Genomic DNA, 57,671 nt, shown 5'->3' with positions numbered 1-57,671 from the left:
TTATAACGGGTTAATTAGCACTTTTTCATGTTGATACGAAAATAAAAAAGCCTCGCAGAACCCCATAAAAAGGCATTCTACGAGACTTTACAATGGCTGGGCCAGCTGGATTCGAACCAGCGAATGCAGCAGTCAAAGTGCTGTGTCTTACCGCTTGACGATGGCCCAATTCAGAAATTCCCCGCCCGCGATGCGGCCGGGGAATTCTTTTTTAATGGGGTGGAAGATGGGATTCGAACCCACGATCTCCAGTGCCACAAACTGGCGCTTTAACCAACTAAGCTACATCCACCATATGGCGCGCCAAAAGGGACTCGAACCCCTGACCTACTGCTTAGAAGGCAGTTGCTCTATCCAGCTGAGCTATTGGCGCAGACTTTACAGTCGCCTGATTTGCTCTTGCCTGGAATTGGAGCGGGTGATGGGAATCGAACCCACGTGTTCAGCTTGGAAGGCTGACATTCTACCATTGAACTACACCCGCAGGCTTTCAGCGACGCATTTTATTTTACCAAATCGTGACGCACTTGTCAATAGGGTTTTCCTTTATTTCTCAGCATTGTTTCGGGGCTGTTTCCCCGTTGTTGCCAAAACATGAACCACCTGTGAATTCTGGGGGGCTGGGGGCGATTTTCTTGCAATTCTCGGCATTTTACGCTATACTATATGAGCCTTATTATGCGTTTTGCGCTGTTTTCTGGCTTTTTATACAGGAAAAACCTTGTCACGGAGGATTTTATCATGGTAAAAATTTCCCCTTCCATTTTGGCCTGTGACTTCACCCGGCTTGGGCAGGAGGTCGCCGACATGCGTGCGGCCGGCGTGGAAATGGTCCATGTCGATGTGATGGACGGCCATTTTGTCCCCAATATTTCGATCGGTCTGCCGGTGGTTTCTTCCCTGCGCAAAAAGACCGACCTGCCGCTCGACGTCCATCTGATGATCAGCGACCCGCTCACCTATGCGCCGCAGTTCTGCGACGCGGGCGCGGATATTGTCGTCTTTCACCTCGAAAGCGAATCCGATCCGCAGGCGGTCCTGGATGCGATCCGGAAGAAGGGCAAAAAGGCCGGCGTTTCCATTAAGCCCCAAACCCCGGCCGAAGCGGTTTTTCCCTATCTTTCCCAGCTTGATATGGTGCTCGTCATGACGGTGGAGCCGGGCTTCGGCGGGCAGAAGTTCATGTCTGATATGTGCCCGAAGATCGCCGCCGTACGCGCCGAATGCAGCCGGCTTGGCATCTCGATGGACATCGAGGTGGATGGCGGCATTGACAATAACACCATCTCTCAGGCGGCAAATGCCGGTGCGAACGTCTTTGTCGCAGGCAGCGCGCTGTTCGGCAAACCGGATTACCTTTCCGCTGTGAGGGCGCTGCGTGAAAACGCTTCACGCGCCTGATTCAGCCGAAATAAGCTGAAATCAGGTCCACCGCGTCTTCCCGCACCACCAGTTCGCCATGTTCTTCGAGCCACGCCGCAGCGAGCGGCCCTTCCCCGCAGCGTTCGGCATATTCGTCCAGGAAAGACAGGGTGATATTTTCCACCGTATCAAGCGGATAGATCATCAGCTTCCAGCCGCCGTCCAGCCGGTAAAGAGCGCTTTTGCGGATGCGGTGCGAACAGCGGCGAAACAGTTTGACCGAACCGTTTATCAGGGTATCCACATCGGTAAAGGAATAGATCACCGGCACGGAAACCGGCCTGCGCACCTTCCAGCGTTTGGTTTTCAGGCGGCTCAGGTCGGAAAGATATACGGTGCAGCCACCCGCGTCATCCGGATACACCTCGATGAAAACCTTTGCGCGCGGGGAAAAATCGGTCGTCATCCGCGCTGTTTCCAGAAGCGACAGGAACAGCGCGCGGGATTTCGGGTCGGCGCAGTCGATCTCGTCAAAGGCGAGCCCCGCGGCCCGCAAATCCGCTTCGGTAAGCTGGATTTGGAGCCTGCGCGGGCTGATTTGTTTGATTTCCACTCATACCACTCCTCACGCGGCGCCGTCGGCAGCCGCATTATCACTATATGATCGGCATCATTCTTTGATTATCGGAGGCTTCTTATGGCAGGATTTTTATACAAGGGAATATTGCTGCAGCAGCAAAAAGAACCTGCGCTGTCCCGCGACCTGCGGGAGTTTTTCAATGCGGATACAATCGGCGTCCAGATGGACCGCGAACCAGTATCCGACGTTGACGAGCTCACGCCTGGGGAGATCATCAGCATCGCGCGTTCGGCAAAAATCATCGATGAGCGCGACGGCGGGCTGCTAGCGGATAAACTTTCCGAATGCCATGTCCATCCGCCGAAAATTCTCATCGGGGACGCCATTGACGACGAACCCTATATCTCCAGCCAGCTCAACCCCCTGCTCAAAAACCAGAAGCTGGCCGCAGACGGACTGCGGATTGTGCAGCGCGCGGTCGATGCGCAGGAGGCCTATTTCGCAGTCTACAAAAATCTGAGCGACCTGGAGATCAAAATCCCGAAACTGATTGGGGAATACCCTGTTAAACGCATTCGCGGGCGCTATCCGGCCGAATACCAGGCGTCTAAGATTTTTGAAGGCGGCGAGGATGTCCTGACGGTCGGCGTGGGGGCTGTCCTCCATCTCGCACGCGCGGTCTACTACAACAAGCCTCAGACCACCGCGTTTGTCACAGTGGCCGGCAGTTGTGTTGGAAACCCCACCAATCTGGAGGTTTCTCTCGGCATGACCGTCAACCAGGTGCTGGAGCGCTGCGGGCTCATCGATGACCCAAGCCGGGTCATCGTGGGCGGTTCGATGACCGGCATCAGTCTCATCGACACCGAAAACACCCTTGTCACCCCAACCACCCGGGCAATCCTGGCATTCCGCGGGGAAGAAAAGAAAATGAATTTCAACTGCATCGGCTGCTCACGGTGCGTACATGTCTGTCCGGAAGGGCTCAACCCTTTCTTCCTCTATCGCAGCATCAAGCTGCACCGGTTTGTGGATTTCCGCACGCTTGACGCACAGATGTGCATTGGCTGCAACACCTGCAGCTATATGTGCCCCGCCAAGCTCGACCTGTCTGAAACGATCCGGCAGGGCCAGGAGGAATTCCGGCGGATGGCCGGCTCAATGCGCGCGGCGGCCGTGGCGCAGGCCAGGGATGAAAAGGCGGATTTCGAGACCTATATGGCGCAGTGGCAAGCGGGTGAAGATCGCCGCTGTCAGCTTCGCGCCGAACGCAAGGCCGCGCGTGAAGCACGCAGGGCCGAACGCGAAGCTCAGCGGGAGGCGCGGCGCGCTGAACGGGAAGCCGAATTGGAAGAGAAAAAACGCGAGGCGCGGGAACAGGAGCGCAAACTCCAGGAGGCCGCATTGAAAGCGCAGGAGTTTGGCGGTAAGCTCGAGGATCTGGTCGAGGACGTGGGCGTGGGAATCACCGCCGCTGCCGTGGATGCCGGAGAAAAATTTGGCGAGCTGATGGACAGCACCGTCGAAAAACTTGATCAGGCGATCGGTGAATCGATTGCGCAGGATGCGGCTGAGGAGCTCGCGCAGGCCCTTGCGGAAACAAAAATGGCCGCGCCGCCCTTGCCAACCGAGGATTCCTACAGTAAACAGGAGCCGCTGGAGGTTGACCTGTTGGCTGAAACCGAGGTGGAACTGGCCGCGAAGGAGCCTTCCGAGGCAGAACCGGCTGTTTCCAAAGAAAATCTGGGGGAACAAGTCAAAGCGCCTGCCGCAAAAATCGCAAGCGCGCCGGATATGCCAAACGGCGGCCTGGAGGAGCTTGTTGAAAACGCGCAGGAACAGCGGGAAACCGCCGAATCCACCGCAGGGGCGGCGAAAGCGGCCGATGCGGCCGCAGAAGAACCGGAAGCTGCCGTTGAAAAGCCCGCAGAGCCGGAGGGAACCGCTAAAAAGCCGGTCACCGTGCTCGGGGACCCGGCCGCGAATTCCGGCTGGCACAAAAACAATGAGAATTCCGGGAGGGCGGACCATTGAAGCTGACCAAACATCCTGCTCCCCATATCCGATATCAGGAGAGCAACAGAACCCTCATGGCCGACATGATCCTCTTGCAGCTCGTGCTGTTTGTTCCGGCCGTGGTATATTACGGGCTGCGCGTGCTGGTGATCGCCGCCATCACGGTGGCGACCGCTGTGCTCTGCGACGGGGCCTGCACCCTGCTGCGGGGCAAAAAACTCAATCCGCGCGATTTCTCCCCGGTTGTAACCGGGCTCATCATCACCCTCTGTATGCCCGCCACGGTGCCCTACCGCGTGGTGATCGCCGCGGCATTCTTTGCAATCGTTGTGGTCAAGCATCCGTTCGGCGGCACCGGCAACAATCTCTTCAATCCGGCGGCCGCGGGGCTCTCGTTCGCGGCCATCTGCTGGCCGAATCAGGTATTTATGTACCCGCAGCCGTTTGAATCGATCCCCGCGTTTGGAGAGGTCGCGGTCAAGCTTTCACAGAATCCCGCCTTTGTCCTGAAGCTCGGCGGCATTCCGACCAACGACATCACCGAGATGATCCTTGGCAATTATCCCGGCCCAATGGGCGCGACCAGCATCCTGGTCATCGTCGCCTGCCTGGGATATCTCCTGTTCCGCGGGACGGTGCGCTGGCAGCTTCCGATCCCGTTTCTGGCGGCCTGCGCGTTTGTGGCGTTTTTATTCCCACGTGTCGGCACCAACGGCGTGCAGAGCATGCTTTACGAACTGATGTCCGGCACGCTGCTTTTCGGCGCGGTCTTTATGATTTCAGACCCGGCCACCAACCCAAAGCGAGACTCCTCAATGGCCGTTTACGGCATCTTCGCCGGGCTCATAACCATGCTGTTCCGTTATTTTGGCGGTTTTGAAGAAAGTATGGCGTTCGCCGTCCTCTTCGCCAACGCCTTTGTGCCGCTCATCGACCGGTACAACGAATCCCTGCACCGGGTGATAAGGAGGAAAAATCTTGAAGCTCGAAAAGCTAAGAAAGCACAGGAAGCATAAACGCTGGCTGGAAGGGATCTTTTCAAAGAATCCCGTCTTTGTCGGCGGGCTGGCGCTCCCATTTGCCGTCATGATCACCAGCAGTCTGAAAAACAGCGTGGCTGTTTCGATTGTCCTGGCTTGTTCGCTGATCCCGACAGTGCTGCTTGCGGCGCTCATCGGGACAAAAGTCCCGCGCTGGGCGGGCGCAATGATCTATCCGATGTTTTCGATGGTTCTTGTTGTGGCCTGCACGCCGCTCATTCTGCCGATCGCGCCGGAAGTCACCGACTCACTCGGCGTCTATCTCCCGATCCTTGCAGTCAATACCCTCCAGTCGACCCTGTGCGCCCGCTATGCACAGGATACCGACCGTCCCGGGATGGCGCTGGTCGACGCAATTACCTACAGCATCGGGTTCGCGCTGGCGCTCGGGGTCATCGGTGTGCTGCGCGAACTGCTCGGCAACAACACTGTGTGGGGTGTCCCGGTCGCGGTCCCCTTTAAGCTGGGCGGGGTGCAGATTGCTTTCGCGGGCTTTTTGCTGCTGGCAATCTTTTCGGCTTTCTTCCGGTTCTGTTCGCGCGGGATCACCTGGTGGCTTTACCGGCGCGACAATCCAAAGCACGGGACTTCACTTCCACTCTGACTGCAATCCTTCTGAATTCGGAGGTACTCTATGGACGCCATCTATCAATTCCTGATCGTCGTGCTCACTGCGATCGTGCTGCAAAATGCGGTTTTTACCCGCGGACTCGGTTCCAGCAAAGGAACCCTGATGATGTCCTCCCCGAAAAAGATCCTCTTTTTCGGCGGGACACTGACCTTTATCGCGGTTTTTTCGTCACTGCTTGCCTGGCCGTTCGTCTATCTGCTGCGGCAGAACGACGCGTTCATCGGACAGCCACACTGGCGTTACCTGATCGCGCTCGGCAGCATCTGCGTGGTTTATGCGCTGCTTTATTTTGTCTCCCGGCGGTTTCTGCCGGTCCTGCACTACCATATCCGGAATTTTATCGAGGCTGCCGCGTTTAACAGCGCGGTGCTCGGCGCAATGCTCATTGCGTTCGGCGCGGTCTACAGCTTTTCCAAAACGGCTGCTTTCGCACTGGGGGCAGGCATCGGTTATACGCTGGCCCTTCTGCTCATTTATGAAGGCAAACGCCGCATCATGCTCTCTGAGGTTCCGCGTTCGTTCCGGGGATTTCCGGTCATGCTGCTCTATATGGGCATTCTTTCCCTTGCGATCTACGGCCTCATCGGCCATCAGCTGCCGACCTGACTCCTCCTGCCCGGACCGGTTTTGCACGAATCCGTGCGACGATATCCTGAAATGGCGGTGAACACATGCCAAAGCAAATAAAAATCAAACGGTACCGCCGCATGTACCGGCGTTATCATTCCCCGTCCTCCCTGCTCATCAAGGGTGCTGGAATCCTCCTCGCGGTCTGTGTACTGGCTTTCATCGGCTGGAGCGCTTATGGTCCCATCATGGACTTTCTGTCCGGCGAACCGCTTTCCAAGCCGAATGAACCCGCCGCATCCAGCGCCGCCGCCGCGGCACCGCCCGTGGAGGAACCGGAACCCGAACCGGAGCCCGTCCCGGCAATGCCCGCTCAGATACAGGCGGTTTACGCGCCCGTATCGGCGCTTTCCAGTCTGGAAGCTCTTGACGCTTTCCTTGACAAAATCACCTTCACCGGGGTAAATGCCCTGCTGTTTGATCTTAAAGACTCGAATGGGAATATCCTTTACCGTTCCGGCCTGGAGCGCGTCTCTCAGACCGGCGCGCAGGTTTCCGGCGCGTATGATCTTGCTGCGGTGTGCAGCCACCTTGTTTCGAAAAATATCGCTCCGATCGGCCGGATGCAGGCTTTCCGCGACCCAGTCGCGGCTTCTGCGCTGACGGGCGCGGGCGTGACTTATATGAACTCCGAAATGCTCTGGCTTGACAACGCCAGGGAGTCTGGGGGCAAGCCCTGGCTCAATCCCTATTCCGATACCGCACGCGCCTATCTTTATGAGATCGCTGAGGAAGCGGTTTCGATGGGGGTAAAGCAGGTCCTCCTTGACAATGTGAATTTTCCGGTCGCGTTCGGCGGGCTGGAACTTGCCACCTACGGAGAAAAAGCCGCGACTGAAAGCCGCCCGGCGGCGCTGGCCTCCTTTGTACAGGAGATGTCCGCCCGCCTCACCCCGCGCGGCGCGGACGTTTCGGTCTATCTTTCCGGTATCTCCGCACTCGGTCTCAACGACGTTTACTATGGCGGCAGCCCGTTCGATGTGTCCGGCGACAACCTTACCATCGGCGCAATGCCCGCGCAGTTTGGAGACAGCTTTATACTGGATAATTTTTCGGTCAGCGCCCCGATCCTTGCGCCGGGTGAAACAGTCCGTTCGCTGATGCAGGCGCTTTCTCAGAATCTTTCCGGCAAACAGGTCACCGCGCTCATCCAGGGTTACACTTCCACCGCCTCGCTTACGAATAATAAATCCTATCTGGCGGAAGATATAACCGCACAGATTTCCGCGCTCACCGCGAGCGGTATTCCGAATTATGTCGTTTACAGCCCCGATGGGAACTACCCGGGTTAAAGGAGGAATTTTACCGATGGCGTTCAAAGTCCGGCTTTTCCACGGTTCCCCCGATTATGAATCCCTGCATGTCGCAAAGCTCACCTGTTTCCCGCTCGAACGGCGGGATTACAAGCCCTATTCGCAGGCGCGCGTCTGCTTTGCTCCGGATGGGCTTCATCTGCAGCTGCTCGCTTTTGAGGCGGAACCGCTCCCCGAAAGCAGCATGATGGCGTTCTTCTCCTTTGCGGAAAAGGTTCCGCCTCTCGCGCTTTCGCTTTCGGCCAACGGCAGGTTCTCCGCGTCTCTTGCCTGCACCGTCACGCCGGTTGAAGCCGCGGTACACACCTTTACCGGCGAAGACCTGCAGGGCGTCTACTGGGGCGGCAACATCCAGATACCGCAGAAGGTGCTTACCGGGGTTTATGGCTTTGAGGCGGTGCCCGGAGCAATTTTCGCGGGCAATCTTTACAAGCTCTGTGAGAATCCCGCACGCACCCATTACGGCTGCTTCTATCCAGCCGATTTCAAGCGTGCGCTGCACGACCCCAGGAACCTCGGAGAATTCGATGTCATCGATTACTGAAATAAGAATCCGCCGGCATAGCCGGCGGTTTTTCTTATGCGGGTATAACCCGCTGTTACTGGCAGCCATTGCAATGGCATATGCGGTCTGACATTTGCAAAAGCTTGTTACTTATTCCCCTTAAAAGGGTCCTCGTATTCTCTAAACGTTAATTGATCCTGTAGTTTATCTTCTTCCAATTGGTTTTTTATGTATTCTGCGATCTTTTTGGCGTTTTTCCCCGCTGTGTCTACATAGTACCCGCGGCACCAAAAAGATCTATTCCCATGCTTGTATTTCAAATTTGCGTGTCGTTCATGAATGATCAAGCTGCTTTTTCCTTTCAGAAATCCCATAAAACTTGATACGCTCATCTTTGGCGGTATTTCTACAAGCATATGGATATGATCCTCACATACTTCTGCTTCTACGATATTTACGCCTTTCCACTCACATAACTCTCTTAATATCTTCCCAATTTCTGCCCTCTTTTCCCCATAGAATTCTTTCCTCCTGTACTTTGGCGCAAACACGATATGATATTTGCAATTCCATCTTGTATGTGCTAAACTTTTACTGTCATTCATTTCGAATGTCCTCCTTTTGGTGTTCCTTGCAGTTGCCAGACCGCAAGCCCATTTTACACCAAAAGGAGTTTTTATCTCCTCCTCCTCGCTAAAGCTTTTTTCATACCACCGACATAGTCGGTGGTTTCTTGACAAGCAAAAAGGAACCGGTTATAACCGGTTCCTTTTTCCGTCTATTCTATTTTTTTACGGCTGCCGCAATGACCAGCACCACTTTCTGAACGATCAGCGGAAGCACAACGCCCAGCGGATTGATCCCGGGCACGAGCAGGGCGATCGCCAGGACTGCAAAGACCAGAAGATAGCGCGCGGCAAATCCCCGCGTTACAATTTTGGAGGCGTTTTCCGGCCGCTCGGTACCCTTTTTAATGATCCAGCGCACCAGAAGCGCATCTTCCACCGCAAGGATCACCCCCAAAAGCAGGCCGATGACCATCCCCGAATCCAAATCCCGTCACTCCCCGAAATGTACGTTATAAAGTTTTTCGCGCACCATCTGCGCAACTTCGCTATAGGTTTTGTTGAAACGGCATTCCCCGTCCTGCACGCGTGTACACTGGAAATCCTCCGAACCAACACAGCGGCTGATGGTGATGGGGCCTTCCACAATCTCCACCACTTCCCCCAGCGAGATTTCGCTGGCTGGCCGCGCAAGCTCATATCCTCCCTGGGTACCTTTGTAGGAACGTACCACTCCTTCCGCAACGAGTTTGCGCAGGATCTTGAGCGAAAAACGCAGGGTGACACCGGTGTTGGCCGCAATGGTTTTGGCATCCATGCGCATCCTGTTCTGTGAAAGGCAATTGACGATGCGAACCGCATAATCGGCTTCCAAAGTTATATGCATAAAACCGCTTCTCCTTGTTGACGGGATTTTAATGTATACCATTTGAATATACATTAAAGTATACGCTATATACTCCGTTTTGTCAAGGGGAGGCGCTCCGACGGTTTTTTCCACGCGCCGCGGCGCGCAGGAATCAGTCGAGGAAGTCCTTGAGCTTTTTGCTGCGGGAGGGATGGCGAAGCTTTCGCAGCGCCTTTGCTTCGATCTGACGGATGCGCTCGCGGGTGACATTGAACTCCTTGCCAACCTCTTCCAGCGTGCGGCTGCGGCCGTCCTCCAGGCCGAAACGCAGACGCAGGACCTTTTCCTCGCGCGGGGTGAGGGTCTGGAGCACATCGGAGAGCTGTTCCTTGAGAAGCGTATGGGAGGCCGCGTCGTCCGGCGCGGGTACGTCGTCATCCGGGATGAAGTCGCCCAGGTGGCTGTCCTCCTCCTCACCGATCGGGGTCTCGAGCGAAACCGGCTCCTGCGCAACCCGCATGATCTCGCGCACCTTGTCGGACGGCATGTCGAGCTCAGCGGCGATCTCCTCCGCGGTCGGCTCGTGGCCGTTCTTATGCAGCAGCTGGGAGGAAACCTTTTTCACCTTGTTGATTGTTTCAACCATGTGCACCGGGATGCGGATAGTACGCGCCTGGTCCGCGATTGCGCGGGTGATCGCCTGGCGAATCCACCAGGTCGCATAAGTCGAAAATTTGAATCCTTTGGTGTGGTCAAACTTTTCGACCGCCTTGATGAGGCCGAGATTTCCTTCCTGAATCAGATCGAGGAACTGCATCCCGCGGCCGACATAACGCTTCGCAATGCTGACAACCAGGCGCAGGTTCGCCTCCGAAAGGCGCTTGCGGGCTTCAATGTCCCCTTCGCCCATGCGCACGGCCAGATCGATCTCCTCATCCGCCGAAAGCAGCGGAACACGGCCGATCTCCTTGAGGTAAACTTTGACCGGGTCGTCGATATTGATCCCTTCCGCGGCCAGCGCGACATCCAGGTCGGCCGTTTTGCCCAGATCCTTTAGATCCTCCTCGACCGGTGTGACCATATCCTCCACGATTTCGACGTTGTTGCTTTCGAGCAGGTCATACATTTTGTCAACCTGCTCCACATCGTAATCCAGCTCTTCAAGCGCGTCACTGATCTCCTTGGTGGTCAGCTTTCCTTTGGCCTTTCCGGCTTCGAGCAGGTCCCGTAAAACGTTCTTCTTATCCGCCATGCTTTTTGTGTCCCCCTATTTCTTTTTCGACGCAAGCGAGGCTATGTACGCCTTCAGGTCGTCGTCTGACATTGCTGCGACCTCATCCTGCGACTTGATATTCTTGTGGCTGAGAATGGTGCTGATATAGGCATTGGCATCCTCGATGCCAAACATCATACCCGATACGGAATTGAGCAGTTCTGCAGCGACGCCCATCTGTTCGACGGAAAGTGACGCGGAAAGCATCGCAAGTTCGATTGACTGCCCATTTTGCAGGCGCTCGAAGAGCACCCGCGCGATCTCCCGGTTGCGGTCTGTGACAAAATCGTCCAGGGTGATCTGTTTCGCGATCTCTTCGTAATAATCTGGATTTTTCATGAGGATTGCAAGCAGCTTGTCCTCAGCCAGCGCGTATTTGATGTTTCGGGCGCGCTGGAAATCCTGCTTCTGAGAAGGGGTGCGCACCTCGCTGTAGACTTTGAGGTCGCCCGCGTCGCGCTTCTGCTTTTTCGCGGCGCGTTTGCGTTCATAGGTGAGCTGTGCGGCGATCGCGGCTTTGTCCACCTCCAGGTCGGCGGCGGTCTTTGCGATATAGACGTCCCGTTCGATGGCATTCGGCACGCCCGCCATCAGCTTGACAAACTCCCTGAGGAAGCCCACCTTACCATCGGCCGTATCGGTGTCGTAACTCTGTTTCAGCTTGGCGATTTCAAACTCTGTCGCGTTCGAAGCGCCCTCGATCAGAAGGCCGAACCGCTCGGCGCCGAATTTCTTGATATACTCGTCCGGATCCTTCGCCCCGGACATCGAAAGTACCCGGATCTTGACGCCCACTTCACCCAGAAGGCCCACGGCGCGCCGGGTGGCCGTCTGGCCCGGCCCGTCCGAATCGTAGGCGATGGTGACATTGTCGGTATATTGTGCCATCAGGCGGGCCTGCTCGCCCGTCAGCGCGGTTCCAAGCGTCGCGACGGCATTGTCAAAGCCCGCCTGTTGGACAGCGATAACGTCCATGTAGCCCTCGCAGAGAAGAAGTCCGCTGCGTTTTGAAGCTTTGGCAAAATTCAGGGCAAACAGGTTGCGGCTCTTTTTAAAGACCGGAGTATCACCGGAGTTGAGATATTTAGGTCCCTTCGCGTCCCCCATAATCCGTCCGCCGAACCCGATGACATTCCCGCGCAGGTCGATGATCGGAAAGATCACCCGCCCGCGGAACTGGTCATAAAGCCCGCCGTTTCGTCCGCGCGAAACAACCGCCGCCGCGAGCAGCTCGTCGTCGGTGAACCCTTTGCTTTTGAGATGCCTGAGGGCCGCGTCCCAGCTTTCGGGCGCGTAACCGAGCCCGAACCGGGTGATCGTCTTGTTGGTGAGCGCACGCTCGTGCAGATAGTCAAGCCCACGCTTCCCGATGGGGTCGACGAGGCACGCATGATAAAAACGAGCCAGCGTCCGGTTTAACTCCAAAACGCGGGTTTTCATCCGCGCCATCCCATCGTCCCGCGCATCCTCCGGCATTGCCATGCCGGCGCGCTGGGCCAGGAACTTGACCGCTTCGACATATTCGAGGTTCTCGATCCGGCGGATGAAGGTGATGACGTCGCCGCCCGCGCCGCAGCCGAAGCAGTAAAAGCTCTGGTTGTCCGGGTAGACGGTGAAGGATGGGCTCTTCTCCGAATGGAACGGGCACAGGCCGCTTAAGACCCTGCCGCGCCGCTTGAGCTGCACATAGGACGAGACGATCTGCTCGATATCGCTGTTATTTTTGAGTTCCTGCAAAAACAGGTCGCTGATCAATGCGCGCGCTCCTTTCGGTTTCTATTTGATCTCCCAGGATTTTGGGATGAAGAGGTCTTCATAGGTGTTGACCGCGTACCGGTCGGACATGCCGGAGATGTAGTCGCAGACCGCGCGGTGCTCGTCGGAGCGCTCGCGGATCGCCCGGTATTCGTCCGGCAGCTCATCGGGATGGGCAACAAAATATTCGTACAGACTGCCCACCACCGCCTGCGCTTTGCCTTCTTCGCCTTTGGCGGCGGGGTTCAGATAGACCGCTTCGTGCATGAAGCGGTTAAATTCCGCGAAGGCTTCCGCGGTTTCCCCGCCCATACGGATGTCATCTCCGCTATTTTGGATGATCGAATCGATGAGCGCGGTGATCCGCTGGGATTTGGTCCGGCCAAGGGTGTACTTGATCGTCCAGGGGATGTCGTCGTTTGAAAGCACCTTGGCGCGGATCGCATCCTCGATGTCGTGGTTGAGATAGGCGATCTTATCCGCGAAATAGACGACCCGCCCCTCGAGCGTTGCAGCCCGCCCTTCGGGAGATGGGTTTGAATAGGAGTGGCAGCCGATGCCGTTGCGCACCTCCCAGGTGAGATTGAGTCCGGCGCCGTCATTTTCAATCTGCTCGACCACCCGGACACTCTGCGCGGCATGCGAAAAACCGTAGGGACAGACCTCCCTGAGCGCCCGCTCCCCGGCGTGCCCGAACGGCGTATGGCCGAGGTCATGCCCCAGCGCGATCGCTTCGGTCAACTCCTCGTTGAGGCGCAGCGCCACGGCCAGCGTCTTGGCGATCTGGTTCACCTCCAGCGTATGGGTGAGGCGGGTGCGGTAGTGGTCGCCTTCGGGCGAGAGGAACACCTGGGTCTTATGCATCAGCCGCCGGAAGGATTTGCAGTGGATGATCCGGTCCCGGTCCCGCGCGTAAGCGGTACGGATTGGGCAGTCGGCAACCGGGCGTTCCCGCCCGCGGGAATGCTGGGGAAGGCTCGCGTATTTTGACAAAGTTTTCTCCTGGAGCGCTTCGGTCTGCTCACGGATGGTCATCTTTCCCCGTCCCTTCCCAACTGTCATAGAACGCCTTGATACCGGCATTTAGCCAAGCTTCTATTATAATATACGCCACAAATAAAAAAATTCCTGCCGGATGCAAAAATTTCTTGCAACCGACAGGAACCGACAAAACATTACCCATTCATACAGGCCCAGCGCCGGTCGATCACCCGCGGGGCCACCTGCGCGGCGGTCAGCTCGGTGAGCGCCTTCTCAAAGCCCGCCAGGTCACAGTCCCGCAGCAGCACCTGCAGCCGTACCGCCACACCGAAATCGGATGTGGTCATGACCGCGCCGTGCTGCGGCAGAAGATAGGAGATCTTCCCATAAAGATCGTAGCTAAATTCCAATTCCAGCTCGGTGCATTCGCACATGCGCATCCGCTCGGCCGCGTCAACGGCGAGCTTCGCTCCATGGGTATACGCGCGCACCAGACCGCCCGCGCCGAGCAGAATCCCGCCGAAATACCGGGTCACCACCACCACGAGGTCGGTGAGCCCCTCCTTTTGCAGAACGTCGAGCACCGGGATGCCCGCGGTCCCCTGCGGTTCTCCGTCGTCCGAATACCGTTTCAGCTGCCCGTCCCGCAGGATATAGGCGTAGACATTGTGGCTGGCGTCCCAATGTTTGCCGCGCTTCTCATTGATGAATGCGAGCGCTTCCTCTTCGGTTGTAACCGGCTTCACCGCCCCGATGAACCGGGAGCGGCGCTCCACAAATTCGTCTTCAGCGTAGCTTCGTATAGTGGTGTATTCGTCCATGCCTTCCTCCTGCATTTTTTTGCGCCAAAGGCCGCCGGCAGTTTGCCGGCGGCCGGGAAATCATATTTCGGGGACGCACACTGTATCAGTAGGCGATTCCCTGCCATTTCATCGCGTCGGCAATCTTCATGAAGCCCGCGATATTCGCGCCCATCACCAGGTTCCCCTCGTCCCCGAATTCCTTCGAAGCGTTGTAGGAGTTGTGGAAGATATTCTTCATGACCTCTTGCAGGCGGTTATCGACCTTCTCAAAGGTCCAGGCGTAACGCATGGCGTTCTGGCTCATCTCAAAGCCGCTGGTCGCGACGCCGCCCGCATTGGCCGCCTTCGCGGGCCCAAACAGGACGCCGTTCTTCTGAAAGACCTCGATGGCTTCCGGCGTGCAGGGCATGTTCGCGCCTTCCGCAACAGCCATCACGCCGTTATCGACCAGGATCTGCGCCGAACGCACGTCGAGTTCGTTCTGCGTCGCGCAGGGCAGCGCCACATCGCATTTAATCTTCCAGATACGGCGGCATCCTTCATGATATTCGGCGGTGGGAACGCGCTTGGCGTATTCAGAGATGCGTCCGCGCTCGACCTCCTTGATCTGCTTGACAACATCGATCTGGATGCCGTTCGGATCGTAGACATAACCCTGCGAATCGGACAGCGCAACCACCTTAGCGCCCATCTGCTGGGCTTTTTCGGTGGCGTAGATCGCAACGTTGCCCGAGCCGGAGATGACGGTCACCTTGCCCATCATCGTCTCAAATTTCATCGATTTGAGCATCTCCTGGGTGAAATAGAGCAGACCGTAACCGGTTGACTCGGTGCGGGCAAGCGAGCCGCCGTAACTGGGGCCCTTGCCTGTCAGCACACCGGAAAATTCGTTCTTGAGCCGTTTATACTGGCCGTACATATAGCCGATTTCCCGTGCGCCGACACCGATGTCGCCTGCGGGCACATCGGTGTCGGTTCCGATGTGGCGTGAAAGCTCGGTCATGAAACTCTGACAGAAACGCATGACTTCCCCGTCGCTTTTACCCTTCGGGTCAAAGTCGCTGCCACCCTTGCCTCCGCCCATCGGCAGGCCGGTGAGCGAATTTTTAAAGCACTGCTCAAAACCAAGGAATTTGACGACCGAAGAACAGACCGACGGGTGGAACCGCAAGCCGCCCTTATATGGGCCGATAGCAGAATTGAACTGGACGCGCCAGCCGCGGTTGACCTGGACTTTACCCTGGTCATCCACCCACGAAACGCGGAACTGGATGATACGCTCCGGTTCACACATACGCTCAATGATGCCTTCCTTGACGATGTCCGGACGTCTTTCCACGACCGGCTCAAGCGATTCCAGCACTTCGCGCACCGCCTGCAGAAACTCCGGCTGTGCCGGGTTGCGGTCGTAGACCTTGTCGTAGACCTCCTGCAGGTAGCTGTTCTTAAAATTTGACATAGATTCCTACCTCCCGATTTAGAGAATCACCAGAGAAACCAAATTGCCCGCCCCTTTTCAGGCAATCCGGTTCTTATGTTGTTTATTATAATAAACTGTTTGCAATTTAGCAAGTCAAAAGTTGCATTTTAAGGTGTATATCTCTGTTTTTTGTTTGATTTACGAATTTTCCTTTTCATGGGGCACCATCAGTTGACGAAAAACACATTTTGCAGTACAATAAATGCTCAGAGAGCGGATTGAACAGCGGCGGCGCGCCCATGGGCGCGGTGAGGAAAGTCCGGGCTTCACAGGGCAGGATACCTGCTAACGGCAGGCCGAGGCGACTCGAGGGAAAGTGCAACAGAGAGATACCGCCGCCGTATCACCGGGGATTTCCCCGGCGGACGACGGCAAGGGTGGAAAGGCGGGGTAAGAGCCCACCGGAATGCAGGAGACTGCATTGCCATGTAAACCCTATCCGAAGCAACATCAGCTGGAACAATGCGGCGGCCCGCCGGGTTCCGAAAGATGGCTCGAGCCGCGCGGCAACGCGCGGCCTAGATAGATCGTTGTTCACGACAGAACCCGGCTTACAGATCCGCTTTCTGCAAAAGGTGAAAAAGCCCCTGCTGCGCAGGGGCTTTTTTATTTGCTCCATTGCGGCAACCCCTTACAAAATAGGGGCCTCGAACGGCCAGACTTCCAAATCCACCGCTGCGGCCCTCTCCAAACAAACTCCCCAAAAACGGCCGATATTCTAATTCGTGCCGCAGGCACTCCATATTCCAAATCCGCCGCTTTACGCGGCGGGTCGTCGCAGACGACACCAGTCAGGATGCAAAGGGCTGGCAAGCCCTTTGAACACGCGTCGACGCGCAGCGGCGCTCCGGCGCAGCCGGGCAGCGTGTTCTTTTTGGTTGTCCCACCGCATATCTTTTACCGATGGAGGTGAATGCAATGGGATCTTTTCTCTGGGGGATCGGGGCGTTTGTGGGGATCTATATCTTTATCATCCTGCTGCGGTCGGGACACTTTCTGCGCACACTCTGTTTTTCCGCAATCACTGGGAACGCCGCGCTCTTTGGTATCGGCTGGCTCGGTGCCTTCACAGGCGTGCTGCTTTCGGTCAATCTATTCACCGTCGCGGTGGCAACCATCCTGGGAATTCCCGGGGTGCTGGCAATGCTTATCCTGAAGTTGCTTTTCGCGGTTTGAACCGTTATAATGAAAGTTAAGAGCGAAACAGCGCGAGGAGTGAAAATATGGACGTTAAAATCATCGAAGGCACCGGGGATCTCTCGGACGCGCTTTTTGTGCGGGATGAGGTCTTTACAAAGGAACAGGGCTTTACCATTCCGGACGCGGATGAATTCGACGCGATTTCCATCCATGCGGTTCTTTACGATGGGGACAGGCCGGTAGCGACCGGTCGCACCTTTGCTGAAGAGGACTGCTGCTGGCACCTCGGCCGGATTGCGGTGCTGAAAAGCCATCGCGGTTTACAGCTTGGCCGCAGGGTGATGGAGGAACTTGAAAAGGTGGCGCGCAGCCACGGCGCAAAGCGTCTCAAATTGGGCGCGCAGCTTTACGCGATCCCGTTCTATCAGAAATGCGGGTTTGTCCCAACTGGGCACAGATTTTTTGAAGAATTCTGTGAACACGAGGACCTCGTCAAAGAGCTTTGAGCTGGGTGAAAAAAACAAAAAGCCGCTTCCGGGAAAACGGAAGCGGCCTTTTTATTTCTCTTTTACAGGTGCTTATTTCATGGCGGCGCTGATGAAATAAACCGCAAGCGTAACCACCACGAAAATGATGCCCGCATAACGGGTGGTGCGGACCATTGTCGCCTGCATGCTTCTGTTTTTGTTCTTGCCCAGGTAGGAAGACTCGTTCGAGCCGGACAGCGCGTTAAGCCCGCCGCCTTTGCCCTCCTGGAACATGACGGTGATCACAATAATGACAGCGGTAACCAGAATGATGATGCCGCCGATAATCTCAAAAACGTTCACTTTCCAAACCTCCGATTTTATAAATGCTATCAACTCGTAATATTTTACCATAACCAAACAAGCTTTGCAAGGGATTCCAAAATATTTTTTGCCATCCGGTATCTTTTATTCCGATATGCACATACTAGCATTGGTTTTTACTCCGAAACTGCGTTTGCACGGGGATGAAAACCCGAGCCGGACGGGTCTCCCGTCCGGCTTTTGGCGTGCTTCCCAACACGCGGACAGGGCCGGCTTGGTCCGGCACGCGCTCAAAGGGTCAGCTGTTCGCCCAAATCCTCCGCTTTTGGAAGCGCACCCGCCGCGGGCAGCGATTTCACCCTGAACCGGTGGGAATTGGAAACCAGATTTTCGTCAAACGGCCGCACCGATGCTACATAATGGTTCTTTTTGAGGGTCATAACCGCGACACCCTGGGTGCCGCGGGTAGCTTTCGCGCCAATGGCGCCGGTGTTCGCGATCAGCATCCGGCCATTTGACGCGGTGAGCAGGAACTCCCCATCCTGCGGAAGCTGGAACACCGCTGCCAGCGGCGAAGCGCTGCTATAGGCCCCAAGGAGTTTCTTCCGGTTGGTCTTTGTCTGATAGCTTGTCATCTCGACCTTTGCCGCTTTGCCGTTTTGGAAGAAGAAGATCATGTATCCGGCAAAATCGGTGGTGACCGCCATATAGATTGCGGCTTCACCTTCGTCCATGCCGAGTTTCGCGGGGATATAATCGCCCATGACGCTCGCCTTGGTGTCGTCGAAGTCGCTGGCTTTGGCTTTGTAAACCTGGGCCTTGTCGGTGAAAAACAGAAGTTCCGCGACATTCTGCGACTCCATTGTCAGGACGATCTCGTCGCCTTCCTTGAGCTTCTGCTCGCCGCTCATGCGCAGCGACTGCGGCGTGATCTTTTTAAAGTATCCCTCCCGCGTGAAGAAGAGATTCACCGGATAGTCGGCGGCCTCAGCCGTAATTTCGACCGCGTCCTCCTCTGTCGGGTAGTAAAGCAGCGAACGGCGCGGCTGGCCGAATTTCTTGCTGACCGCCCGCAGTTCCTCAATGATGATGGCACGAACCTTTTTGCGGTCAGCAAGAATGCCCTCCATCTCCGCGATGTCTTTCGTAAGCTGGTCAATCTCATCGGTGCGCTTTAGGATATATTCACGGTTTAACTGCCGCAGGCGGATCTCCGCGACGAATTCGGCCTGGGTTTCGTCGATGCCGAACCCAATCATCAGGTTCGGGACAACCTCTTTCTCCTCCTCCGTCTCGCGCACGATTTTGATCGCCTTGTCGATGTCGAGCAGGATTTTGCGCAGGCCCTTGAGCAGGTGCAGCTTTTCCTTTTTCTTTCCAAGTTCAAAATAAACCCGGCGGCGGATGCAACCCTCACGGAAGGCCGCCCATTCGTTGATGAGTTCCTTCACGCCGCAGACGCGCGGCATGCCGCCGATCAGGACGTTGAAGTTGCAGGAAAAGCTGTCCTCAAGCGGGGTCATCTTGTAGAGCTTGCGCATCAGCGCGTCCGGATCGACGCCGCGCTTGAGATCAAGGGTCAATTTGAGTCCAGAGAGATCGGTCTCGTCGCGCATGTCGGAGATTTCCCGGATCTTTCCGCCTTTCACCAGGTCGACGATCTTGTCCATGATCGCTTCAACCGTTGCGGTTGGCGGGATTTCAGTGATGTCGATGCAGTTCGAGCCCTTGTCATAGGTATAGCGCGAACGCACCTTCACGCCGCCGCGGCCGGTCGCATAGATCTGCCGCAGCTCCCGTTCATTGTGGACGATGTAGCCGCCACCCGGGAAATCCGGCGCGCGCAGCGTCTCAACGAGATCATGGTCAGGATTTTTAAGCACCGCAATGGTGGTCTCGCAGACCTCTGCCAGATTAAACGGACAGATCGACGAAGCCATACCGACCGCAATGCCCACGTTTGAATTGACGAGGATCGACGGAAAAGTCACCGGCAGCAAGGTCGGTTCCTTCATGGTGTTGTCATAGTTCGGGACAAAATCGACCGTATCGTAATCGATGTCCCGAAAAAGTTCAGTGCAGAGCGCGTCGAGCTTGACCTCGGTGTAACGGCTCGCGGCAAAAGCCATGTCGCGCGAATATGCCTTGCCGAAGTTGCCCTTGCTGTCCACATACGGATGCAGCAATGCCTCATAGCCGCGGGCGAGACGCACCATCGTCTCATAAATCGCCTGATCGCCGTGTGGGTTGAGGCGCATCGTCTGTCCAACCACATTCGCGGACTTGGTGCGCGCGCCGGTGAGCAGCCCCATCTTGTACATCGTGTAGAGCAGCTTTCGATGGGACGGCTTGAAACCGTCGATCTCCGGGATCGCGCGCGAAACGATGACGCTCATCGCATAGGGCATATAGTTTTTTTCCAGCGTTTCAACAATCGGCTGTTCGACCATAACGCCCGCGTTCTCAATGACCGCGGACGGGTCTTTCACCTTCTTGACTTCCTGTTTCTTCGGTCTTTTTGCTGCCAAACGATCAGCTCCAACTGTAAATGTTTTGCACGGTTTTTCCCCCGTTTAGGAAATATCTGCCAACTCAAGATACTGGTAGCCGTTCTCCGCGATGAACTCCTTGCGTCCCGCCAGGTTGTCCCCCAAAAGCAGATCAAACATCACAGAGGTCTGCTCCGCCTGCGACGGCGTCACCTTGATGAGCCGCCTGGTTTCCGGGTTCATGGTGGTCAGCCACATCATGTCCGCCTCGTTTTCGCCAAGGCCCTTCGACCGCTGGATGGTAAACTTCGCACTGCCGATTTTTGCGAGCGCATCGGCTTTTTCCTGTTCAGTATAGGCAAAATAGGTCTTATCTTTGGTCGTGATCTCATAAAGCGGCGACTCCGCGATGTAGACGCAGCCTTCCTCAATGAGGGTTGGCGCGAGCCGGTAGAGCATCGTGAGAATCAGGGTGCGGATCTGGAAGCCGTCGACATCGGCATCGGTGCAGATGACAATCTTATTCCAGCGCAGCCCCTTGAGGTCGAAGGAGGAGAGTTCCTTATTCGCTTTGGCGGTCACCTCCACGCCGCAGCCGAGCACTTTGAAGATGTCGGTGATGATCTCGTTTTTGAAGATCTTGTCGTACTCGGCCTTGAGGCAGTTGAGGATCTTGCCGCGCACCGGGATGATCGCCTGAAATTCGCTGTCGCGCCCCATTTTGCAGGAACCGAGCGCCGAATCGCCCTCCACGATGTAAATTTCCCGGCGGCTCACGTCCTTGGTGCGGCAGTCAACGAACTTCTGCACACGGTTGGACATGTCAATTGTGCCGGCGAGCTTCTTTTTGAGGTTTAACCGGGTGCGTTCCGCGTTCTCGCGGCTGCGCTTGTTGATGAGCACCTGCTCCGCGATACGCGAAGCCTCGTCCGGGTTTTCGATGAAGTAGACCTCCATCTGATGACGCAGGAATTCATTCATCGCCTCGTAGACGAATTTATTGGTGATCGCCTTCTTGGTCTGGTTCTCATAGGAGGTTTGGGTCGAAAAGTTTGACGACACCAGCACCAGGCAGTCCTCCACGTCCACAAAGGTGATCTTGCTCTCGCCCTTCGTATATTTCCCGGCGTTCTTGATGTAATTGTCGATCATGTAGGTAAATGCCAGCTTGACCGCTTTTTCCGGGCTGCCGCCGTGTTCGAGCCAACTTGAATTGTGGTAATATTCGGTGGTCTTCACCTTGTTCGAGAAGCAGAACGCCACCGAGAGCTTCACCTTGTATTCGGGCTTGTCCTCGCGGTCGCGGCCTTTGCGTTCGGCCTTCCAGAACTGCACCGGCGTGAGGGTTTCCTCCCCGGCCAGCTCGTGCACATAGTCGACAATGCCATTTTCATAGAGAAACTCCCGCTCCTCGAAACCGCTTTCGGTCTGGTTGCGCAGAATGAAGCGCACCCCGTCGTTGACGACCGCCTGCCGGCGGATGACGTCCGTATAGTAATCGAGCGGGATCGCAATGTCGGTAAACACCTGCAGATCCGGCTTCCAGCGGATCTTACTGCCTGTCTGACGGCGGCGGGTCTCCTCCTTATGGAGCCCCCCGACGTTCTCGCCATGTTCAAAATGCAGGGTGTATTTGCAGCCGTCGCGGTAGATCTCCACATCCATGTATTCGGACGCATATTGGGTCGCGCAAAGGCCCAGGCCGTTAAGCCCAAGTGAATATTCGTAGCTTTCGCCCTCGTTGGTTTGATATTTTCCGCCCGCGTAGAGTTCGCAGAAGACAAGCTCCCAGTTATATTTTTCCTCGCGCGGGTTATAGTCAACCGGGATGCCCCGGCCGAAATCTTCAATTTCGATCGACTGGTCCCGGTAGCGGGTGACGACGATCCTGTCGCCGTGGCCTTCGCGCGCTTCGTCGATCGAGTTCGAGAGGATCTCAAACATCGCGTGCTGGCATCCCTCCAGCCCGTCCGACCCAAAGATCACCCCCGGGCGGCGGCGGACGCGATCCGCGCCCTTTAAGGACGAAATACTTTCATTGCCATAATCTTTTGCCGTTTTTTTTGGCATCGCTTTGCCTCCATTTTTGCCGCTATGCGCGAAATCATACCCAATTATTATACCATGCCGGCCCAAAAAGTGCAAATAATGAGAACGGTGCCGCCGCAAATTTGCGGCGGCACCCGGTATTATTTGAAAAAGGCTCTGAACTTATCCAGGAATTTTTGCAGTCCGCCGCGCGGCGGCTCCTTCTGCGGGCGGCCCGCGCCGTGCACCGGATGCTCCTCCTGCTGCGCGGCCTTCTCCGCACGCACATACGCCAGCTTATAGAGGTCAATCTGGCTGTCGGTCGGCGGCCGGTCGTTCTTCACAAGGCTGTATGCTCCATTGGGAAGCAGGCGTTTCGCCTTCACATTGTCATTAAACTCCATCTCGAGCATCGACAGGATCCGTTTTTTGATCTGCTGGTCGTAGATCGGCGCGGCAACCTCAACCCGCCGTTCGGTATTGCGGGTCATGAAATCGGCCGACGAAAGATACATCCGGCTGCGCTCCGGCGTGCCGAACACATAAACCCGGCTATGCTCAAGAAAACGCCCGACGATGCTGATGACCTCGATGTTGTCGGTATAGCCCGGCACCCCGACCCGCAGGCAGCAGATGCCGCGAATGACCATGCGGATTTTGACCCCGGCTTTTGAGGCCTCGATCAACCGGTCGATGATATCCTTGTCGGTGAGTGAATTGATCTTTATCAGAATTTCAGCGGGCTTGCTCTCCAACGCGCAGCGGATCTCCTCGTCGATGTAGGTCAGCACCGCCGGCTTCATCGTGACCGGCGCGGCAATCAGATGCCGGGTGTCGCCCGCGGGATTATTCGTGAGGATGCCGCTGAAAATCTTGAGCCCGTCCTCGCCGAATTCCCGATTCGCGGTCATCAGGCACAGGTCGGTATAGAGTTTCGCGGTCGATTCGTTGTAGTTTCCGGTGCCCACCTGGGTGATGAAGCTCACCTTGCCGCCCACCTTGCGGGTGATGACCAGGAGCTTGGAATGCACCTTGTATTCGCCCAGGCCGTACACCACATTGACGCCCGCTTCCTCCAGCCGCTTCGACCAGATGATGTTGTTCTCCTCGTCGAAGCGCGCGCGCAATTCGACGACCACATGCACCTCCTTGCCGTTTTCCGCCGCCTTGATGAGCGCCGCGACGATCTGGCTTTCCTGCGCGACCCGGTAGAGGGTCATCTTGATGCTCAGCACCGCCGGATCTTCCGACGCCTCGACCAGAAGCGCGATGAACGGCTTCATGCTTTCATAGGGATAGGAGAGCAGGATATCGTGATCCTCAATCTGCGGGATGATCGGCCGGTCGGGCCGGATCATGGAGGACTGCTGCGGGGTAAGCGGCGGATAAAACAGCTCCTTCATTCCCTGCCGCTCAAAATGCGAACAAAGCTTAAAGCCAAACGACATATCGAGCGGCGTGTTCCCTCGGAAAACCCGCTCCTGCGTGAGTTCCAGCTTGCGGCAGAGCTGCTCGGCGATCGCCCCGGTCACCTGACCGAAAAATTCGATCCGCACCGGCATCAGCTTGCGGCGGTTCTTCACCAATTCCTCCATAACGCTGCGGTAATCCGCGTCGTGGTCATACATCGCCTCCTCGACGTTGATATCGGCATTGCGGGTGATGCGGAAAATGGTCTTGGCCACCACGACATAGTTCTGGAAGATATGCTCGCAGTATTTGAGCACCAATTCCTCAATCAGGACAAAGCGGTTCTTTTCAAACGGCAGATAAACGATCCTGTCAAATCCCGTCGAAACCGGGATGATCGCAATTTTTACAAACTCCCCTTTGGTTTGCAGCTGGGTGCAGATATAGGTTTCCTTATTCTTAAGGAAGGGGAACGGGTGGTGCTTATCGATGATCTGCGGCGAAAGGATCGGCAGGATCTCGGTGCGGAAATACCCTTCCAGGAAGGCTTCCTCCTCCTCGGTGAGCATATCCATATCCAGATGCACAATCCCGACCTGTTTAAGATCCTGCATCAGGCGGGCATAGGCCCCATCCTTTTTATCAATCAGCTCGCGCACCTGCGGAAAAATTGCTTCGAGCTGCTCGGCCGGGGTCATTTTGGACTTGTTGTCGACCGCCTGTGGTTCAAGCATCGACGCGTCGGTCAGGGTACCCACGCGGATCATAAAGAATTCGTCGAGATTGTTCGAAAAAATCGAGATGAATTTCAGCCTTTCAAGCAGCGGGATGGTCATGTCACAGGACTGCTCCAGCACCCGCTGGTTGAATTTGAGCCAGCTCAGTTCCCGATTCTGGTAGAGAATCGGCATCTCGTTGTTGTCCATCCGAAATTTCTCCTTTATTTTACAGGTTTTTTACAAAAAGAAAGGGAGCACTGCCATTCTGGCAATACTCCCTCACAGTTATTTCTTGTTGTTGAAGATTGACAGAATGTCAAAGAAATTATCATCTTCCTCGTCGTTCCCGGTGCCTGTCCCGTTTTCTCCGCCGGTCTTCACCGTGCTGTCAGCCGAAGCGCCCGGCTTGAAGCTGTAATTGGGGAGGCTGAAGTTCTTGTCATTGTCAAACCCGGTGGCAATGACCGTGACCTTCATCTCATCCTGGAGCGTGTCGTCGAAGGTCGCGCCCCAGATGAGGTTGACGTCCGGATGCGCCGCATCGTGAATCATCGAGGAAGCGACGTCGATGTCGTCGAGATCGATGTCCGGCGAAGCGGTGATGTTGACGATGACGCCTTTCGCACCGTTGATCGAAGTTTCGAGCAGCGGCGAGGAGATCGCCTTTTCAGCGGCCGCCTTCGCCTTATCCTTGCCGGATGCGGCGCCCACGCCCATATGCGCGTAGCCGGCGTCCTTCATGATCGCGGTGACGTCCGCGAAGTCCAGGTTGACCACGCCGGGGATATTTACCAGGTCGGAGATACTCTGCACGCCCTGTTTGAGCACATCGTCCGCGGCGGAGAAAGCATTCTGCAGGGTGATTTTTTCCTCGGAGATCAGCTTGAGGCGCTCATTGGGAATCACGAGCAGCGCATCCACATGTTCGCGCAGCGCGGTGACGCCCATCTCGGCCTGATCCATGCGGCGCTTGCCTTCAAAGTTGAACGGCTTTGTGACGATGCCGACGGTGAGAATTCCCATCTCATGCGCCACTTCCGCCACGACCGGGGCCCCGCCAGTTCCGGTTCCGCCGCCCATACCGGCGGTGATGAACACCATATCGGTGCCCTTGAGCGCCGAAGCAATCTCATCCCGGCTTTCCTCGGCGGCGCGTTGGCCCTTTTCCGGATTGCCGCCCGCGCCTTTTCCGCGGGTGAGCTTGTCCCCAATGTGAAGCTTATAGGTGGCCTGCGAAGTGAGCAGCGCCTGATTATCGGTATTGATCGAGATGAATTCCACGCTCTTCATACCCGACTGGACCATGCGATTGATTGCGTTCCCGCCGCCGCCGCCGACGCCGATTACCTTAATTGAGACGACATTCTCGCTCTCATCGTTTGCCATGTCGAAGTTCATTAACATCGCTGTTCCCCCTGTATCATCCATAAACTTTAAAAGTATGCATCAAAGCCCATCCGGACATCATCATAATTATACTATTAAGTATTATTCTATCAGATCGCTATGGGTAAATCAATAGAAATTCCTGATTCCAACGCAAAATGTGAATATTTCCCTCTCCTCTTCTCATGCCTGTTCATCCGCTTTCTGCGGCTCGGCCGAGGTCGCCTGAGAGGAGGATTCCGGCTGCTCCTTATCGTCGTTCGGAATCACTTCCAAAGGGTCGAAGGACGAGGACGGCTCGCTCGCAGAGGACGCTTGCGCCTCCGATGAAGCAGGTTTGCTGCTGGATGCTGAACCCGGTATGACTTCCAGCTCCGGGCTGTCCTTTGCGGGCGGCCTGTATTCCCCGCTGTCCTCCTGCGCGGCCTTCATCGCGTTCAGCCTGCGCTTTTGCAGTTCCTGTTCGATGCTACACGGGTCAACCCAGACCTCTTTGTCGATCGAAACGTCCAGGATTCCCTGGAAAGTGGGCTCCAGCTCGTCCTCGATCACTTTTTGTGCAAATTTCAGCTTATAGGGAAGGTTGGCCTGGCTGCCAAGCTCAATCATCACACGGTTGTCATAAACAAGCAGCATGTTGAGCCGATCGGTGAAATCCACCAGCGTGATCCGTTCAAACCCGGTTTCTTCAACCGCATCGACCAGACTTTTCAGCATGGCGTATCCGTCCTTTTCCACCGTGGCCGCCCGTTCGCGGCGCTGCTTATCGAGCTTCTTCGGGTCCACCTTTGCATCTTCCGAGGAACTCGCCGCCTTCTGGGAAGACGTTTCCTCCGATGAAGCGAACTGTTCCTCCGGCGCGACGATCTCCCCTTTCTGGGATATCTCGCCCAGGATACGTCCCACCGTATGATCGGAAAGGTACATGCCGGTGATCGCGGTCGTGCCCTCCGGCAGGGTCTGCGCACCCGTTTCCAGGATTTTTCCGTTCTGCCCGATCACCACATATCCGTCGTCCGACGCCACCGCGCCGAGCACCTTTGCCTGGGTGATTTCAATCGTCAGCTTCGGTGGAAATGTCCGTTTGAGATTCACCGCTTCCACATACGGATACTTTTCAGCCAGGCGCCTGGTCACGCCCTTCTCACTCACACAAAACAGGTTGTCCCCGATTTTGACGCCGGAGGTGTCGATGATTTCCTGCACGGCATATTTCGTGGTCCCGGTGACCTCCAGCTTTTCGATTTTAAAGAAAACCGTCAGCGAAAGGACCACCATGACCACGGCCGCCGCGAGCAGGATCAATATGTAATTGAGCGTCTGCCGCCCGGTCCGGCGGCGTTTGCGCCGCTGGCTGCCTTCGCCCGGTCGGGCGCGGCGCGGCGCGGCGAGCCAAATGAGAGGATCTTTTGCTTCATGGGGACTTCCTCCGGATTTTTAGACTTCCGTTTTCATTTTCCGTCAGCTTTCCCGGCGGATCGAAGCGCCGATATTGGAAAGGTTCTGTTCAAACTGTTCGTAGCCGCGGTCAATATGTTCAATCTGGTAGAGCGTGCTTTCACCCTGCGCCGCCAGAGCGGCCACCGCGAGCGCCGCGCCGCCGCGCAGGTCGGTGCAGTAGACGGTAGCGCTGTGCAGTTCCCGCACGCCCCGCACCACCGCGATACGCCCCTCCACCTTGATCTCAGCGCCCATGCGCTGCAGTTCCGGGACATATTTGTAGCGGTTTTCGAAGATATTTTCAATAAAGACGCTGGTGCCTTCCGCCACGCCTGCCAGCGCGACCAGCGGAGGCTGCGCGTCGGTTGGGAAGCCGGGATACGGCATTGTGCGCACCGAACCAAGCGCACGCAGCGGATGTTTTGCACAGATGCGGATCGTATCCGGCCGCACCGTGAGGTCGCAGCCCATCTCCTCAAAACAGGGCAGAATCGCTGAAAGGTGCTCGGAACAGACATCGGTCAGAGTCACATCACCACCGGTGACCGCCGCGCAGGAAAGGTAAGTCGCCGCCGCGATCCGGTCAGAGATCACCCGGTGATGGGCGGGATGCAGCTTCTGCACTCCCATAATATGCACATCGCCGCCGCGGGCGATGTGGATCCGAGCGCCGCAGGCATTGAGGAAGGACGCGAGGTCGGAAATTTCCGGTTCGCGCGCCGCGTTTTTGACGATCGTTTCGCCTTCGGCCAGACTGGCGGCAATCATGATGTTTTCGGTTGCGCCGACGCTGGGGAACGGCAGCGAAATCTTCGCGCCGCGCAGTTTGTTTTCGACGCGGCAGTCGAGGTATCCGTGGTCCTCCCGGATGGTGACTCCGAGCCGTTCAAGCGCCGCCAGATGCAGATCGATGGGACGCGGCCCAAGTTCGCATCCGCCCGGCAGGGAAATCCGCGCCTTGCCGCACTTCGCGATAATCGCGCCGAGAAAAACAATGGACGAGCGCATCATGCGCATCAGTTCGTCGGGGATGCAGCAGGAACAGTCCCGGCAGGGCCCTACAACGACACTGTCGCCTTCACGATGGGTGTCGCAGCCGAGATCGCCGAGGATATTGCATGCGGCGGTGACGTCGGTAAGCCGGGGGCAGTTATGTATGACACAGTCGCCCGGCAGCAGCGTCGCCGCCAGAATCGGTAATGCGGAGTTTTTCGCCCCGTGCACCCGCAGGGTTCCTTCCAGGCGTTTTTCGCCTTCGATCAACAGTTTTTCCATTTCACGCACCCTTTCGCATAGAACGAGGGTACGAGACCCCCTTGCAAAATCATATTATGCAATTGGGTGCCAAGGGGTGCTTTGCGCCTGTATGTCCCGCCGCAGCGCGGCGGGACGGTCTCATTTTTTGAAAAAACGGCTTTCAGGGCTTGGAAAGCAGCCCCGTAATCTCCTGATAAATGCGTTCGTTCGCGTCGATAATTGCCATGGACTGCGCGTTTTTCCCCAGCCGCCGGAGAGTGGCCGGGTCAGCGCAGAGGGATTCCACTGTATCGCGCAGAAGTTTTGGGGTGAGATCTTTCTCCTCGATCACCACAGCCGCGTCGTGCTCTGAAAGCACCATCGCGTTGTGATACTGATGGTTTTCCGCCACATTGGGAGACGGGATGAGCACCGACGCGGTGCCGCTCGCTTCAAGCTCGGTCAGGGTCATCGCTCCTGACCGGGAGATGACCAGGTCCGCCGCCGCCAGGCAGTCAGGCATGTCGTTAATATATTCGCGCACATCCAGCCCGGGGGCTTTCGCATCGACGCCCGCGGCCTCGAGCAGCTGCGGGAAGCGGTCTTTTTCATAAGAACCGGTCGCATGGATATGGTAGATGCCGCCGCGGTGCTGTTCCCAGGCCATCAGCCCGGCGACCGCTTCGTTCACACGCCGCGCGCCAAGGCTTCCTCCAAAGGACACGAGGCAGATCTGCCCTTCCCGCAAGCCAAGCTTTTGCCGCGCCTTTTCGCGGTTTGCAAAGATGATCTGTTCGCGCACCGGATTTCCAGTGACGATATATTCACGGCCCGCTGGTAGGAAACGTTTGGCCTCCTCCACCGAGATGAGCACCTTGTCCGCGGTGCGGGCAAGGATTTTTGTCGTCACGCCGGGGAACGCGTTTGATTCATGCGTGACCGTTTTAATCCCGAGCCTCGCGCCCTCGCGCAGAATCGGGCCGCTGACATAACCGCCGGTCCCCACAATGATATCCGGGCCAAACTGCTGGATCAGCCGTTTGGAGCGGCCCCAGGAAAGCGCAAGGCAACCCACCGCTTTCACATTATATTTGATGTTGAACCAGTTGAGCTGACGCTGAAAACCCATGATCTCAATCGGGAAGAAATCAAAGCCGGCGTTCGGCACCAGGCGCGCTTCCATCCCCTTTGGGTTTCCCGCAAAGAGAATCTCCGCGTTTGGCTGGCGGGCTTTTATAAAGTTCGCAACAGCGATCGCGGGATTGATATGTCCCGCCGTGCCGCCGCAGGCAAAAAGGATTTTCATGCTGTCAAAGCCCTCCATTGCTGATGTTTTGCCGTCCAGTATCGGGATGCGCCAAAGCCTGTGGAGGAATCCGCAGGCTTTTTGCGTGTTCTACTCTTTCTCGATGCTCGACTGCCGCGAGACCGAAAGGATAACCCCCATCTGACATAGTAACATAACCAGCGCCGTACCTCCATAGGAAAAGAACGGCAAACTGATGCCGGTGTTGGGGACGGTATTGCTGACAACCGCAATATTGAGGATTGTCTGCACGCCGACCTGGGTGGTGAGTCCAACCGAGAGCATCGAGCCGAACCGGTCGCGGCAGCGCATCGCAATGACATAGCCGCGCCAGACAAGTAGCACAAAGATCAGGATGATGATCGCCGCGCCGATGAAACCAAGTTCCTCACAGACAACCGAGAAAACGAAATCGTTCTGCGGTTCCGGCAGATAGAGGTGCTTTTGGCGGGAATTGCCGATGCCGACCCCCATAAGCCCGCCCGAACCGATCGCGTAAAGGGACTGGATGGTCTGGTAACCCGCGCCCTGCGGCGCGTCCCATGGGTTGATCCAGTAGATAAATCGTGATTCCGCGTATTCGACCACGCCTGGTATGAGGACCATGACGATGATGCCGCCGATGAGCAGGCCTCCGCCCAGCATGAACCATTTGATATCGGTGCCGCCGACAAACATCATAACGATGCCGATCGAAACGATCAGGATGGTGCCGGACAGATGCGGCTCAAGCAGCATGAGCAGCGCGATCACGCCCATGATTCCCAAAAAAGGCCAGACGCCGTATTTCGGGTCCTTCATTTTTTCGTAGTTGATTGAAATCAGGTGGGCAAACAGTACCACAAGCGCAAATTTTGCAAGCTCGGACGGCTGGAAAGTGGTAAATCCAAGGTTGATCCAGCGTTTTGCGTCTGACCGGTATGGAAAAACAAGCGCGAAGATGAGCAGGAAGATGGTGCCCGCGAAGATCGGGAGCGCCAGCCGGTGCAGAATATGGTAATCGATCCTTGAGATGATCAGCATCATGATCACGCCCACAATTGCGAAAAAGAGCTGGCGGGAAATGTAATAGAAGCTGTTCCCGTCGTGGTAATATGCATAGGCGTAGCTCGCTGAAAACAGCATGATCAGCCCGATCGAAAGCAGCAGCAGGACCAGAATCAAAAAGGTAAGGTCCATCCCGGCCTTTTCGGTTTTTACCCGCGCCTTCTTGCCTGCCCGGCCAAACGGCTGTGCACGTTCCATCGTACGCCCCCTTTCATAGTTTAAAGCCCGGTTTTTAAAGCAGCATTACCGAAAAAATTGCCAGAATGCCGCCCGCCAGCGCCACCAGGGAAAAAGCGCTGACAATCTTGATCTCACTCCAGCCCGACATCTCGAAGTGATGATGGATCGGGCTCATTTTGAAGATGCGTTTGCCGTGGGTCAGCTTGAAGTAGGTCACCTGCAGCATGACCGAAAAGGCTTCGCACCAGTAGACCACGCCGGTGAGGATGAGCAGCAGTGGCAGTCCCACGTCGAACGCAAGCGCCACCACCAGTCCGCCCAGAAAAAGCGAGCCGGTGTCCCCCATGAACACCTTTGCCGGATAGAAGTTCCACACCAGAAAGCCGAGCGTTCCGCCCGCGAGCGCCGCGGACATGAGCCCCGCCTGCGCGTAGCTGAGCACGCCGGAAATCACCAGCATGACAAGCGCATAGACAAAGGTGACCGAGGAAGCCAGCCCGTCGATGCCGTCAGTCAGATTGACCGCGTTTACAAAACCAGTGATCACAATCATTGCAAGCGGGTAATAAAGAAGCCCCAGGTCAAGCTGCCCGATAAACGGGATCACCACCACCGTTGACCGTTCGCCCGCAAGGTAGAGCATCGACAGGTAAAACACCCCGATGATCAGCTGCATCAGGTATTTCTGGCGGGCGGTCAGTCCGAGGTTTCGCTTCTTCACGACCTTGATATAGTCGTCCAGAAAGCCCACCGCCCCAAACGCGAGCGCCATCACCATTCCGGCGAACAGCTTGATCGTCCCCATCGAATCGATCCGCATTGCCTGGTCGGAGAGCAGCAGGGTGGCGTAGCCAACCACAACAGCTATTGTAACACCGATTACGAACATTATGCCGCCCATAGTCGGGGTTCCCTGTTTCTTTTTATGCCACGCGGGACCGATGTCCAGGATCGTCTGGCCATATTTAAGCCTGCGCAGAAACGGAATCAACACAATCCCCAGCGCGGCCGAAACAAAAAACGCGACCAGGGTGGTAAGTATCAACACGGTTGTGTTTTGCATATTTTGTCGTTCTCCTCACTGTACAGTCCTTGCAGAAGCTCCTCAAAATGCATTCCATGGCTTGCTTTGAACCAGATGACCGCCCCGGCCCCGAGCTTTTGCATGAGCGCGTCAAGCAACGCGCCTTTTGTTTCAAAATGGCGGGCGTCGATCTTCCCGCCGGCCGCTTTGGCGCCTTCCACATAATACCGCGCCAGCGGTCCGTACGCAAGCAGGAGATCGATTCCATTTTCTTCCGCACAGCGGCCGATCCCGATATGAGCCGCCTCGGAGATCTCTCCAAGTTCCAGCATGTCTCCCAGCACGGCGATCCGCCTGCCTTCACAGGGATAGGCTCCAAGCGTTTGCAAAGCGGCGCGCATCGAGTCGGGCGAGGCGTTGTAGCAGTCCTCCACCACTGTGCAGCCCTTCCACGCCACGATCTTTTGGCGCATACCGGATGGCGCATAATTTTGCAGAGCCGCCGCGCAGTCTTCCAGAGGGATATCGAGCGCGTGCCCGGCGGCGAACGCCGCCAGCGCGTTTAAGACGTTGTGCCGCCCGACGCACGGGATGCGTACAGGCAGTTCCTTACCGTTATAACACAGAATGAACGCGGTTTCGGTCGAATCCGCGCGGATATCGCGGGCGGTGTAATCGCAGGCGGGATTCTCAATGCCGTAAAACCGCAGATCAAGCCGGGGGATTTTTACCTGGGAGAGCAGATCGTCGTCCCCGCAGAGGATGAGCGGCGCGCCGTCCGGCAGCGCCCCCGCAAGTTCGAGCTTTGCTTTGCAGATATTCTCCCGGCTGCCGAGCTGTTCGATGTGGCTCACGCCGATGTTGGTGATGATCCCGACGGTCGGCTGGGCCACCGCCGCGAGCGCCTCAATTTCTCCCATTCCCTGCATGCCCATCTCGATGACTGCCGCCTCATAGCTGCGGTCGAGCCCAAGCAGGGTTTTCGGCAGGCCAATCTCATTGTTGAAGTTGCCTGCCGTCTTAAGGGTCTTGTAGCCCGCCGCGATCACCGCCGCGACCATGTCCTTGGTCGTCGTTTTTCCCACACTGCCGGTGATCCCGACACACCGCACGGAAAACATCGCACGGTAGGCGCGGCCAATGGCCATGAGGGCCTTCTCGGTATCCTCCACATAGAGCACGCGGTCACTGCCATAATCCCGGCGCTCGTGCGCGACAGCATAGGCCGCGCCGCCCGCGAGCGCCTGCGTGATATAATCGTGGCCGTTAAAACGTTCACCCGTGAGCGCTACAAAAAGGCAGCCCTCCGGCAGGTCGCGCGAATCGGTCGAGAGATCGGTAATCACCCCGTCCCATTCGCCTAGGGCACCGATTGCTGCGGCAATCTGCCGCATGGTCATAGCTTCCAATGGGGATTACCCCTTTCGTTTTCGTTCCAGGATCTCCGCGACGATCTTCTTTTCATCGAAGCAGATCGTCTCGCCGTGCAGCACCTGGTAGTCCTCATGGCCCTTTCCCGCCAGGATCAGGATGTCGTCCGGGCGGCAGTTGTCGAGCGCCCATTCGATCGCTTTGTAACGGTCGGGTATGATCTCATGGGGCGTATCCGGATGGGCGTCGAGCCCAGGCATCGCGTCCCCGATGATCTGCATCTCATCCTCATCGCGCGGGTTATCCGACGTGAGGATCACGAAATCCGAGAGCGACGCAACAATATCCGCCATGATCTTCCGCTTGGTGCGGTCGCGGTTGCCCGCGCAGCCAAACAGGGTCACCACCCGGCCCTTTGCAAACTTCTTCATAGTGGTAATAATCTTCTCAAGACCATCCGGGCTGTGCGCATAGTCACGGATGATCGTGAACGGCAGCCCGACAGGAAGCACTTCAATCCGCCCAACCACACCGCGGCAGGTGCAAAGGCCGTTTGCCACCTCATCGAGGCTGAGCCCCAGCGGCAGACACGCGACCCCGGCGGCCAGCGCGTTGGAAACCGAAAAATCCCCGGGGATCGGCAGTTTGACCCGCGCGAGTTTTTCCCCGCCCACCAGCATGAATTTGCTGCAGTCCGGGAAGGATTCGATGTTCTTTGCGGTGTAATCCGCGGCGTCGTTGCCGGCTGAGAAAGAAATCTTGTCACAGCCGATCTCTTCAAATAGCCGCGCGCCATAGGCGTCGTCCAGATTTACGACAGCCGTATCACACAGCGAGAAGAGCTTCTTCTTCGCGTGGTAGTAGTTCTCCATGTCATGATGGTAGTCGAGGTGGTCCTGCGTGAGGTTGGTGAAAATCGCTACTTTATAGTGCAGTCCCGCCAGCCGTTTCTGGTCGAGCGCATGGGAAGAGCACTCCATTACAACACAGTCGCAGCCTGCCCGGACCATCCGGTCGAGCATGCTGTGCAGTGCGAGCGGATCGGGAGTGGTGTGTTTGGCGGGCAGAGTGATGTCCGCGATCTCATTTTGAATGGTGCCGATGAGCCCCACCTTTTTGCCCGCGGATTCAAGGATGTGCTTTAACATGTTGGTAACTGTCGTCTTGCCGTTGGTCCCGGTCACACCGATCAGCGTGAGTTTTTGCGCGGGATTCCCATACCAGTTCCCGCAGATTGCCCCATAGGCATAGCGGCTGTCCGGGACAATCACCTGGTTTTCGAGGCCCAGGTCCCGCTGTACGACAACCGCTGCCGCACCGGCGGCAAGCGCTTCGACCGCATGGTCGTGGCCGTCGAATTTGCCGCCTTTGATGCAGATAAAAAGATTCCCTTTTTCAATCTGTCTGGAATCGGCTGTCACGCCGCTGATTTCACAGTCCTGGAGCTGGCCCACATAGTCAAGCCCCTGCAGCAGCACGGATAAACGCATTCATATCGCCTCCCGTATTTATTTACGCGCCGGGCTTCTCTTCATCCACCCAGGGATTTGTCAATAAACTCGACGGTGACGACCGTACCCTTGGCGACCAGTTCTCCCGCCGCCGGGGTCTGGGACGCCGCCACACTCACCGAGCCTTCGATTCCGGTCCCGCTGGCCGCGAAGTTGAGCCCCGCGTCGACGATCGCCTTGTTGGCCGCCGCCCCGCTCAGGCCCACGACATCCGGCACCGTCACATCGCCCTCTTCGGATTCCTCCTCGGTATAGAGCATGACTTTGCCATCCTTCGGGATCGCTTCCATAATGCCGGGCACCTGCCGCACAACGGTCGTTCCGCTGCCGATGGTCTGGAATTTGAGGCCCGCGATACGCAGGACCGATTCCGCGTCGTGGATGTCAAGATTGGTTACATTCGGGGTCTGGGTAGCAACGTTCTCCAGTTCCTCCTGGGTGTACTGCGGCTCGATACCGACATATGGCAGCACATCCGCCAGAATGGAACCGACAACCGGCGCCGCAACGGTCGAACCGTACGCATTGATAAGATCGGGTTCGTCAAGCAGCACAAGGCAGGCAATCTGCGGGTCGTCCACCGGCGCGAAGCCCAAAAATGAAAGGATATTTTTCTTTTTTCCAGTCTGGTTTTCCAAGTCGATCTTTTCGGAGGTGCCGGTTTTTCCGCCCACCCGGTAACCGGGGATACGGGCCTGTTTACCGGAGCCTTCGGTAACAACCTGTTCCAGCATCAGGCAGAGTTCCTTCGAAATGTCCTCCGAGATGACCTGCCGCTTGACGGTCGGCTCGGTGGTGGAGACGACGTTGCCCTGGCTGTCGATCACCTGTTTGACCACATACGGCTGCATGAGTTTGCCGCCGTTGATGGCAGCCGAAGCCGCCGTAATCAGCTGAATTGGGGTGACCTTGAAGGTCTGCCCAAACGACGCGGATGAAAGCTCCGCGATGCCCATCTTGTTAGCCGGATAGTAAATGCTGTTCGCCTCGCCGGGCAGGTCAATGCCAGTGCCTTCGGTGAGTCCGAAATTCGCAAAATAGTCCGAGAACCGGGTCACGCCCATCTTTTGTCCAATCTCAATGAAAGCGGGGTTACAGGAATTTTTGACCGCTTCCACAAAATTTTGCTGGCCGTGTCCTTCGCCGCGGCTGGAAATCCAGCAGTCGATCCGGCGGCCCGCAACTTCTTTATATCCCGGGCAGTAGAAGGTGCTGTTCGCATTTGAAGTCCCGGATTCGAGCGCACCCGCCGCGGTGATGATCTTAAAGACCGACCCCGGCTCATACGGGTCTGAGATGGCCTTGTTGCGCCACTGGGCGAACTGCGCGTCCCCAACCGCCTTCTTGTATTGCTCCTTGGTTTCAACCGTATTGAGCTCTTCAAGCTCCTCCAGCGCCGCCTGGTCGAAGATGGCATAGGCGTCGTTCGGATCAAAATCCGGTTTGGTCGCCATCCCCAGGATGGCGCCGGTTTTGACATCCATCACGATTCCGACCGCGCGCTCCTCCACCTTATGCTCCTGCACCGCGATCTCCAGGTTCTTTTCGAGGTAATGCTGGATCGTCTCGTCGATGGTCAGCACGAGCGAATTTCCGTCCTGCGGGTCATAGACCTGCTCATACTGCAGCGACATCGAAACGCCGCCCGCGTTCCGGAGTGAAACGGTGCGGCCAGGCGTACCGGCCAGGGTTTTCTCGTAATAAGATTCCAGCCCGGCACCGCCTTTATTCTCCTTATTGGTGAATCCGAGCACGGTAGCGGCAAAATTCCCATAGGGGTAATAACGTCGGGTATCCACCTCAAGCGAAACGCCGCCGATGCCGTTCTCCTGCACATACTTGGTGATCGCGTCCGCCTCGGGCTTTTCCACCTTGGTCTTGATGCGTTCGTAATAGCTTTTTTTATTAGAAATCTTTTTGCGGACATATTCCTCATCGAGGCCCAGAATCTTGGTCATGCCATCGACAATCGCATCCGCCTGCGTTTCGCTTGTAATCGACGCCGGCGAAACGCACACCGTCCAGACATTCGCGCTCTCCGCAAGGGTCTTGCCGTTTGCGTCGTAGATCGCGCCGCGCTTCGCGCCGATCTCCTGTGACCGCAGCTGCTGCTGGAGCGCCGCGTTCTGGAGCGCGTCGCCTTCGATGATCTGCAATTTAAAAAGCTGGTGCAAAACCACGCAAAAGCCAAATACAATCATGCCCACCAGGACGATGATCATGCGGCTTTTCATGCGGTAGCCGGGCGTTTTTGCCATAATATGATACCAGTTCTTTCTGTAGAATGTTGTCGCCTGAAATCCCGAAAGTGAGGAAAGCAAGAAGTATAGCGGGCTTTACACATCCCTTTTATGCTTCTTGCTTTCACGCCATACGTATATTCAAATGTATATTTTACTCTTGCGGGATGTATTCCTTCACTTTCGCAATTGCCAGACGGATCTGGTCGAGGAGGGTCTTTTTCGGCGACTGCTGGGTCAATTCGATCTTGTCCCCTTCGCTCAGGTCCACATAGGTGATCTGCTGCTTGTCCATCGTGGACATCCCCAGCTTCTGAGAAGCATATTCCTCAACATTGCGCAGCGAAACCTTCGATTCCAGTTCCGCCGCCAGCCTGGTCTGTTCGCTCTTCATTTCGGTGAGATTCGCATTCGCCTGGCTGATCTGCAGATCCAGCTCGGTGAGGACCGCGCGGCTGTAAAGCATTGTGACCACGACCAGAGCGACCAAAGAAAGTGCCGCGACCACCTTCACCGCGTACATGACCTTTGCTTTGGCGCGGGCCTGTTCGCTGGGGCGTTTCACCACGAGGGCAGGCTTTCTGACGCGTACGCGGGGTTTGGTTTCAAAGCGTTTGAGATCGTAGGCAGCGGAACTTGTGCCAATGATATAACGCGTTTGCAAAGCCATCTTCCTCCTTTAAAGTTTTTCGATGATGCGCAGTTTTGCGCTTTTGCTGCGGCTGTTGGCCGCTATTTCCGCTTCGCCCGCTTCAATGGGTTTGCGGTTTACCAACGCGCCCTGCGGCTTTTTTCCGCAGACGCAGACAGGAAAATCGGGCGGGCAGGTGCAGCCCTTGCAGTACGCTGCAAAACGCTGCTTGACCATCCTGTCTTCCAGTGAATGGAAGGTGATGATCACCATGCGCCCGCCTGGGCGTAAGGTGGCGAACGCATTGTCGAGGAAAACCGACAGGCTGGAGAGTTCCCCGTTCACCTCTATGCGGATCGCCTGGAATACGCGCTTGGCGGGATGCCCCCCGCTTTCGCGCTGCGCTTTTGCCGGGATCGCCCTGCGGATAATTTCCACAAGCTCCCCGGTTGAGGAAATAGGATGAAATTCCCGTATTTTAAGGATGTTTTTTGAAATTAAGGGAGCGAACTTTTCCTCGCCGTATTCGCGGAATACCCGGCAGAGCTCCCGGAAATCGTAGCCGTTGACCACATCATAAGCCGAAAGGCCGGCCTTGCTCATACGCATGTCGAGCGGCGCGTCGTGCATATAGGAAAAGCCGCGGTCCGGTGTGTCGAGCTGGAAGGAGGAAACCCCCAGATCGAGCAGGATGCCATCCACCGCCTCAATTCCAAGGCGGGAAAGCACCTCGCACATCTCAGAAAAATCGCTTTGCACCATCTGCGCGCATGGATATGGCCGCAGACGTTCCGCCGCCACAGCGACCGCGTCCGGGTCCTTGTCAATGGCGATCAGGCGGCCGGTCGTGAGACGCTTTGCAATCTCACGGGAATGGCCCGCGCCGCCCGCCGTTCCGTCGACATAAACGCCGTCCGGTTTGATATCGAGCCCTTCAATGCACTCATTAAGCAGCACCGAAACATGCTGAAAATCTTTTTCTTCCATGGCTTAGAACCCCAATTCGTCCATTGCACAGGCAATGGAATCGGAGGTGAGCAGCAGGTTCTGCTGCTCCCAGCGGGCGGTGTCCCAGATTTCAGCGCGGTTGCTGACGCCGGCAATGGTCACATCACGGTCAAGCCCGGCATATTCGCGCAGATGCGCCGGCAGGAGCACCCTGCCCTGTTTGTCCGGTTCGACTTCGGCGGCGCCCGCAAAGAAAAAGCGGTTGAGCGGAGCGGATTTGCTGATCGGCAGCTCATGGAGCTTGTCCGCGAGCAACTTCCACTCCTGCATGGAGTAGACGAAAAGGCAGTTGTCAAGCCCGCGGGTGATCACGAAATGCTCGCCAAGTTCTTCGCGCAGTTTGGCCGGGAAGTTCACGCGGCCCTTTGCGTCGAGGCTGTGCGCGTATTGTCCTGTGAGCATTTTCTCACCCCTTTTTGAGGGAAGCTCCCCACCCGAGGAAAATCTTCCCCACTCTTAACCACTTTTCACCACTTTTACTTTATTATACTTGCATCCGGTGGAAAAAGCAAGAGCTTTTATTTTCCAATACAAAAAAGGTGCTGAAATTTCAGCACCTTTTTTGTCGAATTATACAATTAACAGATTGAGCGGGTTTCTCGCACCCGCAATGTTATACCTGGGGAAAAGAGGCTTTACAATGGAACTCCGGCAGATCTTGGCCCGGCTTAGCTGCAACCTGCAACTTTTGAAACAAACGCTCGATAAACCGCGACGAAAACTTTTGATGCGTGTCTGCGACGACTATGATCTCCTGCAAGCGCTCGCCGTAGAGGAGAGCTACAAAAACGGCGCACGGTCCGTTCTCCGCCTGTTGTGGGAAGAATCTATTGACAAAACCGCTCCATAATCTATACTGGAAACAGGAAAGATTTTGGCAGGCCCCGAAAAAATGACAGGGAGGATTACATCATGGAAGTCGTATTGCTGGAATCGCTCAAAATCCCCGAGGAGGAGCTTGCGCAGCTCGTAAAGCCGCTCACCGACCGCGGCTGCACCTTCACCGCCTACCAACGCAGCAGCGTTGAGGAACAGAAAAAACAGGCCCAAAACGCGGACATCGTGATGATCGCAAATATGCCGCTTACGGCCGAAGTGATCGAGTCGTGCAAAAACCTCAAGATGATCGACATCGCCTTCACCGGGATCGACCATGTTGACGTGCAGAAAGCCAAATCCCTGGGCGTCACCGTCTGCAACGCGGCCGGATATTCCACCTCCACTGTCGCGGAGCTCACCATCGGCATGATGATCTCCCTGCTGCGCAAGGTGCGCGAGAATGAAGCCCGCTGCCGTGGTGGGCTCGCCGCCTGCCCGGAGCTTGGAACCGAGCTCGGCAGTAAAACGGTCGGTATCGTCGGCACCGGTGCGATTGGCCTTTCGGTCGCAAAGCTCTGCCATGCCTTCGGCTGCCGTGTCATCGCCTATGCTCCGCGCAAAAAGGATGTCCCGGACTATGTAAAATACGTTCCCCTGCCCGACCTGATGGCACAGGCGGACGTGATCTCGCTGCACTGCCCAATGAATGCCGAAACCAAAGGGCTGATCGGCCAAAAGGAGCTGGCGGGCCTGAAAAAGGGCGCGATCCTCGTCAACGCGGCACGCGGCGGCGTGGTGGACACGCAGGCCGTCGCAGACGCGCTCACAAACGGAAAGCTTGCCGGCGCGGCAATCGACGTGTTTGAAACCGAGCCGCCGCTTGCAACCGACCATCCGCTGCTCTCCGCTCCGAACGTGCTGGCGACCCCGCACATCGCTTACGCGTCGCAGGAATCGATGAGCCGCCGCGCGAAGATCGTCTTTGACAACGTCCTCGCTTTCCTGGACGGCCATCCGGCCAACGTGAAATAGCCCCCGAAACGCACACAGGGCCTGCTGCAAATTGCATGGTGATGCAATTTGCAGCAGGCCCTGTTCTTTTTGTCTTGAAAAAAGAACCAAAAACCGTTTCTCAGGAAAAAGATTCCGCCCGCCGCGGCGGGCGGCTCAGGGCTCCGCCCTGAAAACCCGCAAACCTTTGAAAAGGTTTGATCGAAACGTTTGATTCGGACGGCGCGTATTTAGTCCTCGTCATCTTCTTCGGGGGCATCCCAGTTGTGATAGACGTTCTGGACATCGTCGTTGTCGTCGAACATGTCGAGAAGTTTCTCCATCTTCTGGACGAGCTCCTCGTCGGTGATCTGCACCTTGGTCATCGGCAGATATTCGACCTCGGCCGACTCATAGGTGTAGCCCAGGCCTTCCAGCGCGCCCGCTACCTTTGCAACATCGTTCGGTTCGGTCGTGATGGTGATCATCTCATCCTCATAATTGAAGTCGGCGGCGCCCGCTTCAAACGCGTCGTCCATCGCCTTTTCTTCTTCGATTTTGTTGTCCTCGTTCTGGATGTAGATCATACCCTTGCGATCGAACAGAAACGCGACGCTGCCATTCTGGCCGAGGTTGCCGCCGCATTTATCAAAATAATGCCGCAGGTCGCCCGCCGTGCGGTTGCGGTTGTCAGTCAGGGTTTCCACGATAACGGCCACACCCGAGGGACCGTATCCCTCGTATGTAATCTCCTCGTAGTTTTCCTTGCTGTCCCCGGCCTTCTTGAGTAGGCGCTCAATGTTGTCATTCGGGACATTGTTCGCCTTCGCCTTGGCGATCAGGGTGGCCAGCTTCGAGTTGTTCGCCGGATCGGCGCCACCCTCGCGCGCGGCAACGGTAATTTCGCGGCCGATCTTGGTGAAGATCTTGGCGCGCTGGCCGTCGGTCTTTTCTTTTTTCCGTTTGATGTTTGCCCATTTGGAATGTCCAGACATATCGCATAACCTCGCATTTTTATAATTTCGTGACTTCCCGCCGGATCATCGTCCCGATAGGAAGGGGACTGTCATAAGGGATCATATACCGCCGCATCGGATGGCGGGCGTTTTCCACCAAGCCCGCCTCCGGGTCGTAGATTGCGCCGATCCGAAACGCTGCCGGTTCGCCGCGCGGGATCATCGCTTCCACCGCGTCGCCGACGGAAAAACGATTGCGCTCTGTGACATAGAGCTTTCCGTCTTCCCAGCCGTCCACCACAGCGACCACATCCCATTCACGGATATAGCCCGCGTTCTCATAAAATTGGTCAGGCCGGCCGAAATAAAAACCGGTGGAATATTCCCGGTGGCTCACCTTGCGCACTTCCTCCAGAACCCATGCCGGAGGGTCGCCTTTTGGGTCGCGCTCATATGCGTCTATCGCGCCGCGATAAGCATTTGTTACGACCGCTACATAATAGGCGGATTTTGCGCGTCCTTCGATTTTCAACGAAGAAATTCCCGCCTGCGCAAGCTCCCGGATATGATCGACCATACAGAGATCCTTTGCATTCAGGATATAGCTTCCCCGCTCATCCTCGAACACGGGAAAATACAGCCCGGGCCGTTTTTCTTCCATGAGATGGTATCCCCACCGACAAGGCTGAGCGCATTCCCCGCGGTTTGCATCCCGCCCAACAAGGTAATTGCTGAGCAGGCACCGGCCCGAAACCGACATGCACATCGCCCCATGCACAAACGCTTCGATTTCGAGCTCCGGCGGGGTTTTATCACGGATTTCACGGATTTCGGGAAGGGAAAGTTCCCGTGCCAAAACTACCCGCGACGCGCCGAGCTCATAAAAAGCCCGCGCGGACAGGTAGCTCATGACCCCAGCCTGGGTGGAAATGTGCACCGGAATCTCCGGGACGACCCGCCTGCATTCGGCCAGCACGCCCAAATCCGCCACGATCAGCGCGTCCACATCCGCCTCCCGTGCCATGCACAGAAATCCGGGCAGCTGGATCGCTTCTTCATTTGTGGGCAAGGTGTTGCAGGTCAGGTAGACCCGCACGCCATTTTCATGCGCGAATTTCACCCCGTCCGCAAGTGCCTGCGGGCTGAAATTTGCAGGCGTCGCGCGCATCCCAAAGATGGTGCCGCCCAGGTAGACCGAGTCCGCGCCGTAGCGCACCGCGGCCTCCAGGCGTTCCCAGTCGCCCGCGGGCGCTAACAGCTCCAGTTTATTCACATTGGAAATTCCCTGCTCCAATCAGGTCGGAACCTCCTCTGTGGTGACGTCGGTGCCGTGCACCTCGCCATTCTGCGCGGCCGCCGCAACGTTCTGGTTGTGCTCGTCCAGGGTGGCCGCATAATAATATTCGCCCGCCTCGTCGGTGACAAAGTAGTAGTAGTTCGCGTAGTCCTCGTAATTCTTGAAGGTGCCGTCCAGCGTCTCCACCGGCAACTGCAGTGCCGCCTCAATCGCGGCCATGCCCGGGTTGCAAACCGGGCCGACCGGAAGCCCCTGGCGGACGTAGGTATTGTACGCGTCATACATCGCCTGATTCGGGTCGGTAAGATCCGGGTTGGCCTCCTTGTTGACCGCATCCGGCAGGAACGGCTTAATATAGTTGTTGACATAATCTCGGGTGACGTCCGACTGTAGCATCGGCAGCGGGCTGCCCTCTGCCAAGCGGTTGTGGAACACCATCGAAACACCGACCATGTCCTCGCCGAGCCCCGCTTCACGCTGGATGACCGAGGCCAGGGTGATCGTATCCGAAAGGGACATGCCGAGCTCGTCCATCCGCTCATAGAGCTTGTCGGTCATTTTGTTGTTAAAGTTTGCGAAGAACCGCTGGGTGACGGCCGACGGACTCATCTCCTCATAGAAGATGTAGGTGTCCGGGAAGAAATAACCCTCCCAGCGCCTAAAGAGGTTCTCGTCCTCCGGAACCTGCTCCAGGAATTTGTATTCCCAGGGGAAGTCGCTCTCTTCCAGGTATTCATAGAGATCCTCCGCCTTACAGACGTTGTTCTCCTCCAGGCGGTTCGCCATATCGCTGAGGGTCATGCCCTCCGGAAACATGACCGTGACTTCGACGCGTTTGATATTGCCGCTCCTGAAATCACGCATGATTTCATCGTAGCTCATATTGGTATTGAGCATATAGGTGCCGGGGATAAAGCTCTCCGCCTTGTTTTTCAAGCCCGCGTAGACCTGAAAGGTCAGCGGCTGGGTGATGACCCCTTTCTCTTTGAGCAGCGAAGCCACTTCAGACATCGAAAGGTTATCCGGCAGCTCCAATTCAACCGGGCTGTCAGGCTTGTTCAGACCGAACAGATCGCTCGCGCTCTGCAGCGCGAACATCGCGAGGAACACCGAAACAGCCAGCACCACAATCAGAACCAGCAACGCCTTGAACCAACGGCCCGCGCCGCCTGACCGGTCCCCATCGTCATCGCCGTTACGCCGTCCTCCCCGGCGGCCGCCGCCACCGCCATAGGACGGCTGAACAGACGGCTCCGAGGGCTCATAAAACTCACTGTCGTCAATCTTCACCTGAAAGTTGCGTTTTTTTTCGTCGCGGCCGGAAGGCGGCGGAGCCTGCTGCCCTTCCGAAGCGCGGGGACGCGGCTCTGCCGGCGCGCCGGCTGCGCACCCGCCTGATCCGCGCCATGCGCCTGGCGCGCTGCGGTATAGCGCCTGCTATCTTCATCATAGTTAAAGGCCTGCCGCCTCTGTTGCCGCGCGGGCTCTGCCGGCTGTGCCGGCGATTCCACGTCGTCCAGCTTGAAGCTTTTGATCAGGCTCTCGAACTCGTCATGATCGCTCATGTGTCCTCCTTGTTCTCCGCCGGACCTCCAGCGGTAAAAGAAACTGCGCGTGCTTTTTCCCAAAAGCATAATAAACCAATATATCATATATAATACCGCAAACGGGCCCAATAATCAAATCTTTTCCACGATTTTTTTCCCGTCCGCCGCTCTTTTTATAAAACGAAATTCCCCCGAAAATTTCTTCCCGGATTGGAACCCATTTATAACGCTTATCATAGTATGAAACAAATAATCAACAGCGAGGTGTCAACACTATGTGTAATAACAACGGCTGCGGATGCGGCATGGTCAACAATTGTGGATGCAACTGCGGATGCGGCGGCTTTGGCGGCTACGGCGCGAATTGGATCTGGATCATCCTCATTATCATCATCCTCTTCGGCTTCGGCGGCTGGTGCTGATTCATCCCTTACATCCACAGGCACATGCAAACGACGGTTTCGGGGTTATCCCCCGGAACCGTCGTTTTTTCTTCGTCTGTTTTTGCGCGGCTGGCAGGCGATCAGCCCCCGATCGGTCGCAATAAGCCCGACCGGCAGGTCGTAACGGCCATGCCAGAGCGCCTTTTTCACATTTTCCGCATAAACCACGCCGATTTTGGGGTGTGGATACTGCGATAAAAACCGGTCGTAATACCCTGCCCCATATCCGAGCCGATAACCGGACAGGTCATACGCAAGCGCCGGGACGATACAGACGCTCCCCGAAAAATCGGTGAGTCGTTCGCATTTCTCCCGTACCGGCTCCAGCACCCCGAAGGCCTGCGGAGAGAGCTGGCTGAGCGAATCGATCAGATAGAATTCCATCTCTCGGGTGCCTTCCACACAGCGCGGCACGGCCACCCGTTTGCCTTCAGCGAGCGCCCGCAGGATAAGCGCGATGGTGTCCACCTCGATGGGCAGCGACACATAGGTCAGCAGCGTATGGCATTCGGCGTACTCCCGCAGCCCGGTGACCCGCCCAAGGATCCGCCCATCAGCCAGCTTTTTCTGTTCGGACGGCATTTCGCGCCGCCACTGCTTGATCTCCCGGCGCAGCTTCTGCTTGAGCGGCCGGATATCTACCCTCTGCATTGCAGCGATCCTTTCAAAAACTCCGCGCGCTTCGGCGAAACGAGCAGCTCCACCAGCTTGAGCGAGAATTCCACGGCTGCGCCCGGACCTTTTCCAGTGACGAATTTTCCGTCCACACAGACCGGATCCTCCTGTATCCGCGCTCCGGCGAGCTGATCCTCAAAACCGGGATAGCAGGTCGCAAAACGTCCCGCGAGCAGCCCCTTGTGGCCGAGGATTGAAGGCGCGGCGCAGATTGCCGCGATCCATTTGCCGTTTTCGGCGCAGAAATCGATGAATGCCTGTACCGTTTCGCTGTGTTCAAGCGACAGCGTCCCCGGCATACCGCCCGGCAGCACGATCATGTCGAGCCCTTCGGGACTGGCTTCCTCCTCAGTGAGATCGCACATCACCGTGATCCCGTGTGCGCCGGTGATCTCTTTGCCGCCTACACCGACCGTTTTCACCGGCAGTTCCGCGCGGCGCAGCAGGTCAACCGGCGTGACCGCTTCGATTTCTTCAAAGCCCTGTCCAAAAAATACATAGATCATCTTGTAGTCCTCCTTCAGTCAAGCACCAGGCTGATATAAGGTTCCTTGCCCCGGCTTGCCAGCACCCGGTCGCGCGCGTCCAGATCGTACCAGCAAGCCGCGCCGGACGCGGCGCGTTCGAGCGGATACGGGCAGGCGATGTCCATCGGCAGGCGCAGCCGGTATTCATCCGCATTGTATTTTCGCTGCAGCACCGCCAGCGCCTGCTCCACCCGCATACCGTCAAGGGCAAGCTCTTTGACCGTCACAATCCCGCCGTCATTTTTGCAGACAGCGACCGCCTGCGCGTCCCCGATCGTGATGGTGAGCGTTTCGCCGCCGTTAAAGGCGGTTTCAATCATCCGGTAGGCGAGCGCGTCCCCGTCCCAGCGTACAAACATCGTGCGTCCCGCGAACGCTCGTTCCCGGATCTGCATAAACTCCTGCTGGGTGGTTTCCGTGATCACAAAGCTGCTGGAAAACGGTTCCACCTGATCCCGCGGGACGATCGCCCTGCCGGAATAGAACGCGGTGTCATATCCGCGCTTCCCATAAAAATTGTAAAGCTCCGCCGTCGCCGGCACAAGCACCGATAGCTTGACGCCAGCCGCCTTCATCTGCTTGTGCGCCGCTTCAAGCATGGCGGTGCTGATCCCGCGCCCGCGATAGCTTTCCCGGGTCGCCACGGCGTAGATATACCGCGCGGGCATAATCCCCGCCGCGGTCACGACCGTCATCGGCAGAAGAGAAAGCATTGCCACCGGGGCCACTCCGTCGATAAATACCATCGTTTGGCGGCAGATATCATGGTTCTCCAAAAACAGGTCCACATAGGCATTGCTGTCCCCAAAGCATTCTTTCCAGAGCTCCCGGATCGCCCCGCGCATCGATTCCTCTGCAAACTGAATCATAAAACCTTCACCCCCAACAGGCTGTTTCCCGTAATCACTTCAAGGTCACTTGATATTTCTCCAGCAGGATCGCGGGCTTATACGAGAGCTTCGCCTTACGCAAGCCTTCGTCCCCCACGTCGTCCTCCCGGTTGATATACTTGTAATTGGCGCAGTTGTGGGCCGCAAACTGCTGATTGATCATCGGATAAGCGCCCGCAACGTCTGAAAACGCCTTCTCCACATGCACATCAAAGACCTCGTGGTTGATTGGAGCGCCCATCGAATAGGCAACGACCTTTCCGCCGACCCGCAGAAGCCCTCCCAGAAGCCCAAGTTCATAAAAATGGTCAAAGCAGCTGCGCACCGCACAGGATTCCTCCTTGAGGCTCGGGTCCTTGTTGCAGCCCATCTGCCTGCACCACTGGTTGTTCATCTGCCAGCATTCGGCAAGGTTTTCACTGGTGATCGGCTCGTAGCTCCAATCCCCTTCATGCTCCGCCTTGAACCGGTTGATAAAATTGCGCTTTGCGTGCAGCTTTTTGCCTGACAGGGTGATGAGCTTTTCACTTTCGTAAAGGTAGTCGAAGGAGTCGCGCGTTTCGGTGATCTGAAACCGGCCCGGGAAAAGCGTTTCCAGCACCGCGACCGATTCCTTTTCCACGCCGCGCATGACAAACGGCACCCCCAGCGCCTCCGCGTCGGCCATCAGCGCCTCTACTACGGGTTTTACGTCCCCGGACCCGGCCGGATAGAAATAGCCGGTCTGAGCCTTCTCCTTGCCCGCACGCAGAAGGTAGTAGTCCTGCATCCGCGCGACCTCGATATGGTAGATCGCACGGTAGTTGAAATTGTTGCTGAATGTGTATTCGCTTCCACGAAAGCCGCTCATCCGCACGAGCGGGTCAATCCAGGCTTTGTCAGTCAATGTAATTGGTTGGAATTGCAGCATGTACAGCCTCACTTAAAGTATATTTTTGACCAGGCCGTAAATTTCCTCCGAAATGTCTTCGATTGGAAACGCCTGTTTTTTATCAGAGCAGTGGATCAGGAACCACCCAAAATGTTCCACCGCGTAAAGCGCGCATTCTCTGCACCGGGCCATATAGGCGAAGTCCGACTCATGGATGTCCCGGCGGCTTTCGTCCCCCCCATAGCGCGCCGTGATCAGCGCGCGGGAGACATCCGGGTGCATGTCCAGATAAAGGACGGCGTCCGGCCGTGGAAGGCCCAGCTTTTGATATTCAAAATTTTCCATCCAGCCTGCAAAACTGTCCCACGCGCCTTTCGGGAGCTTGCTCATCTGATGGATGAGATTCGAGGTCGCGTAGCGGTCTGCAAGGATAGTATAACCCGATTGATAGTCCTTTTTCCAAAATTTATTGTAACTCGCATACCGGTCAACCGCATAGAAACTGCTGGCTGCATAGGGGCTCACATCGCCGGCCTGTCCGAATTCCCCCGCGAGGTACTGCTTGACAAGCGCCGAGGAAGGCTCCGCATAATCCGGGAAGCTGACCATCCGGACCCGTTCGCCTTCATCCCGCAGGCGCTTTGCAAGCCGTTCGGTCTGCGTGTGCTTGCCGGAACCGTCCAGCCCGTCGATCACAATCAGTTTGCCGTTCATTTCCGGGCCTCCTGTTTGAGCGACGCGATGTGTTCGCGCACCTCCTGCGGTTTGCCGCAGCTCATCTTGCCCTCCTGGCAGACGCCGCGGCAGCAGGATGGGCCCGCCGCCGAGAACAAAGTCGGCGCAACAGCCGATACGAGCGCGAGCATCTGGTCCGCGACCGCGCGGATTTCCCATTGCGCGCGGCGGCAGCAGCGCAGCGCAAAGAAATTTTGCAGGCTGCGCGCGTTCATGGTGACGATCATCTTGGTATCGCAGGCATTCGGCAAGACGAACCGCGCATCTTCAATCGCAAGCTTCTCCGCCTTGCGGGAAGCACTTTTCTCATCAAGCCCTTCGCCCATCAGCCGGGCGGTGTGTTTTTCCTTCAGGATCGCGGCGATCCGGTCGTAGCTTTCCTGCGCGTCCCGCATCGCCTCTTTAAAGGCTTCGAGCGCCTGCGGGTCGTTTTCCACCTCGGGCGGCGTGACATAATCGAAATGCGCCTCGCGCACATACCGCTGGCTCTGCACGCTGTAGGAGGCAAGCCGGTGCCGGGTGATCTGCGCCAGAAACGCGCGGGAAACTCCTTCGATCCCAAAGGTGAAGCTGGCGTGCTCAATGGGGCTCTCGTGGCCGATGGTTCCGAGCATCTCAACAAAATCCGCGGCCTTTTCATCTGTGAGGTTGTCCATCAAATCGTCGAGCGCCGCCGGCGAATAGCAAAGCTTCGCGGCAGCTGCAATGGTTTTTTCCGGGTTTGGGGTATGGCTGAGCAGCGTTACCTTTGGCATCTTTTGATCCTCCTGTGGTTTTATACACACGGGGGCAGGCCTCTGCCTGCTCCCTCATGTGTATTCCTTGACCTTCTGATTATGTTTATATGCAGTCGTTCTCACTGAGTTTCGGCGGGAAAAACTGATTGACCGGGAATTTGATCTTTTTGAAGACCTCACAGGGGTCATCTGTGGTCGTGGTGCTTTCCTTGTCCGGAACAGCGTAATCGTACGCGGGAATCATCATCTGTACGCAGCGTTCGAGCTGTACGATGGTGAAGAGCCCAATGGTGATCAGAACGACCTTCTGTGGCCGGCAGGTGGCGAAGTCGCCGTCGAATTTGCTGCAGACCGAAGCTGGAAGCGTCACGCCGCAGTCAAACATGTGATTCGGACCGCATTCCACCAGCTTGCTGTCGAGGCACATGGGGTCAACGACATGTGTCAGTGACCACAAACGGGCGGGTTTGCCCCGTAGAAAGCGGCGCTTTTTACGGGGCGCGGCCCACGGCCGCGCGCGGCTTCGCCGCGGGCAAACCCGCGGGTGCGAGTGTTCGGAACCGGATGACGACCCGTCCGTCCGGCCGCGCCTCAATCGTTTCAACCAGCTCGCGCAGTTCGGCGTTCGTCCAATGTAAAAGCCGAAGCTCCTCCAGAACATGGCCGGATGTGATCGGTTGGCTTTGCTGCTGGTCTGACAGCTCCGCTTCCCGCGCACCGAGCGCGGCGAGCTTCTCCTTGAGTTCCTCCAATGTGAGCAGTTCGTTCGCGTATAGCGTCCGGTACCGCTGCTTTTGACGCGCAATGCGCTCCAGCCGTTTTTGACGCGCTTTCTCTGCGTCCGGCGGCGCGTTCCCGCGGCACGCCGCGGCGACCCGCGCCGCAAATGCGCCCCGATCCGCAATCCGGCTGGCCAGGTACTGGTCCAAAGCTCCAGTCAGATCGGCTTCGTCGATTGTAAGGTTATTTTTACAGAATTTCGCACCGTACTGGTTCTTTCCGGAGCAGCGCCATTTGACATAGGTATTCTGATAGGTGTACTGGACCCGTGTAAAGGCATATCCACACACGCCGCACCGGATCAGCGTACTGAACAGCCGCCGCGCGCTGTGCCGCGCCGCAAGCTTCCCTTCGCAGTCTTCCGGTTTGCGCCGGGCTGCGATCTCCCGCTGTGCTCTGTCATAAAGCTCCCGCGGGACAATTGCCAACTCCGGCCGGTCATGAAAGAAATGTTCTTCCGGGGGGAGTTTTACCTGCATTCCAGTCAGGAAATCGACCGTTTCGGATTTATTATTCTCCAGAATGCCGATATAAAGCGGATTTTCCAGCATCCGGCGGATGGTCTTTGGCGTCCAGCCGTATCCACGCTTACTGGGGACGCCGGATTCGTTCAGATGCTGTGCAATCTTGCGTACGCCCCAGCCGTCCTGCGCATACAGCGTGAAGATTTCCCGCACAATCTGTGCTTCCGGTTCATTGACGCGCAATGTAAAAGTGTCCTTCTGGTCGTATCCATAGATCACATTTGGCACCCGGCCTTTTTTAGCGTTGACCCGTTTTCCGAACTTCACGCGCTTTGACAGATTTGCGCTTTCCTCCTGCGCGAGCGCGCTGAAAATAGTCAGGATGAATTCAGAATTGCCAAGCACCGTCTGATTGTTCGAGAGAAACTGCACCTCGATGCGCAGCGCTTTAAGCTGGCGTACAGCATTCAGGAAGTCCACCGTATTACGGGAAAAGCGGCTGATGTCCTTCACCACCACCATATCAAACAAATGCTGTCCGGCATCGGACAGCATCCGCAAAAAAGCCTCCCGGTTATGTATCTGTTTTCCCGAGATGCCCTCATCCGCATAGATTTCCACCAAATCGTAATGATGTCTGCGGGCGAATTCCTCAAAAAAGGATTTCTGGTTTTCCAGCGATTCCAGCTGTTCTCCCAATTCGGTGCTCACCCGGCAATAGGCCGCCAATCTCAACAGCAAAACCTCCGGATACACACATCATGTATGTGTTTCTATTTTATCATGTGGGTTCGGTATAGTCAATCGATCTATCCGGCTCTGATTGCTTTGCCCGGATGCGCCGCTCCAGGATTTCCTCCAGTTTTTTTTCAAGTATTTCCGGCGTGTTCGGGTCGTAAAAAGCATATGCCGGCCGCTTGCGTTCCGGTTTGTCCATCGGCTTTCCGCCACCTTTCCCTTTCAGGATATGAAAAAGGAAGGCTGTCCTATGCACAGCCCGTCTGCGGCAAAAAAGCAAAGGAAAAGCGCCCGACAAAAGGTCGGGCGCTTTGGAAAATTCAGGGATTAACCCTCAGAATCCTCTTCGTTTCTGTTCTTCCGTTTGAGGAACGCGCCGCCGGCCAAGGCGATCAAGCCCAGGAGTCCGGCCGCAGCCGCAGAGTTACCACCGGTTTTCGGCAGATCTCCGAGCGGGACATCCTCATCAAGGATTGTGAAGAGTTCTTCCGGTTTCGGCGCCAGCGGCACCGGGTTATCCGGGATGGTGGTGGTGTCATCATCGTCGTCGCCGCCATCACCGCCGCCGGAAGGCGGGGTGTAGTTACGATTATAGTTGATGGTAAACGTGTAACGATAAGTCGGATTATAAGCGGTCTTCGTATCCTGATCCGTCACGTTGCTGTATCCTTCCGGAACAGCCCATCCCGCTTCAGGATCCGCCGCCTTTGGCGCCAAGCCCGAGGTATCCATAAACGTCTCAATGTCTTCGTCGATCTTCAACGCGCGGATCTGTTTTGCAGCTCCCAGAAGCGCTCTATCAAGATTGTCTTTGCTGTCGGCTGCGTTTTCCATCTCATAGAAGAGATCCGAATACTCTTTGCGCAATTCTTTCAACGTTTCCTGACGTTTGGTTTCCTTCGCGGACTCGTCCTCGGCGCTGCTGCTTTCCTCAGAACTGCTGCTCTCTTCAGAACTGCTGCTCTCCTCAGAACTGCTGCTCTCCTCAGAACTGCTGCTCTCCTCAGAACTGCTGCTCTCTTCAGAACTGCTGCTCTCTTCAGAACTGCTGCTCTCCTTAGAACTGCTGCTCTCCTCAGAACTGCTGCTCTCCTCAGAACTGCTGCTTTCCTCAGAACTGCTGCTTTCCTCAGAACTGCTGCTTTCCTCAGAACTGCTGCTTTCCTCAGAACTGCTGCTCTCTTCGGAGCTGCTGCTTTCCTCAGAACTGCTGCTCTCTTCGGAGCTGCTGCTCTCTTCGGAGCTGCTGCTTCCTTCACCTTCCGATGGGATAGTAGCTCCGTCCTCAGACTTTTTGTCATTGTCCTTGCTGTTGTCAGCGGGATCTTTCGGTTTGTCTTCAAAGCTAAAGATGATCGAACCCGTGGTTTCATCAAATTCAGCATCCGGATCCAGAGCAAGGATCTTCTCTTTGAGGTTATTCAGATCATCAAGATAGCTGTTGCGATCCTTGATGGATGTGACATATCCATCAATTTCTGCTTCGACATCTTCAGCAGAGAGATTCAGTGCCTTGACTTCGTCCTTCTTGAGCACTTCGGAAATGATGGCGCGTTTCTTAACCATTTTTTCCTGGATCGTCGCCAGCAGTTCCTTCATCTTTTCTTTGACTTTTTCGGGGATATCCTCCATCGCGTCGATGGCTTCCTCAGTCAGGCCAAGAGATTCGAAATACTGCTGTAGAGACATCTCTTTTTCGGTAAGCAGATCATCCAGGCTGTCGATGTTGTCGCCGTCCAAAATTTCTTCATCCGGAACAACACCTGGGATTACCTCAACCGTGAGACTTGCGTCGCGGAAAGCGTAGGTCCGGCCGGTCGTGGTCAGGGAGGCGTCGACAAGATCGCTCAACGTGATGTTTCCGTTTTCGTCAAGCAGTCCCTCGATCTCTCCAGGCAGATAGCCGACCACTTTCGGTCCGTCTTCCAGATTGGTATTGTTGCGATAGAAGTTGTGGTTGACAATGAAGTCACCCTCAACCAGTTCGATCTGATTCCAAGTTGCGGTATAGACGAGATGTCCCTCAACCACCGCCGGGAAGGAGGTGATGATTGTGCCGGATTCATCTTTCCAGCCCGCGAAGCTGAATCCATCGTAAGCTTCCAGCTCCGGAATCAGATCCTCCACAAAGGGCAGGCCGGAAACCTGGAACTTGTACTTGATTTCGTCGCTGCCACCGTTGATCATGCCGCCGTTTTCCGTCCGGAAGGTGAGCGAAGCGGCATTTTCGGTATCCTGCTGATACTGGGCAACGAAAGTCCAATTCTGTGTGATCTCGGTCGGGAAGTCCTGATCCCAGCCAGCTTCAAGCCAGCCCGCGTACGGTCTGATCGACGGTGTCCAGGAATCATCCCACTTGGTGCCGCTGAGGATATCCTCCACCACGACGTCCGGGGTTCCGCCTTCCAGGGTTCCCTTCTCGCCGGGCTGGAAGGTGACCGTGAACCAGAGGCTATCGTCTTTAACGTACTGCGCCGTGAATACCAGGTGATCGTTGATGGTATCCGGGAAGGCCGCATCCCATGCGGATTCTGCAACATTCCATCCAAAGTCAGCCGTGATTTCCGGAACCGTTTTGACTGCATCAGCCCAGGCGGTACCCTTATGGATGTTTTCCACAACGACATCGTCCTTGGCGCCGTTCAGGCGGCCATTGGTGCCAGGCTTGAAGGTGACTGTGAACCACTCGCCTTCGATCTTTTCGTAGTAGACCTTGATAACGTTGCTGGCCGGGTCCATACCGAGCGTCAGCGGGAAGTTTTCCGTACGGCCAACCTTATAGCCACCGCGCACGACCTCAGGATCGGTATAGGAATCGATCACGTCATCAACGAATCCATCAATCGGATCGGTTTTGTGCGAGAAGGTTTCGTCGTAGTAGAACTCGACCGTGTAGGTGGTCGCCTGCGGGGTATAAAGAACCTTGATGACGTTGCCGTTTGCGGTGATTGTGACATCATCGCCGATCTGCACACCGTCATTGTAGCCCGCCGGTTTTTTAGCGTTGCGCTGAGCCTCGCTCAGACCAACCACGGTGCCATACTCGACGTTTTCCACAACCACGTCGGAATTTGTGATCTTGGTCGCGGTGTCGATCGTTTTGCCAGTGTAGTATTCGATCGTGTAGGACAGGTTGCTGATCTTCTCGTAGGTGACCTCAATGCTGTGGTCAGCCGTGACATTTGCAAAGGTATAGCTGGAGGGATGCGCTTCGGTGACGTTTTCTGTTCCGTCAATCACCACGCTCACCAGCGAATAGCCCTTTTCTGGCGCATATTCGAAGGTCTTGCTTGCGCCGTAGTTCACCGTAGCCGTCGGCGTGATCGTGCCGTTGGTGACCATCGAGGTCAGTGTGAACTTTTTAATGGTGTTGGTAACCGCCACCGCCATGCTGTCGTCGCTGAGCGAAACTGCATTGCCGGCGCTTCCAACCAGGCTGAGCACCAGTCCATCCGCCCCTATGACCGGTTTGACAGTGAAGCTGTTGGTTTCGTTGATGTCATAGTATCCGGTCGGGACCGCTTCCGTGATGGTGTATTCCACACCGTAGGCCAGCGCCGGAAGCGCAAACTCGGTGCCATCCGTGTTGCCGGTCAGAGCCTGTGTGGTGTAATCGCCGCCGCTGATGGTGAAGGATGCCAGATTACCGCTTGCCGGGTCCACATCGTAGCTCTTCAGAAGCTTGAACCCGCTTTCGGTCTTCGGCGCCCAGACCGCGGTCAGGGTCACATCGTTGGCAGGCATCGCGAAGGTCGCGGTTCCAGCCTGCTCCTTGGTGTACTCGGTGACGTCGGCAAGTCCGGTGACCGTCCACTTCACGAAGTCACGGCCTTCCCATGTCGGGGCCGCGCCAACCGTTACATCCGTGCCGCGCAGGACGCCAGTCTGGTCGGCAGGCATACCGCTCGCCGCAGCACCAGCCTCGCCGGGGAGGTAGGTGACGTTGTTCGCCGGGATTGCCTTGTAAGCAACCTCGATCGAGTGGTTTGCCTGTACGTTTGTGAAGGTATAGCTTTCCGGCGCGGTGACAACCGTTCCGTCGACCTTCACATAGTCGAGCTCATAGTTCGTGTTCGGGCGGTAGGTGAAGCCCTGGCTCTCACCCGCGTTGACGAGGACTGGGGATGTGCCGTCCGCATCAACCGGATCCAGCGTCATGGTTCCGTTGGTCACACGGTAAGTGATCTTGAACGGGGAAACGTTGGTGACGGTGATGGTCGTGCCGTCCGTCTTGGCAACGCCGGAGGTGTTGCTGACTTCCGCAAAGTTGCCATCCGCGTCAAGGGTGAAGGTGAAGTTTCCGACCGCGGTGAACGGAGCGCCGACCGTTTCGGAAACGGTATAGGTCGTGCCATAGCTCACACCGGTCACATTGTAGTCGCCGGTCTGCGCGTCATAAGCAATCGATCCACTTGGGGAAATCGCAAAGCTTGCCCGGTTCGCCTCGGTTGCGCTGGTGGTGCCGCCGGTGTAAACCTTCGCAATCTTGAGCGAATCGCTGCCGGAGATCGGGGTCCACTGCGCGGTCAATTCGACATCGTTGTTCGGCATTGTGAAGCTGCTGCCCGCGTCGTAGGTGCCCGTCATACCCGCAGTCGCTTTCCAGCCCGCGAAGATGTAGCCCGAACGGATCGGAGCGCCGGCCACATTGACGCTGCTCGTGTACTGATGGGATTTGGTCGCCGGGTTCGGCATATTGCCAACTGTATCGGTCGTACCCGGCAGGTAGGTCACGTCGTAGGATATCGGCCGCACGTTGAATACGATCGTGTGGTTTTCCGCGATGTTTGTAAGATCCACGGTGTTGCTCGCCGCAATTGCGACGCCGTTGTCAGTGACCGAAACGAGCTCGTAACCGTCGGTCAGAGTCAAGGCCGCGGTGCTGCTGCCGCCGTAGTTGACGCTCGCAGCGCTTACCGCCGCCGTGCCGCCTTCTGTCGGATCGACCGAAGCGTTGACCGTAAATTTGTTGATGTTGTTCGTCACGGTGATGGTGGTGCCGCTAATGGAGATCTTGCCGTTTGTGACAGGGGCGCCCTGTGCATCGACTAGTTCGAGCTTCAGGGAACCGGTATCGTCCTGCACCTTAATATAGAAGGTGCCGACGCCAGGCGCATAAGCATCAGGAGCGGTCTCCACAAAGGTGTAGGTTTCATTTGCGGTCATCTTGATCGCATAATCCTGAACGTTCGGTGTCTCGGTATTTTCAGGCAGCGCGGCTCCATTCATTGTGAAGGAGGCCGTGCCCTGGCCCGCGACGTCGTATTCCTTCACCAGTGTGACCGAACCGGTCAGGCGCTTGTTTACGACGTTGATCTCAGTCTTTGCATCGTTCAGTGAAACATTGGCATCATTGCCGCGAATATCCAGGATCAGACCGGTATTATCCGCATTCGCGACCGGTTTGATCGTGAAGGACTGAACCGCGACATATCCATCCGGCGCGGAGGTTTCGGTGATGGTGTATTCGGTGCCTGCAACCAGCACCGGCAGTTTGTATTCTCTGGTTTCTCCGCTGACCAGTTCCAATGCCCTGGCGGTCGCATAAGTGCCGCCCTTGATGGTGAACTGCGCGCCGCTCGTGACCTTGTTGTCTTCATAGCTCTTGACGAGCTTGAACTGACCGTCGGTGGTGGTCATGCGGGTGTTGTTCATGGTAATGACATTGCCGCTGACCGTCAGGCCGCTGACCGCATCACTCGTCCGGGTCAGGACAAGGCCGTTTGCCGTCGCGGTCGCTGTCACCGCAATGGTACCCGCGCCGTTGTAACCGACCGGAGCTGTCTCGGTGAAGGTATAGCTTTCGCCAACTTTGGCCGGGAAGCTGTAGAATTCGCCGTTGCCGGAAAGCCCCGCCGGAGCGGAAGCCAGTTTGGTCAGGGTTGTACCGGCGGCAGTGAAGCTCGCGCGGTCCTCCGGCGGTGTGCCGTCATAGGTTTTGACCAAATAGCCGGTGTATTCCGTTTTGGCGTTTGTGACTTCAAGCTGGCGGCCGTTGCTGCCCTTGATTTCCACACCGGTATAAGCGACCGATTCGTTGCCGCTTTCATCGCAAAGGGCAAGATAAAGCTGATTTGTCTGGGTATTCAGTTTTGCTTTTACATAGAAGGTCTGTACCGCATCATAACCTGGTGTTGCATCAAACTCTTCCACTTTATAGATGCTGTTATAACTGATATTGAAGGTTTCATTCCCCTCCGAAACGATCTCCGCCTTGTTCAGGACAACATAGTTGTCAGCCATTCTGGTAACGGTGAAGTACGCTTTCGGATTGGAACCCGCCGGCGGAGCCGCAAACTTTTTGGTAATCTGCGCCTGCGCGGTGATCGGGTTGTAGACCAGATGCAGCCGCAAGCCTTCTCCGCTATTGTACAGCGGAGGCATCGTGAGATCGCCGTTTTTCAGCTCATTCAAATAGTAATACTGCTGGCTGGCAGGATCCATCGTCAGATAGTAGGAACCCTCC

General features: G+C 56.5%; 51 protein-coding genes, 4 tRNA genes and 1 other RNA gene (1 of these 56 only partly in view). 13 read left to right on the top strand and 43 right to left on the bottom strand.

Annotation, left to right across the window (positions count from 1 at the left end):
- Nucleotides 1–93 precede the first annotated feature (93 nt).
- The 4 genes from BN4275_RS02815 to BN4275_RS02800 all read right to left on the bottom strand — a co-directional run bounded on the left by BN4275_RS02815 (nt 94) and on the right by BN4275_RS02800 (nt 484).
- Nucleotides 94–168: transfer RNA gene (locus tag BN4275_RS02815), tRNA-Gln, on the bottom strand.
- A gap of 47 nt (nt 169–215) precedes the next feature.
- A tRNA-His gene (locus tag BN4275_RS02810) sits at nt 216–292 on the bottom strand.
- A gap of 4 nt (nt 293–296) precedes the next feature.
- A tRNA-Arg gene (locus BN4275_RS02805) sits at nt 297–373 on the bottom strand.
- A 37-nt stretch (nt 374–410) separates the two neighbouring features.
- Nucleotides 411–484, bottom strand: a tRNA-Gly gene (locus BN4275_RS02800).
- Between the two features lie 257 nt (nt 485–741).
- Here BN4275_RS02800 and rpe point away from each other — a divergent pair.
- Nucleotides 742–1,401 carry a ribulose-phosphate 3-epimerase gene (rpe, locus tag BN4275_RS02795; protein WP_066454963.1) on the top strand — a complete coding sequence of 220 codons (660 nt, stop codon included), beginning with the start codon at nt 742–744 and terminating at the stop codon, nt 1,399–1,401.
- Nucleotide 1,402: 1 nt separating this feature from the next.
- Here the strand turns inward: rpe and BN4275_RS02790 are convergent, their stop codons facing one another.
- Entirely contained in the window at nt 1,403–1,975 is a 573-nt protein-coding gene (locus tag BN4275_RS02790) for an adaptor protein MecA (RefSeq protein ID WP_066453554.1), read from the bottom strand.
- An 84-nt stretch (nt 1,976–2,059) separates the two neighbouring features.
- Here BN4275_RS02790 and BN4275_RS02785 point away from each other — a divergent pair, with 84 nt between their 5' ends.
- From BN4275_RS02785 to BN4275_RS02760, 6 genes are all read left to right on the top strand, one after another.
- Complete coding sequence (locus BN4275_RS02785) at nt 2,060–3,976, top strand: SLBB domain-containing protein (protein WP_066453551.1); 1,917 nt, start codon at nt 2,060–2,062, stop codon at nt 3,974–3,976.
- Complete coding sequence (locus tag BN4275_RS02780) at nt 3,973–4,974, top strand: RnfABCDGE type electron transport complex subunit D (protein ID WP_066453548.1); 1,002 nt, start codon at nt 3,973–3,975, stop codon at nt 4,972–4,974. Before BN4275_RS02785 ends, BN4275_RS02780 begins: the two co-directional genes overlap by 4 nt.
- Entirely contained in the window at nt 4,937–5,602 is a 666-nt protein-coding gene (locus BN4275_RS02775) for an Rnf-Nqr domain containing protein (protein ID WP_066453546.1), read from the top strand. The genes BN4275_RS02780 and BN4275_RS02775 overlap by 38 nt, the downstream gene beginning before the upstream one ends.
- 30 nt (nt 5,603–5,632) lie before the next feature.
- Nucleotides 5,633–6,235: an Rnf-Nqr domain containing protein gene (locus BN4275_RS02770; protein WP_066453544.1), complete on the top strand. Its 603-nt coding sequence runs from the start codon at nt 5,633–5,635 to the stop codon at nt 6,233–6,235.
- Nucleotides 6,236–6,300: 65 nt separating this feature from the next.
- On the top strand, nt 6,301–7,548 hold the full coding sequence (locus tag BN4275_RS02765) for a putative glycoside hydrolase (protein WP_066453543.1): 1,248 nt from the start codon (nt 6,301–6,303) through the stop codon (nt 7,546–7,548).
- Between the two features lie 16 nt (nt 7,549–7,564).
- Nucleotides 7,565–8,113: a hypothetical protein gene (locus BN4275_RS02760; RefSeq protein WP_066453542.1), complete on the top strand. Its 549-nt coding sequence runs from the start codon at nt 7,565–7,567 to the stop codon at nt 8,111–8,113.
- Nucleotides 8,114–8,220: 107 nt separating this feature from the next.
- Here the strand turns inward: BN4275_RS02760 and tnpA are convergent, their stop codons facing one another.
- From tnpA to gdhA, 8 genes are all read right to left on the bottom strand, one after another.
- The gene (gene tnpA, locus BN4275_RS02755) at nt 8,221–8,679 is read right to left on the bottom strand and encodes an IS200/IS605 family transposase (RefSeq protein ID WP_066453539.1); all 459 of its coding nucleotides are present in this window, start codon (nt 8,677–8,679) and stop codon (nt 8,221–8,223) included.
- Nucleotides 8,680–8,857: 178 nt separating this feature from the next.
- Nucleotides 8,858–9,127 carry an ATP synthase subunit I gene (locus tag BN4275_RS02750; protein WP_066453537.1) on the bottom strand — a complete coding sequence of 90 codons (270 nt, stop codon included), beginning with the start codon at nt 9,125–9,127 and terminating at the stop codon, nt 8,858–8,860.
- 6 nt (nt 9,128–9,133) lie between these two features.
- On the bottom strand, nt 9,134–9,526 hold the full coding sequence (locus BN4275_RS02745; RefSeq protein WP_066453535.1) for an RrF2 family transcriptional regulator: 393 nt from the start codon (nt 9,524–9,526) through the stop codon (nt 9,134–9,136).
- A 133-nt stretch (nt 9,527–9,659) separates the two neighbouring features.
- Nucleotides 9,660–10,739 (bottom strand): RNA polymerase sigma factor RpoD, encoded by a 1,080-nt coding sequence (gene rpoD / locus BN4275_RS02740; protein WP_066453527.1) that lies wholly within the window; start codon nt 10,737–10,739, stop codon nt 9,660–9,662.
- Nucleotides 10,740–10,754: 15 nt separating this feature from the next.
- Entirely contained in the window at nt 10,755–12,515 is a 1,761-nt protein-coding gene (dnaG, locus tag BN4275_RS02735; RefSeq protein ID WP_066453524.1) for a DNA primase, read from the bottom strand.
- Nucleotides 12,516–12,536: 21 nt separating this feature from the next.
- Nucleotides 12,537–13,550, bottom strand: coding sequence for a deoxyguanosinetriphosphate triphosphohydrolase (locus BN4275_RS02730; RefSeq protein WP_066453516.1), 1,014 nt, complete (start codon nt 13,548–13,550; stop codon nt 12,537–12,539).
- Nucleotides 13,551–13,690: 140 nt separating this feature from the next.
- Entirely contained in the window at nt 13,691–14,317 is a 627-nt protein-coding gene (locus BN4275_RS02725; protein WP_066453513.1) for an IMPACT family protein, read from the bottom strand.
- Between the two features lie 85 nt (nt 14,318–14,402).
- Nucleotides 14,403–15,758 (bottom strand): NADP-specific glutamate dehydrogenase, encoded by a 1,356-nt coding sequence (gene gdhA / locus BN4275_RS02720; RefSeq protein ID WP_066453510.1) that lies wholly within the window; start codon nt 15,756–15,758, stop codon nt 14,403–14,405.
- A gap of 231 nt (nt 15,759–15,989) precedes the next feature.
- Between gdhA and rnpB the strand changes: the two genes are divergently transcribed.
- The 3 genes from rnpB (at nt 15,990) to BN4275_RS02705 (ending at nt 17,425) form a co-directional block, all read left to right on the top strand.
- Nucleotides 15,990–16,349, top strand: an RNA gene (rnpB, locus tag BN4275_RS02715) — RNase P RNA component class A.
- Nucleotides 16,350–16,697: 348 nt separating this feature from the next.
- A complete protein-coding gene (locus BN4275_RS02710) occupies nt 16,698–16,955 on the top strand; it encodes a pro-sigmaK processing inhibitor BofA family protein (protein ID WP_066453509.1) in 258 nt (85 codons plus the stop codon).
- 47 nt (nt 16,956–17,002) lie between these two features.
- A complete protein-coding gene (locus BN4275_RS02705) occupies nt 17,003–17,425 on the top strand; it encodes a GNAT family N-acetyltransferase (RefSeq protein ID WP_066453507.1) in 423 nt (140 codons plus the stop codon).
- Nucleotides 17,426–17,497: 72 nt separating this feature from the next.
- Here BN4275_RS02705 and secG read toward each other — a convergent pair whose 3' ends face one another.
- From secG to mraZ, 16 genes are all read right to left on the bottom strand, one after another.
- Complete coding sequence (gene secG / locus BN4275_RS02700) at nt 17,498–17,749, bottom strand: preprotein translocase subunit SecG (RefSeq protein WP_066453505.1); 252 nt, start codon at nt 17,747–17,749, stop codon at nt 17,498–17,500.
- Nucleotides 17,750–18,000: 251 nt separating this feature from the next.
- The gene (locus tag BN4275_RS02695; protein ID WP_066453503.1) at nt 18,001–20,238 is read right to left on the bottom strand and encodes a DNA gyrase subunit A; all 2,238 of its coding nucleotides are present in this window, start codon (nt 20,236–20,238) and stop codon (nt 18,001–18,003) included.
- A gap of 45 nt (nt 20,239–20,283) precedes the next feature.
- On the bottom strand, nt 20,284–22,269 hold the full coding sequence (locus BN4275_RS02690; RefSeq protein ID WP_066453500.1) for a DNA gyrase/topoisomerase IV subunit B: 1,986 nt from the start codon (nt 22,267–22,269) through the stop codon (nt 20,284–20,286).
- 119 nt (nt 22,270–22,388) lie between these two features.
- Nucleotides 22,389–24,563: a polyphosphate kinase 1 gene (gene ppk1 / locus BN4275_RS02685; protein WP_079988021.1), complete on the bottom strand. Its 2,175-nt coding sequence runs from the start codon at nt 24,561–24,563 to the stop codon at nt 22,389–22,391.
- A 78-nt stretch (nt 24,564–24,641) separates the two neighbouring features.
- The gene (gene ftsZ / locus BN4275_RS02680; RefSeq protein WP_079988020.1) at nt 24,642–25,760 is read right to left on the bottom strand and encodes a cell division protein FtsZ; all 1,119 of its coding nucleotides are present in this window, start codon (nt 25,758–25,760) and stop codon (nt 24,642–24,644) included.
- 165 nt (nt 25,761–25,925) lie between these two features.
- Nucleotides 25,926–27,020: a cell division protein FtsQ/DivIB gene (locus BN4275_RS02675; RefSeq protein ID WP_161940173.1), complete on the bottom strand. Its 1,095-nt coding sequence runs from the start codon at nt 27,018–27,020 to the stop codon at nt 25,926–25,928.
- Between the two features lie 183 nt (nt 27,021–27,203).
- A complete protein-coding gene (gene murA, locus BN4275_RS02670; RefSeq protein WP_066453494.1) occupies nt 27,204–28,457 on the bottom strand; it encodes a UDP-N-acetylglucosamine 1-carboxyvinyltransferase in 1,254 nt (417 codons plus the stop codon).
- A gap of 142 nt (nt 28,458–28,599) precedes the next feature.
- Nucleotides 28,600–29,724, bottom strand: a complete 1,125-nt coding sequence (gene murG / locus BN4275_RS02665) for an undecaprenyldiphospho-muramoylpentapeptide beta-N-acetylglucosaminyltransferase (RefSeq protein ID WP_066453487.1) — start codon at nt 29,722–29,724, stop codon at nt 28,600–28,602.
- Nucleotides 29,725–29,814: 90 nt separating this feature from the next.
- The gene (gene ftsW / locus BN4275_RS02660) at nt 29,815–30,969 is read right to left on the bottom strand and encodes a putative lipid II flippase FtsW (protein ID WP_079988019.1); all 1,155 of its coding nucleotides are present in this window, start codon (nt 30,967–30,969) and stop codon (nt 29,815–29,817) included.
- 34 nt (nt 30,970–31,003) lie between these two features.
- Entirely contained in the window at nt 31,004–32,014 is a 1,011-nt protein-coding gene (mraY, locus tag BN4275_RS02655; protein ID WP_066453485.1) for a phospho-N-acetylmuramoyl-pentapeptide-transferase, read from the bottom strand.
- A complete protein-coding gene (locus tag BN4275_RS02650) occupies nt 31,993–33,375 on the bottom strand; it encodes a UDP-N-acetylmuramoyl-tripeptide--D-alanyl-D-alanine ligase (RefSeq protein WP_079988018.1) in 1,383 nt (460 codons plus the stop codon). The genes mraY and BN4275_RS02650 overlap by 22 nt, the downstream gene beginning before the upstream one ends.
- A 15-nt stretch (nt 33,376–33,390) precedes the next feature.
- On the bottom strand, nt 33,391–34,836 hold the full coding sequence (locus BN4275_RS02645) for a UDP-N-acetylmuramoyl-L-alanyl-D-glutamate--2,6-diaminopimelate ligase (RefSeq protein WP_066453481.1): 1,446 nt from the start codon (nt 34,834–34,836) through the stop codon (nt 33,391–33,393).
- Between the two features lie 41 nt (nt 34,837–34,877).
- On the bottom strand, nt 34,878–37,115 hold the full coding sequence (locus tag BN4275_RS02640) for a penicillin-binding transpeptidase domain-containing protein (RefSeq protein ID WP_066453478.1): 2,238 nt from the start codon (nt 37,113–37,115) through the stop codon (nt 34,878–34,880).
- Nucleotides 37,116–37,251: 136 nt separating this feature from the next.
- Entirely contained in the window at nt 37,252–37,761 is a 510-nt protein-coding gene (locus BN4275_RS02635; RefSeq protein ID WP_066453477.1) for a hypothetical protein, read from the bottom strand.
- Nucleotides 37,762–37,776: 15 nt separating this feature from the next.
- A complete protein-coding gene (gene rsmH, locus BN4275_RS02630) occupies nt 37,777–38,715 on the bottom strand; it encodes a 16S rRNA (cytosine(1402)-N(4))-methyltransferase RsmH (protein WP_066453476.1) in 939 nt (312 codons plus the stop codon).
- A gap of 3 nt (nt 38,716–38,718) precedes the next feature.
- A complete protein-coding gene (gene mraZ / locus BN4275_RS02625; RefSeq protein ID WP_066453473.1) occupies nt 38,719–39,138 on the bottom strand; it encodes a division/cell wall cluster transcriptional repressor MraZ in 420 nt (139 codons plus the stop codon).
- 238 nt (nt 39,139–39,376) lie between these two features.
- On the opposite strand from mraZ, the gene BN4275_RS02620 reads away from it, so the two are divergent.
- On the top strand, nt 39,377–39,586 hold the full coding sequence (locus BN4275_RS02620; RefSeq protein WP_066453469.1) for a hypothetical protein: 210 nt from the start codon (nt 39,377–39,379) through the stop codon (nt 39,584–39,586).
- A gap of 62 nt (nt 39,587–39,648) precedes the next feature.
- A complete protein-coding gene (locus BN4275_RS02615; RefSeq protein WP_066453467.1) occupies nt 39,649–40,587 on the top strand; it encodes an NAD(P)-dependent oxidoreductase in 939 nt (312 codons plus the stop codon).
- 209 nt (nt 40,588–40,796) lie between these two features.
- On the opposite strand, the gene BN4275_RS02610 is transcribed toward BN4275_RS02615, so the two are convergent.
- From BN4275_RS02610 to BN4275_RS02595, 4 genes are read right to left on the bottom strand one after another with little or no spacing between them, the layout of a single operon-like run.
- On the bottom strand, nt 40,797–41,540 hold the full coding sequence (locus tag BN4275_RS02610) for a YebC/PmpR family DNA-binding transcriptional regulator (RefSeq protein WP_066453464.1): 744 nt from the start codon (nt 41,538–41,540) through the stop codon (nt 40,797–40,799).
- Between the two features lie 19 nt (nt 41,541–41,559).
- Nucleotides 41,560–42,795, bottom strand: coding sequence for a peptidase U32 family protein (locus BN4275_RS02605; RefSeq protein WP_242863544.1), 1,236 nt, complete (start codon nt 42,793–42,795; stop codon nt 41,560–41,562).
- A complete protein-coding gene (gene mltG, locus BN4275_RS02600; protein ID WP_066453461.1) occupies nt 42,796–44,088 on the bottom strand; it encodes an endolytic transglycosylase MltG in 1,293 nt (430 codons plus the stop codon).
- Nucleotides 44,085–44,363, bottom strand: a complete 279-nt coding sequence (locus BN4275_RS02595) for a hypothetical protein (RefSeq protein WP_066453459.1) — start codon at nt 44,361–44,363, stop codon at nt 44,085–44,087. Before BN4275_RS02595 ends, mltG begins: the two co-directional genes overlap by 4 nt.
- Before the next feature lie 257 nt (nt 44,364–44,620).
- Here BN4275_RS02595 and BN4275_RS17505 point away from each other — a divergent pair, with 257 nt between their 5' ends.
- Nucleotides 44,621–44,767 (top strand): hypothetical protein, encoded by a 147-nt coding sequence (locus tag BN4275_RS17505; protein ID WP_187116786.1) that lies wholly within the window; start codon nt 44,621–44,623, stop codon nt 44,765–44,767.
- Nucleotides 44,768–44,812: 45 nt separating this feature from the next.
- On the opposite strand, the gene BN4275_RS02590 is transcribed toward BN4275_RS17505, so the two are convergent.
- From BN4275_RS02590 to BN4275_RS02550, 10 genes are all read right to left on the bottom strand, one after another.
- Nucleotides 44,813–45,439 carry a 5-formyltetrahydrofolate cyclo-ligase gene (locus BN4275_RS02590; protein WP_066453456.1) on the bottom strand — a complete coding sequence of 209 codons (627 nt, stop codon included), beginning with the start codon at nt 45,437–45,439 and terminating at the stop codon, nt 44,813–44,815.
- On the bottom strand, nt 45,427–45,969 hold the full coding sequence (locus BN4275_RS02585; RefSeq protein WP_066453454.1) for a DJ-1 family glyoxalase III: 543 nt from the start codon (nt 45,967–45,969) through the stop codon (nt 45,427–45,429). The genes BN4275_RS02590 and BN4275_RS02585 overlap by 13 nt, the downstream gene beginning before the upstream one ends.
- Nucleotides 45,970–45,983: 14 nt before the next feature.
- Entirely contained in the window at nt 45,984–46,859 is an 876-nt protein-coding gene (locus tag BN4275_RS02580) for a GNAT family N-acetyltransferase (RefSeq protein WP_066453452.1), read from the bottom strand.
- 34 nt (nt 46,860–46,893) lie between these two features.
- Nucleotides 46,894–47,790 (bottom strand): DUF2156 domain-containing protein, encoded by an 897-nt coding sequence (locus BN4275_RS02575; RefSeq protein WP_066453449.1) that lies wholly within the window; start codon nt 47,788–47,790, stop codon nt 46,894–46,896.
- A gap of 12 nt (nt 47,791–47,802) precedes the next feature.
- Nucleotides 47,803–48,465, bottom strand: coding sequence for a dTMP kinase (locus tag BN4275_RS02570; RefSeq protein ID WP_066453446.1), 663 nt, complete (start codon nt 48,463–48,465; stop codon nt 47,803–47,805).
- Nucleotides 48,462–49,241: an FAD-dependent thymidylate synthase gene (gene thyX, locus BN4275_RS02565; protein ID WP_066453444.1), complete on the bottom strand. Its 780-nt coding sequence runs from the start codon at nt 49,239–49,241 to the stop codon at nt 48,462–48,464. The genes BN4275_RS02570 and thyX overlap by 4 nt, the downstream gene beginning before the upstream one ends.
- Nucleotides 49,242–49,326: 85 nt before the next feature.
- Nucleotides 49,327–49,680 (bottom strand): hypothetical protein, encoded by a 354-nt coding sequence (locus tag BN4275_RS02560; RefSeq protein ID WP_195376872.1) that lies wholly within the window; start codon nt 49,678–49,680, stop codon nt 49,327–49,329.
- A 34-nt stretch (nt 49,681–49,714) separates the two neighbouring features.
- Nucleotides 49,715–51,202 (bottom strand): recombinase family protein, encoded by a 1,488-nt coding sequence (locus BN4275_RS02555; protein WP_066453442.1) that lies wholly within the window; start codon nt 51,200–51,202, stop codon nt 49,715–49,717.
- A gap of 46 nt (nt 51,203–51,248) precedes the next feature.
- The gene (locus BN4275_RS17150; RefSeq protein ID WP_154018797.1) at nt 51,249–51,404 is read right to left on the bottom strand and encodes a hypothetical protein; all 156 of its coding nucleotides are present in this window, start codon (nt 51,402–51,404) and stop codon (nt 51,249–51,251) included.
- Nucleotides 51,405–51,532: 128 nt separating this feature from the next.
- Nucleotides 51,533–57,671 carry the 3' portion of a doubled motif LPXTG anchor domain-containing protein gene (locus tag BN4275_RS02550; RefSeq protein ID WP_066453439.1) on the bottom strand. It continues 1,964 nt past the right edge of the window, so the window shows 6,139 of its 8,103 coding nt (coding positions 1,965–8,103); the start codon falls outside the window, past its right edge — the gene reads right to left on this strand; it ends in the stop codon at nt 51,533–51,535.

Origin of the sequence: Anaerotruncus rubiinfantis, from assembly GCF_900078395.1 — a bacterium.
Taxonomy (GTDB): domain Bacteria; phylum Bacillota; class Clostridia; order Oscillospirales; family Ruminococcaceae; genus Anaerotruncus; species Anaerotruncus rubiinfantis.
Note: the sequence above shows the minus strand (reverse complement) of the source record. Positions and strands in the feature narration are given on the sequence as shown.

What these genes read in the sequence shown, in the direction of transcription:
- rpe (WP_066454963.1), top strand. Translation starts at nt 742, where the DNA reads ATGGTAAAAATTTCCCCTTCCATTTTGGCCTGTGACTTCACCCGGCTT.
- BN4275_RS02785 (WP_066453551.1), top strand. Translation starts at nt 2,060, where the DNA reads ATGGCAGGATTTTTATACAAGGGAATATTGCTGCAGCAGCAAAAAGAA.
- BN4275_RS02770 (WP_066453544.1), top strand. Translation starts at nt 5,633, where the DNA reads ATGGACGCCATCTATCAATTCCTGATCGTCGTGCTCACTGCGATCGTG.
- BN4275_RS02765 (WP_066453543.1), top strand. Translation starts at nt 6,301, where the DNA reads ATGCCAAAGCAAATAAAAATCAAACGGTACCGCCGCATGTACCGGCGT.
- BN4275_RS02760 (WP_066453542.1), top strand. Translation starts at nt 7,565, where the DNA reads ATGGCGTTCAAAGTCCGGCTTTTCCACGGTTCCCCCGATTATGAATCC.
- tnpA (WP_066453539.1), bottom strand. Translation starts at nt 8,679, where the DNA reads ATGAATGACAGTAAAAGTTTAGCACATACAAGATGGAATTGCAAATAT.
- BN4275_RS02745 (WP_066453535.1), bottom strand. Translation starts at nt 9,526, where the DNA reads ATGCATATAACTTTGGAAGCCGATTATGCGGTTCGCATCGTCAATTGC.
- rpoD (WP_066453527.1), bottom strand. Translation starts at nt 10,739, where the DNA reads ATGGCGGATAAGAAGAACGTTTTACGGGACCTGCTCGAAGCCGGAAAG.
- BN4275_RS02730 (WP_066453516.1), bottom strand. Translation starts at nt 13,550, where the DNA reads ATGACCATCCGTGAGCAGACCGAAGCGCTCCAGGAGAAAACTTTGTCA.
- BN4275_RS02725 (WP_066453513.1), bottom strand. Translation starts at nt 14,317, where the DNA reads ATGGACGAATACACCACTATACGAAGCTACGCTGAAGACGAATTTGTG.
- gdhA (WP_066453510.1), bottom strand. Translation starts at nt 15,758, where the DNA reads ATGTCAAATTTTAAGAACAGCTACCTGCAGGAGGTCTACGACAAGGTC.
- BN4275_RS02710 (WP_066453509.1), top strand. Translation starts at nt 16,698, where the DNA reads ATGGGATCTTTTCTCTGGGGGATCGGGGCGTTTGTGGGGATCTATATC.
- BN4275_RS02705 (WP_066453507.1), top strand. Translation starts at nt 17,003, where the DNA reads ATGGACGTTAAAATCATCGAAGGCACCGGGGATCTCTCGGACGCGCTT.
- BN4275_RS02690 (WP_066453500.1), bottom strand. Translation starts at nt 22,269, where the DNA reads ATGCCAAAAAAAACGGCAAAAGATTATGGCAATGAAAGTATTTCGTCC.
- ppk1 (WP_079988021.1), bottom strand. Translation starts at nt 24,563, where the DNA reads ATGGACAACAACGAGATGCCGATTCTCTACCAGAATCGGGAACTGAGC.
- ftsZ (WP_079988020.1), bottom strand. Translation starts at nt 25,760, where the DNA reads ATGTTAATGAACTTCGACATGGCAAACGATGAGAGCGAGAATGTCGTC.
- BN4275_RS02675 (WP_161940173.1), bottom strand. Translation starts at nt 27,020, where the DNA reads ATGGTGGTCCTTTCGCTGACGGTTTTCTTTAAAATCGAAAAGCTGGAG.
- murA (WP_066453494.1), bottom strand. Translation starts at nt 28,457, where the DNA reads ATGGAAAAACTGTTGATCGAAGGCGAAAAACGCCTGGAAGGAACCCTG.
- murG (WP_066453487.1), bottom strand. Translation starts at nt 29,724, where the DNA reads ATGAAAATCCTTTTTGCCTGCGGCGGCACGGCGGGACATATCAATCCC.
- ftsW (WP_079988019.1), bottom strand. Translation starts at nt 30,969, where the DNA reads ATGGAACGTGCACAGCCGTTTGGCCGGGCAGGCAAGAAGGCGCGGGTA.
- mraY (WP_066453485.1), bottom strand. Translation starts at nt 32,014, where the DNA reads ATGCAAAACACAACCGTGTTGATACTTACCACCCTGGTCGCGTTTTTT.
- BN4275_RS02650 (WP_079988018.1), bottom strand. Translation starts at nt 33,375, where the DNA reads ATGACCATGCGGCAGATTGCCGCAGCAATCGGTGCCCTAGGCGAATGG.
- BN4275_RS02645 (WP_066453481.1), bottom strand. Translation starts at nt 34,836, where the DNA reads ATGCGTTTATCCGTGCTGCTGCAGGGGCTTGACTATGTGGGCCAGCTC.
- BN4275_RS02640 (WP_066453478.1), bottom strand. Translation starts at nt 37,115, where the DNA reads ATGGCAAAAACGCCCGGCTACCGCATGAAAAGCCGCATGATCATCGTC.
- rsmH (WP_066453476.1), bottom strand. Translation starts at nt 38,715, where the DNA reads ATGGAAGAAAAAGATTTTCAGCATGTTTCGGTGCTGCTTAATGAGTGC.
- mraZ (WP_066453473.1), bottom strand. Translation starts at nt 39,138, where the DNA reads ATGCTCACAGGACAATACGCGCACAGCCTCGACGCAAAGGGCCGCGTG.
- BN4275_RS02620 (WP_066453469.1), top strand. Translation starts at nt 39,377, where the DNA reads ATGGAACTCCGGCAGATCTTGGCCCGGCTTAGCTGCAACCTGCAACTT.
- BN4275_RS02615 (WP_066453467.1), top strand. Translation starts at nt 39,649, where the DNA reads ATGGAAGTCGTATTGCTGGAATCGCTCAAAATCCCCGAGGAGGAGCTT.
- BN4275_RS02610 (WP_066453464.1), bottom strand. Translation starts at nt 41,540, where the DNA reads ATGTCTGGACATTCCAAATGGGCAAACATCAAACGGAAAAAAGAAAAG.
- BN4275_RS02595 (WP_066453459.1), bottom strand. Translation starts at nt 44,363, where the DNA reads ATGAGCGATCATGACGAGTTCGAGAGCCTGATCAAAAGCTTCAAGCTG.
- BN4275_RS17505 (WP_187116786.1), top strand. Translation starts at nt 44,621, where the DNA reads ATGTGTAATAACAACGGCTGCGGATGCGGCATGGTCAACAATTGTGGA.
- BN4275_RS02590 (WP_066453456.1), bottom strand. Translation starts at nt 45,439, where the DNA reads ATGCAGAGGGTAGATATCCGGCCGCTCAAGCAGAAGCTGCGCCGGGAG.
- BN4275_RS02585 (WP_066453454.1), bottom strand. Translation starts at nt 45,969, where the DNA reads ATGATCTATGTATTTTTTGGACAGGGCTTTGAAGAAATCGAAGCGGTC.
- BN4275_RS02580 (WP_066453452.1), bottom strand. Translation starts at nt 46,859, where the DNA reads ATGATTCAGTTTGCAGAGGAATCGATGCGCGGGGCGATCCGGGAGCTC.
- BN4275_RS02575 (WP_066453449.1), bottom strand. Translation starts at nt 47,790, where the DNA reads ATGCTGCAATTCCAACCAATTACATTGACTGACAAAGCCTGGATTGAC.
- BN4275_RS02570 (WP_066453446.1), bottom strand. Translation starts at nt 48,465, where the DNA reads ATGAACGGCAAACTGATTGTGATCGACGGGCTGGACGGTTCCGGCAAG.
- thyX (WP_066453444.1), bottom strand. Translation starts at nt 49,241, where the DNA reads ATGCCAAAGGTAACGCTGCTCAGCCATACCCCAAACCCGGAAAAAACC.
- BN4275_RS17150 (WP_154018797.1), bottom strand. Translation starts at nt 51,404, where the DNA reads ATGGACAAACCGGAACGCAAGCGGCCGGCATATGCTTTTTACGACCCG.